The sequence below is a fragment of the Bradyrhizobium valentinum genome, from assembly GCF_001440405.1.
GTDB classification, from domain to species: Bacteria; Pseudomonadota; Alphaproteobacteria; order Rhizobiales; family Xanthobacteraceae; genus Bradyrhizobium; species Bradyrhizobium valentinum.
Map to the genome: position 1 here is coordinate 100735 of NZ_LLXX01000161.1, position 56275 is coordinate 157009.

The following is a 56275-nucleotide window of genomic DNA, read 5'->3' on the forward strand; positions in this document are numbered from 1 at the left end:
CCCCGCGAAGGGCAGGGAGAGGGAGCAGCCTCTGCTCCTCGTCGAAAAGCTCGTCAAGGAATATCCGCGTCAGGGCGCAAGCGCGGTGCTGTCAAAATTGTTCTCCCGCAAGCCGCCGGTGGATGCGGAAGTATTCCGCGCAGTGGACGGCATCAGTTTCACGGTCGGCCATGGCGAGAGCGTTGGCCTCGTCGGTGAATCCGGCTGCGGCAAGTCCACGACGTCGATGATGGTGATGCGTTTGTTGGACCAGACTTCCGGCCGCATCCTGTTCGACGGCGAGGAGATCGGCGCCATCATGCCGCAGGCGTTTGCGCGACTGCCGCTGCGCAAGAGCATCCAGATGGTGTTCCAGGACCCGACCGACAGCCTCAACCCGCGCTTCACCGCCGCACGTGCCATCGCCGATCCGCTTCTCCAGCTTGGCGACATCAAGGGGCGTGACGCGCTGCGTGCCCGCTGCGAGAAACTCGCTGGCCTGGTTGGCCTTCCCGTCGACCTGCTCGATCGTTTCCCGCATCAATTATCCGGCGGCCAGAAGGCACGCGTCGGCATCGCGCGCGCGATTGCGCTGCATCCAAAACTCGTCATCCTCGACGAGCCGACCGCGGCGCTCGACGTCTCCGTGCAGGCCGTCGTGCTCAATCTCTTAGAGGATCTCAAGCAATCGATGGGCATGAGCTATTTGTTCGTGTCTCATGATCTGAATGTGGTGCGTTTGCTGTGCGATCGTGTCATCGTGATGCGCAGCGGGCGAATCGTCGAGCAAGGCTCGTCCGAACGTGTGCTCGGCGATCCGCAGGACGCCTATACCAAGGAATTGCTGACGGCGATCCCGCATCCGCCGTTGCCGGTTTAGTTGTCATGCCCCGCGAAGGCGGGGCATCCAGTAATCACCACCGGTGTTTACTGGATCGCCCACCTGCGCGGACGATGACAAAGAGGGAGAGTACAGTGACAGTTGAGAATCCCCTGGACGATTATATCGATGCCGTAACCAAGGCGCTGGCGCTGCCGGTCGAGGAAGCCTGGCGGCCGGCGGTGCGCGCAAACCTCGAGGTGTCGCTGAGGCTGGCGCGGCTGGTCGATGAATTCCCGCTGCCGGACGAAACCGAGCCGGCCAGTGTCTACACCACCTGATAGCGCCATGACCGTAAACACCGACGGCCTTTCGGCCCAACGTATCGCGCAAGCCGTAACCGACCGCAAGCTTTCCGCCCTCGATGCAACCGAGGCCGCGCTGGCGCGGATCGCTGCGCACGATAGCGTGCTGAATTCCTTTACCGATATCACCGCGGATCGTGCTCGCGCCACGACCAAAGCGATCGATGCCAAGATCGCCGCCGGTCAGAAAGTCGGACCTCTCGCCGGCGTTCCGTTCGCGGTGAAGAACCTGTTCGACGTAAAGGGCCTCGCCACCCGCGCCGGATCTAAGATCAACCGCGATCTCGCGCTGTCATCGCGCGACGCCACGCTGATCGAGCGGATGGAGGCGGCCGGCGCCGTGCTGGTCGGCGCGCTCAACATGGGCGAATACGCCTATGATTTCACCGGCGAGAATGTGCATGACGGCCCGTCGCGTAATCCGCACGATCCGACGCGGATGAGCGGCGGCTCCTCCGGCGGTTCGGGCAGCGCGGTCGGCGGTGCGCTGGTTCCGATCGCGCTCGGATCCGACACCAACGGATCGATCCGGGTGCCGTCGTCGTTCTGCGGCGTCTTTGGCCTTAAGCCGACCTACGGCCGGCTGTCGCGGGCTCGCTCGTTTCCCTTTGTCGCAAGCCTCGATCATCTCGGTCCGTTCGCGCGCAATGTCAGCGACCTCGCGCTGGCCTATGACGCCATGCAGGGGCCGGACGCCGATGACGCGGCCTGCACGACACGCCCGGTCGAACCGGTCACGTCAATGTTGGCCGAGGGCATCGACGGCCTGCGGGTCGCGGTCGCCGGTGGATACTTCCAGAGGAACGTCTTTCCCGAAGCGGTCGAGGCTGTTTCGCGTGTCGCGAAAGCGCTCGATGCCACGACGAAGGTTGAGATTCCCGAGGCCGCGCGCGCCCGCGCCGCGGCTTACGTGATCACGACGACCGAAGGCGCTTCGCTGCATCTCGATCGCCTGCGCAAGCGCCCGAACGATTTCGATCCGGCGGTGCGCGACCGCCTGATCGCCGGCGCCATGGTGCCGGCGCCGCTCGTCGACCGCGCGCAAAAATTCCGACGCTGGTATCGGGCGAAAGTGCTGGAACTGTTCAAGTCGGTGGACGTCATCATCGCGCCCGCCACACCCTGCGTCGCGCCGAAACTGGGGCAGGTAAACTTTGTGCTCGACGGCGTCGAACTGCCGGTGCGCGCCAATATCGGCATCCACACCCAGCCGATTTCGTTCATCGGCCTGCCCGTGGTCGCGGTACCGGTGCCATTGGAGCCGATGCCGATCGGCGTGCAGATCATCGCTGCGCCGTGGCGGGAGGATATTGCGCTGCGCGTCGCGCACGCGCTGGAACAGATGGGCGTTGCTGCAGCGCCGCCGCCAAGGGGACTATCAAGGGGACTATGACGATGGAGATCGATCTTCCCGACGTACTGGCCGAAGTGACCGCGCAATTCGGGCGCTATGAAAACGCGCTGGTATCGAACGACGTGGCGGTGCTCGATGAATTGTTCCGCAACGATTCCCGCACGCTGCGCTACGGCATCGCTGAAAATCTCTACGGCTATGACGCGATCATGGCGTTCCGCGCCGCGCGCTCGCCGGTCGGGCTGATGCGGCGGACCGACAAGACCGTGATCACGACCTATGGCCGGGATACCGCAGTCGCCTCGACGCTGTTCTATCGCGACAACGCACCGGGCAGGGTCGGACGGCAGATGCAGACGTGGATTCGATTCCCTGAAGGTTGGCGGATTGTCGCCGCGCATGTCAGCATCATCGACGAGTATATGGGCCAAACGACATGAGCCTGGATGATCCTGCCGCCCGCGCACCGCAGCCCGGCGCCGAATCGGGGACAACTGTTCGCCGTGTCGATCGCCCGTCGATATCACGCGACAAGGTCACGCGCGCGGAGGAACTGCGGCTGCAGCTTGCCGATGAGATCGTGCGCGGCGTGCTGCCGCCCGGCTCGGCGCTCGACGAGACCGACATCGCACGGCGGTTTTCCGTGTCGCGCACGCCGGTCCGCGAGGCGTTGCGTCAGCTCGTGGCGAGCGGCCTGGTCGAGGCGCGCGCCCATCGCGGCGCCGTGGTGGCACAGCCTTCGCTGGATCGTTTGACTGAAATGTTCGAGGCGATGGCGGAACTGGAAGCGTTGTGCGCGGGGCTCGCCGCCGAACGGATGCCGCCGGCGGATCGCCAGAAGCTCGAAGCGATCCACGAAGAATTGCGGGTGCTCAGCCATGCCGGCAATCCCGAGCGCTTTCATGAGGTCAACGAACGCTTCCACAACGCGATCTATGCCGGCTCGCAGAATGGCTACATCGCCGAAATGACGCTGGCGACGCGGGTCCGGGTGCAGCCGTTCCGCCGCGCCCAGTTCCGCAACCTCGGGCGTCTGGCGAAATCGCATGCCGAGCACGACCGCGTCGTGGTCGCGATCATGCGCGGCGACAAGGCCGGCGCGGCGGCTGCGATGCGCGCCCATATCGAATTGGTGCGCGGGGAATATGAGATTTACGCGGTGTCGGTGTAAAAGGAGCCGCGGAGCGGCGTCTCGAAGGATGGCCACACCGGGGCTCTCATGGTTCGAGACGGCGCAAGAGCGCCTCCTCACCATGAGGATTACACCCCGCCTTCTCCGCCATGAACGCGCGCCAGCCGCCGAACGATGAAATATCGCGCGCGCCGTTGATCGCGGCGGGCTCGACCACAAAGCCCTTCACGCCTCTGCCGTCGGCGAGGCGGATCGTGCCGATCCCGAGCGGCGGCGGAATCGCGGCGACGAATTTGCCGAAGGCTGCCGCCGACAGCGTCCATAGCTCCAGCTTGATCGAGCTTCCCGCGCCGGCGCCCACGCGCAGCATGCCGGGCTTCGGCGGCGTGGTGTCGAGCGCGTAGAGTTTGTAATCAGGCGCCGTCGTGGTTGCCTCAAGCAGGCGTGCGCCGAGTACCTGCAATTCGCCATTGAGCGCCATGCCGGAGAGATGCGCGCCGACCACGGCGATGGTGATTTCATCGCCGCTGGCCGCCGCCGGCAACGAAGCGAGCGGTGGCTGCGTCAGGCCCTTGGCTCCCATTTTCAGCTTGGTGTCGGCATGAAACACCCGTCCGATGCTGGCGAGCTTGGCGTCGTGTCCGGCGGACGCCAGCAGCGTGATGCCGAACGGGATGCCGTCGGCGCGCATGGCGGCTGGCAGCGCGAGGCCGCAGAGGTCGAGCAGGTTGACGAAATTGGTGTAGGTGCCGAGCCGGCTGTTGAGCTCAATCGGATTGGCCAGCACCTGCGCGGTCGAATAGGCGGTCGGCGCTGTCGGCAGCACCATCGCGTCGAAATTGGCAAAGCTGCGCTCGGCAACGCGGCGCAGCGCCTGCAGCCGATAGAGCGCGGCAAAGGTGTCGGCGGCGGTCAGCCGCACACCGGCCGTCGTGATCTCGCGCGTCACCGGATGAATCGAATCCGGCGAGGATGCCAAGAGGTCGCGGATGACAAGATATCGTTCGGCGACCCACGGGCCCTCGTAGAGCAGCCGTGCGGTCTCATAAAACGGTTCGAGATCGAACTCGACCAGCGTGGCGCCGAGCTGGATCCAGCGCTCAAGCGCCTCGCCATAGGCGTTCTCCGAGGCGCGGTCGCCGAAGAAAATCAATTGGCCGTTGCGCGGCACGCCCAGCCGGAGCTTTTCGGGAACCGCGGACACTGATCCCAGCGGCCGGTCGCGCGAATACGGATCGGCGCCATCGGGGCCGGCCATCGCCGTCAGCGCAGTCATCGCATCGTCGACGGTGAGCGAGAACACCGAAATGCAGTCCAGCGTCCGGCAGGCTGGGACGAGCCCGGCGTTGGAGATCAGCCCGAGGCTCGGCTTCAGCCCGACGATGTTGTTGAGCATCGCCGGCACGCGGCCGCTTCCGGCAGTGTCCGTGCCGAGTGCGAGCGGCACCAGGCCCGCGGAAACCGCGACCGCCGAGCCCGAACTCGATCCGCCCGGAACGAGATCGCTGCGGACCGGATTGACGGGGATGCCGTAGGGCGAGCGGACGCCGACCAGGCCTGTTGCGAACTGGTCGAGATTGGTCTTGCCGATGATGATGGCGCCGGCCGCGCGCAGTTTTGCTACCGCCGTCGAATCCTGCGCCGGGACGTAGGAAAAGGCCGGGCAGGCCGCCGTGGTCGCCATGCCCTGCACGTCGATGTTGTCCTTGACGGCAACGGGGACGCCGAGAAGCGGAAGCGCGTTCGCATCCTTGGCGGCCAGCGCTTCTGCCTCTGCCAGCGCATCCTTTTCATCGCGCAGGCTGATGAACACGGCGGGATCGTTGTGGTCGCGGATGCGCTGATAGCAGCGGGCTATGGTTTGCGCCGGGGTCATGGTCGCGGCGCGGTGCGCGGCGACAATGGCGGCAACGGTTTCAGGCGCGTCAGACCCCATGGCGGGCAAAACTCCAGCGAGCGTAGGTTAGCCCGACTAAAGCAAGCGATGTGCCATTGTGTACAATGGCTCGGTCAGGTCGATTCTTGAGGATAGATACTTACTTTCAAATGCTTATGATGAAAGTGCGGATGCTTTGCCAGCCCGTCACGGCTGAGCGGTGCCCAAAATTTAGGCGACGAGACCTCAGGCGAGGCGGGACCTCAATCACGTGAACGCAGACAGAATCTGCAGCAGCTTCTCCCGGTTCTCCTTGCCGATCTTCTCTGCCACATGGCGCTCATGTTCGGCGGCGAGCCGCCTGAACTGCGCCAGTGCTGTCCTGCCGCGCGCGGTCAGATGCAACGCGTGCGAACGCCGGTCGGTGGCCGATCGGACGCGGCTGACGAGATCGCGATGTTCGAGACTGTCCAACAGATGCACCAGCCGGGCGCGCTCGATCCCGAGCCGCTTGGCCACCGCCATCTGGCTCAGGCCGGGGTTGGCGCCGATCACCGTCATCACCGAATACTGCGTCGGACGGATATCGACGGCGGCGAGCGTGCGGATGAAGTCCTGAAAGATCCAGATCTGGAAGCGCCGTACCGCATACCCGGCGTGGCCCGCCAGCGCGTCGAGGCCGATGTCGAGATCGCCGGCATCGGGGCGTGAAGCGCCGTTGCCGGCTCGCTTCCGGCTGCGAGGCGCCGGCGTCTCTGCTCGCGATTTGGCCGCCCGGTTCGACACGTGGATGCTCTCCGTCATCGTGTTCCTTCTAACGCGTCGCGGGCCTAAGGGGAAGATTGTTGTTGACGACAACAATTGTTGTGCTCAACATTAGGGCCAAGCAGCCCTTCGAGCTGCAGGCCGGCATGACGCACGGCGATCCCGAACGGTTCGGGCGAGGAGGAAACCCATGACCATCGCTGCCACCGGCGGTGACCTGTTCGCGACACCCGCGATCATCGCCGATCGCCGCGCCGACGGCAGCATCCTTGTGAAATCGACCGTGCCGCTGCAGCCGAGCGCGCGTTGTATCGGCGACTGGCTGGAGCATTGGGCGCGGCAGGCGCCGGACCGGATCTTTCTCGCCGACCGTGCCAGCACCGATTCGCCGTGGACAACCGTCACCTACAGGGACGCCCTGCAGCAGGTGCGCTCGGCAGCCGCCTGGATTCTCGCGCAAGGGTTAAGCGCCGAGCGTCCGCTGGTGATCCTGTCCGACAACAGCGTCGAGCATGCGCTGTTCGCGCTCGCCGCCCAGCATGTCGGCGTGCCGTCGGCCGCGATCTCGCCGGCCTATTCGCTGATGTCGAGGGACTTCGACAAGCTCAAGAGCATGGTCGAGCTGCTCGGGCCCGGCGCGATCTATGTGTCCGCCACCAAACCGTTTACCGCGGCACTGGCTGCGATCAAGCCGCTGCATTCGGCTACGATCGTCAGCGGCAGTGCGGACGACAGGGAGGCGATCTCTTTCCGCGCCATCGCGGCCACGCCCGAAACGCCCGACGTCGAAAAGGCATTTGCCGCGATCACACCGGACACGATCGCAAAATTCCTCTTCACCTCGGGCTCGACCGGTACGCCAAAGGCCGTGATCAACACCCAGCGCATGCTGACTTCGAGCCAGCAGGCCAAGGCGCAGACCTGGACGTTCCTCGAGAATATCGGCGTGGGTCTTGTGATCCTCGACTGGCTGCCGTGGAGCCATACCTTCGGCGCCAACCACAATTTCAATCTGGTGCTGCGCAACGGCGGCACGCTCTATGTCGACGGCGGCAAGCCGGCGCCCGGGCTGTTCGCGACCTCGTTGGCGAATCTCCGCAGCGTGATGCCGACGGTCTATTTCAACGTGCCGCGCGGCTTCGACATGCTGATCGCGGCGCTGCGCGGCGACGAAGAGTTGCGGCGAAAATTCTTCGGCGAAGTAAAATTCGCCTTCTATGCCGGCGCTGCGCTACCGCAAAATCTCTGGGATGCGCTGGAAGAGCTCTCGGTCAAGACCGTCGGCCGCGCGATGCCGATGGTGTCGGCCTGGGGCTCAACCGAGACGTCGCCTTTGGCGACGGACTGCCATTTCCAGGCCAAACGCTCCGGCAATATCGGCGTGCCTATCCCGGGGACCGAATTGAAGCTGGTGCCCTCGGGCGACAAGCTGGAGGTCCGCGTGCGCGGTCCGAACGTCACGCCCGGCTACTGGAAGGCGCCGGAATTGACCGCGCAGGCGTTCGACGCCGAAGGCTTCTATCTGATCGGCGACGCCGTGACCTTTGCCGATCCGGCGCGCCCCGAACTCGGATTGTTTTTCGACGGCCGTGTCGCCGAAGACTTCAAGCTCAATTCCGGCACCTGGGTCAGCGTTGGAACTTTGCGCGTCGCCGGCATCGCCGCGCTGGCGCCGCTGGCGCAGGATATCGTCGTCACCGGCCACGGCAGCGACGAGGTTCGTTTCCTTGTGTTTCCGAACATTGCGGCCTGCCGGTCGCATGCCGGCCTGCCCGACAGCGCTGATGTGAAAGACGTCATCTCGCACGACAAGGTTCGCGGGGCGATCGCGCAGGGCCTTGCAAGACTGAAGGCGCAAAGCGGCCACTCGTCCGGTCACGCCACGCGTGCGCTGCTGCTGGCGGAGCCGGCCTCGGTCGACGGCGGCGAGATCACCGATAAGGGCTATATCAACCAGCGCGCGGTGCTGACGCGTCGCGCGAGCGCGGTGGCAACTCTGGACGACGATTCGTCGGCCGAATGGATCGGCTGCACCGGCTGAGGCTTGCTTCGTCATAAGCCCCTCATGGTGAGGAGCGCCAACGGGTCCGCGCGTAGCGCGGCCCGACGACAGGCTCCGCGCGTCTCGAACCATGAGGCCCGTCCGTGGCCTACATCCTTCGAGACGCCCGCTCTGCGGGCTCCTCAGGATGAGGGGCTTGGGCGGCTATGACGAGCAGAACTAACACGCGCTCGCGCCTCAAAACCCGTTCTTGTGCGCCTCGACCAGTCGAACCAGCATCTGGAGAAAGGCGGCCTGTTCGGGCTTGCTGAGCGCGGAAAGCGTCTGCGCATTGAAACTTTCGCCAAGCCGGCTGGCCTCGTCAGCGCGCCTCTCGCCCGCCGCGCTGAGGCTGAGCTCGACCGCCCGCTTGTCCCGCGTGGACCGCTTGCGCTTCAAAACTCCGGTCTCTTCCATCCGCGACAGGATTTTTACCAGGTTGGGCAGTTGCATTTTCAGCACGCCGGCAAGCTCGCTCTGCGTCACCGTCTTGTTGTCGCGGACGGTGACGAGGATAGCGTATTCGAGTGGCGAAAGGTTTAGGGACTCGAAATACGGATAGAACGCCTCGAAGTTCTCCAACTGCAGGATCCGGATCATGAATCCCGGGGTCTGCTGTAGCGCGGTGAGATCGAGTTTTCGCGCCGAGTCCGGCTCGGCCGGTCTGGCCGCTCCGTTGCCGTTGCGCGTCGAAATTTTTCCGATTCTTTCCATGGGCAAAAGCTCGCACGGGATCACGTGAATTGACAATCCTCAAAATGCTTATAAGTTATAAGCAATTTAGAAGTGGTCCCTAAGGCCGCCTTTTCCACACAGGAGGGAACGCATGCGACAGATTTTTCGTACAGCAATGCTTGTTGCTGCGCTCGGCGGCATGTTTATCGGCGCCGCCCAAGGCCAAGCCCAAGCCCAGGACCGCGTCCGGATCGGCGTACTCAACGACCAGTCGGGCGTGTTCTCGACCTAATCAGGGCATAGGCTCGGTCATTTCAGCGCAAATGGCCGTGGAAGATTATGGCGGCAAGGCCGCCGGCAAGCCCGTCGATGTCATCACCGCCGATCACCAGAACAAGACCGACGTCGGCGTCGGCATCGCGCGGCGCTGGTACGACACTGAAAGCATCGACGCCATCTTCGACCTGCCGAACTCAGCGATTGCGCTCGCCGTCGCCAATATGAGCGAGCAGAAGAACAAGGTCTTCATCGGCTCGGGCGCCGGCACGGCGCTTCTCACCGGCGAGAAATGCACGCCGAATACCGTGCACTGGACCTACGACACCTATGCCTATGGCCGCGGCCTCGGCAAAGCCGTGGTCGCGCAGGGCGGCAAGAAATGGTTCTTCCTCACCGCTGACTACGCCTTCGGCCATGATCTGGAGAAGCAGGCCGCCGAGGGCGTCAAGGCGTCCGGCGGCGAAGTGCTCGGCGCCGTGCGGCACCCGCTCGGCACGGCCGACTACGCCTCGTTCCTGCTGCAGGCGCAGGCCTCGGGCGCCGATATCGTCGGCGTGGCGAATGCCGGCGATGACACCATCACCTCGATCAAGCAGGCGGCGGAATTTGGATTGACCCGTAAGCAGAAGCTGGTCGGTCTGATCCTCGGCATGAACGGTATTCCCGCGCTCGGGTTGAAGGCCGCGCAGGGCGCGCAGATCATGAATCCCTTCTACTGGGATTTGAACGATGGCACGCGCGCCTTCGCCAGGCGGTTCGCCCAACGTCATCCGCAGAACAACTATCCGAACGACATGCAGGCCGGCGTCTATGCGTCGGTGCTGCATTATCTGAAAGCCGTCGACAAGGCCGGCGGCGCCGCCGACGGCAAGGCCGTGGTGTCAGCGATGAAGGCGATGCCGACCGACGATCCGCTGTTCGGCAAGGGGATTATCCGCAGCGACGGACGCAAGATTCACCCGTTCTATCTGCTCGAGGTCAAGAAGCCCGACGAATCCACGTCGAAATGGGATCTGCTGAAGGTCGTTGCAACGATCCCGGGAGATCAGGCGTTTCGTCCCGAGAGCGAAGGCAACTGCCCGCTGGTCAAGAAGTGAGCGGACTAGCGGCGGTCGGTGGGAACCGGCCGCCAACGAAAATCGGTCTTCGAGGCTTGTCGTATATGTTGCCAAGGCAACTAATTTGTGCAAGCTTGTTCTCATAACGCGGCCGATCCCAGAGCACAGAGATTGCCGGGCCGCGCAGGGAGAAACGGATGTTCGGGCGTGTCGGATCGTCACGACACAGCGCGTGCTGCGTACGCGGCGCGATGGCGGAGGCGTCGTTCGGCGCGACCAGCGCGTGTCGTTCAAGCCTCGTCGACTTCGCCCGCGCCTTTCACGGCGTCGAGATTGCCGTGTACCCGCAGCAGCAGCCCAATCAGGGTCTCGCGTTCCGGCTTGCTCAGGCAGGAAAGCAGGCGGCGTTCGCGTTCGAGCGCGACCGCGATGACCTGGTCGTGGGTGGTGTATCCTTTCGCAGTCAGCGAGATCGAATGGGTGCGCCCGTCCTGCCGGTCGGCCCTGATGCTGACCAGTCCGCGCTCTTCCATTCCCGCCAGGGTCCGGCTGACCGGCCCCTTGTCGAAACCGATCACATGGCAGATGCGGGCCGCCGAAATTTCCGGCTCGATCGCGAGCAGCGACAGGATCCGCCATTCCGTGACGTTGACCCCGAAACGCTTCTGATAGACGACAGTCGCGCTGCGCGACAATTTGTTCGCGATGAAGGTGATGAGCGCCGGAACGTAACGGTCGAGGTCGAGCACCTGTTCGGCCCGTCCGCTTCTGCCTGTCGCGCTCGCGCGGGGGGCGCGCGCCTGTCTGTTCCTGCTCATGCTCTTCCGAAGCTGCTCCAGCGTTCCAGACATAGAGACAGCGTGCACCGCTCTGCAAGAACATTATGCAGGAGACCCACATGAGCGCGACCTCCCGGATAGACCATGCAGCCTCGGCGCAGGCCGCGCCGGCCGGCGTACCAAACCTGGACGTGGATCCGTTCTCGACCGAGTTTTTCGAGGATCCGCACCCGATCCACCAAGCCCTCCGCGAGGCGGGGCCGCTGGTCTGGCTCGACAAATGGGGCGTCTATGGCGTGGCGCGCTATGCCGAGGTGCACGCCGTTCTCAACGATCCCCTGACGTTCTGTTCGAGCCGCGGCGTGGGCCTGAGCGATTTCGCCAAGGAAAAGCCGTGGCGCCCGCAAAGCATCATCCTCGAGGCGGACCCGCCGGCGCATACCAGGACGCGCGCGGTGCTCGCCCAAGTGCTGTCGCCGACGGCGATGAAAGGGGTCCGCGAACATTTCACGGCCATGGCCGCCGCCAAGGTCGATGAGTTGCTGGCGCGCCGGAGTTTTGACGCGGTTGCCGATCTGGCAGAAGCCTATCCGCTTTCGGTATTTCCCGATGCGATGGGCCTGAAGCAGGAGGGGCGGGAGAACCTGCTGCCTTACGCGAGCCTGGTGTTCAACTCCTTCGGGCCGCCGAACCAGTTGCGCCAGGAGGCGATCGAACGCTCGGCGCCGCACCAGGCCTATGTCGCCGCGCAATGCCAGCGCGAAAATCTCGCGCCTGGCGGCTTTGGCGCCTGCGTCCATGCTCGCGCCGATGCCGGCGACATCACGGCGGAAGAGGCGCCGCTCTTGGTGCGCTCGCTGCTGTCGGCTGGCCTGGATACCACCGTCAACGGCATTGGCGCCGCAATCTATTGCCTGGCGCGCTTTCCCGATCAGCTCCAGCGGCTGCGCGGCGATCCGACGCTGGCGCGCAACGCGTTTGAAGAGGCGATCCGCTACGAAAGCCCGGTGCAGACCTTCTTCCGCACTACGACACGGGAGGTCGAACTCGCGGGACATCGCATCGGTGAGGGCGAGAAGGTCCTGATGTTCCTCGGCGCCGCCAACCGCGATCCGCGGCGCTGGGAGAATCCCGACAGCTACGACGTCACCCGCCGTACCTCCGGCCATGTCGGGTTTGGCTCGGGCATCCATATGTGCGTCGGCCAGCTTCTGGCGCGTGTGGAAGGCGAGGTGATGCTGGCGGCGATCGCACGCAAGGTTGCGGCCATCGAGATCACCGGCCCGGTCAAGCGCCGCTATAACAACACGCTGCGCGGCCTCGAAAGTCTCCCCATTACGATTTCTCCGGCCTGACGGACCGCCTATGCCAAGCATCATCTTTTTCCACCCCGACGGCCGCCGGCAGCAGATCGAGGCCAGCGAGGGCGAGAGCGCGATGCAGGCCGCGACGCGCCACGACATCAGCGGAATCCTGGCGGAATGCGGCGGCAACGCCATGTGCGCCACCTGCCATGTCTATGTCGACGAGGCCTGGCTCGCTCGCCTGCCGGCCATGGGCGGCGATGAGGATGCGCTGCTGGACGGCGCCGCCGCCGAACGGCAGGCCAACAGCCGACTGTCCTGCCAGATCAGGCTCGCCGCCGATCTCGATGGTTTGGTCCTCAGCCTGCCGGACCGGCAGACGTGACGGCGTCATCGGCGTTCACCGCCTGCAACGGAAGTCAAACCCGGCGAAGTCCGAGGATCTCAAGATCAAATTCCAAAGGGAGAAAACAATGAAGGGTTACAGGTTAGGTCTGGCGCTTGCCTTGTCTTGCGCGACGTGGGGCGCGGCGCGCGCGGAGATTTCCGACAACGTCGTGCGCGTCGGCGTGCTCAACGACATCTCCGGCATCTTCCAGGACACCAACGGCATGGGTTCGGTGGAGGCCGCGCGCATGGCCGCGGAAGATTTCAACGGCGGCGGCAAGGGTATCAAGGTCGAAATCGTCTACGCAGACCATCAGAACAAGGCCGACGTCGGCTCTGCGATCGTGCGCAAATGGCTCGATGTCGACGGGGTCGATGCGGTGGTCGACGTGCCGAATTCGGCCGTCGGCCTCACCATCAATTCGCTGCTGCGCGACAGCCGCATGACGTTTCTCGCATCATCGACCGCGAGTTCCGACCTGACCGGCAAGGCCTGCTCGCCCAACACCATCCAGTGGGTCAACGACGCCTGGGCGACCGGCAATTCCACGGCGGCGGCGATGATGTCGCGCGGCGGCAAGGAATGGTACTTCATCACGGTGAATTTTGCCCTTGGCCAGGGCATCGAGGCCGAGGCCACCAATTACATCGAAAAGCACGGCGGCAAGGTGCTGGGCTCGGCGAAGCATCCGCTCAACACGGCGGATTTTGCTTCGCTGTTGCTGCAGGCGCAGAACTCCAAGGCCAAGGTGATCGGGCTCGCCAATGCCGGCGGCGACACCGTCAATGCGGTGAAGCAGGCGGCCGAGTTCGGACTTCAGCAAAGCGGCCAGACCATGGTGGCGTTCCTGCTGTTCATCAACGACGTCCACGGCATGGGGCTGAAGGTCGGCCAGGGCCTGCAATTGTTCGAGGCGTTTTACTGGGACATGGACGACGACACCCGCGCCTTTGCCAAACGCTTCGCGGCGCGGCCGGGCGTGAACGGCAAGATGCCGAGCGGCAACCAGGCCGGCGTCTATGCTTCCACGCTGGCCTATCTCAACGCGGTGGCCGCCACCGGCAGCGACCATGCGAAAGATGCCGTGCCGCAGATGAAGAAGTTCAAGGGCAAGGACAAGCTGTTCGGCGACGTCACCATCCGCCAGGACGGCCGCGTCATTCACCCGATGTATCTGTTCGAAGTAAAGAAGCCGGAAGAGTCGAAATATCCTTATGACTACTACAAGCTGGTTTCGACCATTCCGGCCGATCAAGCTTTCCGGCCGCTTGCCGCCGGCGGCTGCTCGCTAGTGAAGTGAGGCTTATTTCGATTGACGTCCGCGCGGCGCAAACCATTGTAGGCCTGACGGCCGGCGCAAAATGCGGCTGCAAGACGATAGCGAGGGGGGAAACAATGCAACGCCTCAAGTTCGACACGCGCGTGTGGGTTCAGTTCGCTTCGCTGATTGCGGCTGCTTCGCTCTGCAGTCCGGATGCGATAGCCGCGAAAATGGCCGGCGATCCGGCTGCGACCTGCAGCGACCTTATCCGACCGACCGATAACGCCGTGCGGATCGACTCCGCCTCCATGATCGCGCCTACACCACTCGCAGTCTCCGAGAGAGGACCGACGCCGGCGGCACGCGTCACTCCGGCCAATCCGGAATTCTGCAAGGTCCTCGGCCAGATCGCGCCATCGGATCCGAAAGCGCCGCCGATCAAATTCCAGGTGAATCTCCCGGTCGAGTGGAATGGCCGCTCGCTGCAATATGGCGGCGGCGGCTTCAACGGCGTGCTGATCACCGGGCTTGCTTTGCCGCCGGCCTATCCGTTCGGCGCGTCTTCGCCCTTAGCGCGGGGATTTGTCACCTATGGCACCGATTCCGGCCATGAGACCAAGCCGGGCGAACCGCCGCAGGTGTTTGCGCTCAACGACGAGGCGTTCGAGAATTTTGCGCATCGATCCTATAAGCGCGTGCGTGACGCCGCCGTGGCCCTGATGGTGCGCGCCTATGGCAACCCGCCCGCCAAACTGTATTTTATGGGATCGTCGGAAGGTGGCCGCGAGGCGCTGACGATGGCGCAGCGCTATCCCGACGATTTTGACGGCATCTTTGCCCGCGTGCCCGTCATCAACTGGGTTGGATTGCAACATGCCGGGACGCGGTCGGGGCTCGCAACAATGGGCGAGGGCTGGATACGCCCTGCGCAGGTCGAACTCGTTGCCAAGGCGGTGCTGCAGGCTTGCGACAAGGCCGACGGCGCGGAGGATCAACTCGTTCTGGATCCGGTCGGCTGCAAGGCGAAATTCCAGCCGGAGTCACTGCGTTGCGCAGCGGGCCAGAGCGGCGACCAGTGCCTGACCGAGGCGCAGATCGCGGCGATCAGGACGCTTCATTCGACATACAAGTTCTCCTTTCCGCTTGAGAACGGCCTTGATGATTATCCGGGCTGGGGCGTCTCAGGCGAAAACACGCCTGCCTTCGGTCCGACCGGCGGCTGGATCGCCTGGTGGCTCGGCAAGGCGGCGCCGTCGCAGCCGCCGGTGCCGGCCAACGGCATCGCCTGGATCTATGGTGCAGGCGGCATCCAATATGTCTTTACGCGCGACCCGAAGCTCGATGTCAGGACATACAAGCCCGAGGATCACAAGGAGCGCCTGCTTCAGGTCTCGCGGTTGATGGATTCGACCAATCCGGACCTGGGCCGCTTCAGCGCGCGCGGCGGCAAGCTCGTGATTCTCGAGAACATGGCCGACTACGCTCAGAGCCCCTACGCAGGGATACGCTACTTCGAAAACGTGCAGCGCACGCTGGGCAAGGAAAAGACGGCGCAGTTCGCCCGCCTCTATACGGCGCCCGGCGTCGATCATGTCGGCTCGGGCGCGCCCGCCAATGTCGACATGCTGGGCGTGCTGGTCGACTGGGTCGAGAACGGCAAGGCGCCCGGCGATCTCGAGGTGATCGAGCAGAAGGTCGAAGCGCCTGCGTTCGAAACCACGCGCTCGCTGCCATTGTGCCAATGGCCGGCATGGCCGCACTACAAATCGGGGCCGGTCGATCGCGCCGCCAGTTTTGCCTGCGCGCCGTGAGGAAACCTAGTCGGACTGCGTCACAAGCCCCTCATGGTGAGGAGCGCGAAGCGCGTCTCGAACCATGAGGCCCCAGTCGGCCTTCATCCTTCGAGACGCCGCTAACGCGGCTCCTCAGGATGAGGGTTTGAGCGGATCATGACGCAGTACGACTATCCCGTGACCTTGCTCGAGCCCTGCGTGATCAGCCGCGCGGCGCGCTGGTCGCGGGCGTGGATCCATAGCCAGCTCAGCGCGACGCTGAGCCGGTTGCGCAGGCCGATCAGGAAGTAGATGTGGGCGATGCCCCAGATCCACCAGGCGAGGTTGCCGCGCAGCTTGATCCGTCCGAAATCGATCACGGCCTTTTTCTTGCCGATCTGCGCCAAGCTGCCGGCATGCTTGTAACGGAACGGCGGCAGCGTGCCGCCGCCGAGGCGCGCCTTGATCAGCGCTGCCACATAGCGTCCCTGCTGCTTGGCCGCCGGCGCGATGCCCGGCACGGGATTGCCGTCGGGGCCGGCGATCGTCACGGTGTCGCCAACGGCAAAGATGTCGGGATGGCCGGGCACGGTGAGGTCGGGATCGACCTTCAAACGGTAGGCGCGGTCGGCGGGCGCGTTCAGCCATTCCGCCGCGCGCGAGGCGCGCACGCCGGCGGCCCAGACAATGGTTCTGGCCTCGAGCTTGTTGCCGCCATAGACGACGCCGTCGATGGCACATTCGGTGACGGGCTGCCCAAGCACCACTTCGACGCCGATCTCCTCCAGCGAACGCTGCGCGTAGGCGGAGAGATCCTCGGGGAAGCCGGCCAGCACGCGCGGGCCGGCCTCGACCAGGACAACGCGGGTCTTGTGGGTGTCGATGTTGCGGAAGTCCGGCGGCAGCGTGTCCTTGGCGAGGTCGGCAATGGTTCCGGCCATTTCGACGCCAGTCGGGCCGGCGCCGATGATGACGAAAGTGAGTAGCGCGGCGCGCCTGACAGGATCGGTCTCGCGCTCTGCGCGCTCGAAGGCAACGAGGATGCGGCGCCGCAATGTGGTGGCATCCTCCAGCGTTTTCAGGCCCGGCGCGAACGGCTCCCATTCGTCGTGGCCGAAATAGGCGTGGCGGGCGCCGGTGGCGAGCACCAGCGTGTCATAGGCGATCGTCTCGCCGTCTTCGAGCCGCACGCACTTCGCCGCGGCGTCGACGCCGCTGACATTGGCGAACAGCGTCGTCACCTCCTTGCGTCCGCGCAGGAGATAGCGGATCGGCCAGGCAATTTCCGACGTCGCCAGCGAAGCGGTCGCGACCTGGTAGAGCAGCGGCTGAAACAGATGATGGTTGCGGCGATCGATCAGCGTGATCCTGACAGGCGCACCGGCGAGGCCGAAAGCCGTTTCCAGTCCGCCGAAACCGGCGCCGACGATCACCACGTGATGGGGCTGTTTCGGCGCTGTCGTCATGGCATGCAATCCCGGTTTCGGATGTCTCAACACATTGGATTATGTAGCCATTTGCGTCTCCGGTCCAAGGCGCGTTTGCCAATCGGCCGATAGCGAAAGCGTATGAATGCTGTCGTCCCGGCCTTGAGCCGGGACCCATAGCCACAGGATCTTGTTGTTGCGAAGGTTGGAGCCGCAGCACAGCGCAGTAACCACGTCCTGTGGTTATGGGTCCCTGCTTTTCGCAGGGACGACCACAAAGAATTTGCCTCCAACTGCATCCTTTGGCTGGTTCCAAACGTCCTTGGGATCGAAGCGCTGCCTTTGCAGCCTCCAACAAGGAGAAGCCCATGAGACGGACCGTGATAAGGTACAAGACCAAGCCCGAAATGTCCGACAGGAATGCCGAACTGGTTGCAACGGTGTTTGCCGAGCTGAAAGCCGCGCAGCCGGAAGGCTTCCGCTACATGTCGCTGCGGCTGGAGGACGACACCTTCATCCATTTCGTCGAAACCGCGGCCGATGACGGCTCGAGCCCCTTGCCGAAGCTGGCGGCATTCGCCGCGTTTCAGAACGGCATTCGCGAGCGCTGCGCCGAACCGCCGCTGCCTAAAGGCGCTACCATTGTCGGCAATTACCGCATGCTGGCCGAGGATTGAATCCGCTTGCCGGAGGCAGAATGAGCGTGGTCCCCGAGACGTCCGCCGCCTTTGAACGCTTGCTGGTCGCGATGCGGCCAAGGCTGCATCGCTATTGCGCGCGCATGGTCGGCTCGGTGATCGACGGCGAGGATGTGCTGCAGGACGCGCTGATCAAGGCGGTGGAGGCGCAGGCCTCCGCCGTCGATATCGGCAATCCCGAAGGCTGGCTGTTCCGGATTGCGCACAACACCGCGCTGGATTTCCTGCGCCGGCGTGGTCGCCAGGAGGCGCTCCGGGGAATAGAGGAGGTGGACATGATCGTTGACCAGCTCGACGCCGTGGAGAGCCGCCAGATCGCCGCCACCTCCTTGCGCACCTTTATGCGCCTGCCGGTGGCGCAGCGCGGAAGCGTGATCCTGATGGATGTGCTCGGCTGCTCGCTCAAGGAAATCTGCGAAATCATGGATTGCAGCCTGCCCGCGGCCAAGGCCGCGCTGCATCGCGGCCGCGCGCTGTTGCGGGAAATGGCTGATGAGCCGGATGACACGCCGCGACCGGCATTATCGGATGCCGACCGCGCGCGCCTCGGCGCCTATGTCGCCCATTTCAACGCGCGCGACTTCGACGCGATCCGCGCCATGATCTCGGATGACGTCAGGCTCGACCTCGTCAACAAGACCCATATGCGCGGCAAGGCCGAGGTATCCCGCTATTTCGGCAATTACTCGAAAGCCAGCGATTGGCATCTGGTCCCGGGCCTGGTGGAGGGACATCCCGCCATCCTGGTGTTCGACCCGAACGTATCAGGTGCGGGGCCGAAATACTTCATGCTGCTGGGCTGGGCCGCCGGCAAGGTCGCGGCCATCCGGGATTTCCGCCATGCGTCCTATACGATCGACGGCGCGGAATATTCGGTCTGAACCGCTCGCCCCGGTGCGACAATTGTTGCCCCGGCAACCGGAACTATAGTTCTTGCCATTCCCACCGTCTGCGAATTATGGTGCAGGCTGCTAGGGCATGGGCCGAAGGTTCTAAGAGGGGCCGTTGGTTCATGCTTGCCGCAGACCGGCCATTTCGCGCACAAAATACCTCACCTGATAATGAGGCGCGCGAGACAGGCACGGTCGCCCGGTTGACCCGGGTCTGGTTCGATAACGAGGAGGGGACTGATTATGAAAAAGGCATTCTGGCTGGCGGGCGCAACAATTCTGGCGCTGGCGCAGCCCGCGCTCGCTGGCGACACCATCAAAATCGGCTTTGTTTCGACCTTCAGCGGCCCGACCGCTGTGATCGGCAACGATATGCGCAACTCGTTCGAGCTGGCGCTCGACCATCTCGGCCGCAAGATGGGCGGCAAGCCGGTCGAGGTGCTCTACGAGGACGACGGCCAGAAGCCCGACGTCGGCAAGCAGAAGACCGAAAAGCTGATCCAGTCCGACAAGGTCGATTTTGTCGTTGGCTACATCTGGTCGAACGTGCTGCTGGCCTCGTTGAAGACCGCGGTCGATTCCAAAACCTTCCTGATCTCGGCCAATGCCGGCCCCTCGCAGCTCGCCGGCGAGCTCTGCTCGCCCTACGTCTTCTCGACCTCCTGGCAGAACGACCAGACCCCGCAGGCGGTCGGCACCTATATGAACCAGAAGGGCGTGAAGTCAGTATTCCTGATCGGCCCGAACTACGCCGCCGGCAAGGACATGCTGGCGGGCGTGAAGAGCACGTTCAAGGGCCAGGTCGTGGGTGAGGAATACACGGTGTGGCCGAGCCAGCTCGACTTCTCCGCCGAGCTCACCAAGGCCAAGAACTCCAAGGCCGAATCGATCTTCGTCTTCTATCCGGGCGCGGCCGGCGTCCAGTTCCTCAATCAATACGCGCAGGCCGGGCTCAAGCAGCAGATTCCGCTCTATACGGCGTTTACGATCGACGAATTGTCGCTGCCGCTGCAGAAGGACAATGCAATCGGCGTTCCCGGCGCGCAGCAATGGGTCAACGATTTGCCGTTCCCCGAGAACAAGAAGTTCGTCGAGGACTACCGCAAGAAGTACACCGGCCTGCGCCCGACGTTCTACGGCGCGCAGTCCTATGACGCCGCGAACCTGATCAACAGTGCTGTTGTCGCCGTGAAGGGCGACACCTCGAAGAAGGACGAGATGAAGGCCGAGATGGAGAAGGCCAACTTCAAGTCGGTGCGCGGTCCGTTCAAATACGGCAACAACCACATTCCGATCCAGAATTTCTACCTGCAGGACGTGGTCAAGGACGCCGACGGCCAGCTCTCGCTCAAGACGGTGGCGACCATCGTCAAGGACGACCAGGACCGCTTCCACGACAAATGCCCGATGAAGAAGTGATTGTTGGCATGGCCGGTGCATGATCGGACGAAATCGCCCTCGGGCTTGACCCGGGGGCAGTTTGCGACAGATCATCCGCCCAACAAGAAAAATGGCGGCGGCGCAGATGTGCTGCCGCTGTTTTGTTAGGGCATGATCCGGAAAAGTGGATGCCGGTTTTCCGAAAAGATCATGCCTAAATCATAGACCTGGAGCGGGATGACTAGTCATCACGTTCCGGGCCCTAGAGTTCAAGGGATCCATGCTCGTCCTCGTAGAACAATCGCTGAACGGCCTGCAGTTCGGCCTGCTGCTGTTCCTGCTGGCAGCCGGCTTGACGCTGGTGTTCGGCATCATGGATTTCGTCAATCTGGCGCACGGCTCGCTCTACATGATGGGCGCCTATTTCGCCGCGACCTTCGTGGCATGGACCAACAGTTTCGTGCTGGGCATATTGATGGCGCTCGGCGCGACCCTGCTATTGGGTATCGCGCTCGAATTCATCGCGCTCCGGCATCTCTACGGCCGCGACCATCTCGATCAGGTGCTGGCGACCTTCGGGCTGATCCTGTTTTTCAACGACGCGGTGCGGCTGATCTGGGGCCCGGCCGGCCTGTCGCTGCCGCTGCCGGCCTGGCTGACGGTGCCGGTCCAGATCGTCCCCGGCGTGTTCTATCCGGCCTATCGGCTGTCGATCATCGTGGTCGCGCTGGCGGTCGCAGCATTGCTCTATATCGTCGTGATGCGGACCCGGATCGGCATGCTGATCCGCGCCGGCGCATCCAACCGCGAAATGATCGGCGCACTCGGCATCAACATCAAGCTGTTGTTCACGCTGGTGTTCGGGCTTGGCGCGGCCCTTGCCGGTCTCGCCGGGCTGATGCAGGCGCCGATCCTCACCGTGCAGATCGGCATGGGCGAGAACATTCTGATTCTCGCCTTCGTCATCATCGTGATCGGCGGTATCGGCTCGATCCGCGGCGCGTTCATGGCCGCGATCTTCGTCGGCATGATCGATACGCTCGGCCGCGCCTTCCTGCCCGATCTCCTGCGCACCGTTCTCAGTTCCGCCGCCGCCTCCACCGCCGCGCCCGCGCTGTCGTCGATGCTGATCTATCTCCTGATGGCCATCGTCCTCGTCGTGCGGCCCGAGGGGCTGTTTCCGGCTGCCAAGCGATGAAATCTCACATCAACGCCCGCAACGTCATCGTGGCGCTCGTCGCGCTTGGCCTCACCTTGCTGCCGGCCTATTCGGCACTGACCGGCAACATCTTCATCCTGACGCTGTTCACCCGCATCGTCATTTTCGCGCTGGCGGCCGCGAGCCTCAATCTCATCATGGGCTATGGCGGCATGATGAGCTTTGGCCATGCCGCCTATCTCGGCATTGGCGGCTATGCGGTGGGCATCCTCGCCCATGAAGGCATCGGCTCCGGCTTCATCCAGTGGCCGGTCGCGCTGGCGCTGTCGGCGCTTTATGCGCTGGTGATCGGTGCGCTCAGCCTCCGTACACGCGGCGTCTATTTCATTATGATCACGCTCGCCTTCGCACAGATGGCCTATTACATCGCCTCGGGTCTTTCCCGCTATGGCGGCGACGACGGCCTCACCATCTACAAGCGCAGCACTTTCGGCGGCCTGATCGACCTGTCGAACCGCGTGCAGTTCTATTACCTTTGCCTCGCCTGCCTGTTCGGCGGCGTCTATTTGATCTGGCGCATCATCAATTCCCGGTTCGGCATGGTGGTGCAGGGCGTGCGTTCCAACGAGCAGCGCATGCAGGCGATCGGCTTTCACGCCAATCGTTATAGACTCGTCTGCTTCGTCATCTCCGGCACCATCTGCGGCCTCGCCGGCGCACTGCTCGCCAACAATACTGACTTCATCAGCCCGGCCGGGATGTACTGGACCCGCTCCGGCGAACTCATGGTGATGGTGGTCTTCGGCGGCATGGGCTCGCTGTTCGGTCCTGTCCTCGGCACCATCGTGTTCCTCCTGCTGGAAGAAGTCCTGTCGCAATTCACCGAATACTGGGCGTTGATCATGGGCCCGCTGTTGCTACTGATCGTGCTGTTCGCGCGCGGCGGCATCATGGGTTTGCTGGGGAGGTTGAGCCGTGGCTGATTCCTTGCCTGATCCCTTGCTCCGCGTCGAAAACCTGGTGCGCAGCTTTGGTGGCATCAAGGCCACCGACAATCTGTCGCTCGACGTCCTGCCGGGCGAGCTGCATGCCATCATCGGCCCCAACGGCGCGGGCAAGACCACGTTGATCAGCCAGTTGACCGGACAGTTGACGCCGAATTCCGGCACCATTCACTTTGCCGGCCGTGACGTCACGTGGCTGCCGTCCTACCGGCGCAGCCGGCTCGGGCTGGCGCGCTCGTTCCAGATCACCTGCCTGCTGCCGGATTTCACGGCGGCCGACAACGTCGCGCTCGCGGCGCAAGCGCATGACGGTCACTCGTTCCGCTTCTGGGGCCCCGCGCGCAAGGAGCGGCATCTGCGCGAAGCGGCACAAGCGGCACTGACACGCGTCGGGCTCGCCAAACGCGCCGATGTGCCGGTGTCCGAACTGAGCCATGGCGAGCAGCGCGAGCTGGAGCTTGCGGTGGCGCTCGCGACCAAGCCGCAATTGCTGCTGCTGGACGAGCCGATGGCCGGTCTCGGCGTCACCGAATCCGCGCGCATGGTGGCCCTGCTGAAGGAACTGCGGAAGGAAGTCACCATCGTGCTGGTCGAGCACGACATGGAGGCGGTGTTCGCGCTCGCCGACCGCATCACGGTGCTGGTCTATGGCCGCGTCATTGCCTCAGGCGATCCCGACGCCATCAGGAACAACGAGGAAGTCAAGCGCGCCTATCTCGGCGACCAGCATGTGGTGGTCAGCCATGGCTGACACCTTGCTCGAAATCGACGGCATCGAGACCTGCTACGGCCTCAGCCAGGTGCTGTTCGGCCTGTCGCTGAAGGTTCAGTCCGGCGAAATGGTTGCCCTGATGGGCCGCAACGGCATGGGCAAGACCACAACCATCCGCTCCATCATGGGCATGACGCCGGCCCGATCAGGCAAGATCCGCTTCGCGGGCGAGGAAGTGCGCAGCCTGCCGTCGTACAGGATTGCCAAGCTCGGCATCGGGCTGGTGCCGGAAGGCCGCCAGATCTTTCCGAACCTGACAGTGTACGAAAATCTGGTGGCGGCTTCGGGAAACCGCGCCGGCAATGCCGATCCCTGGACCATCGAAAAAATCCACGCGCTGTTTCCGCGGCTCGCCGAGCGCGGCAACAACATGGGCGTGACGCTGTCCGGCGGCGAGCAGCAGATGCTGGCGATCGGCCGGGCGCTGATGACCAATCCGAAACTGTTGATTCTCGACGAGGCCACCGAAGGCCTCGCGCCGCTGATCCGCGAGGAAATCTGGAACTGCCTGTCGATGCTGAAGGGGCGCGGTCAGTCGGTGCTGGTAATCGACAAGAACGTCGCCAACCTCTCCCGGATCGCCGACCGCCACTACATCATCGAGCGCGGGCGGACGGTATGGACGGGGACGAGCGAGCAGTTGATCGCCGAGCCGGACCTGCAGCACCGGTATCTGGGGATTTGATGCCGATTACGGTTATTCGATGTATGAGCCGGTCGATCTGACGATCGCGCCCCATTTGTAGGTTTCTTCAGCGACGAGTCTGGCATAGTCGCCGGGCGTGCCGGGCCGTGCTTTCGCTCCCAGCTCTGCGAGGCGTGCGCGCAGCTTAGGGTCGGCAAGCCCTTCGTTGATGCCGCGGTTGAGCGTCGCGACGATCGCCTCCGGCGTCCCTTTCGGCGCGCTGATGCCGTTCCAGATGCTGGCGTCGTAGCCAGGCAGGAATTCGGCCATTGCTGCGACTTCAGGCAGGGCCGACGAGCGCTCTGTTGCCGTCACCGCGAGCGCGCGCAGCGCGCCGGAGCGAATGAATCCGATCGAGCCGGGAAGGGTAGCAAAGTAGACCTGCACGCGTCCGCCGATCAGGTCGCTAATCGCCTCCGCATCGCCGCGATAGGGAACGTGCTGCATGTTGACGCCGGCTAGCTTCTTGAACAACTCGGTTGCGACATGCGGAGGGCTCCCCACGCCGCTCGAACCGAAGTTCAGTCCGTTCGGATTCGATTTGGCTTGCTCGATGAAGGCCGGGACAGACGTCGGAGCGAATGAGGCGTTGACGCACATCACCAAGGGGGCGCCGGCGATTGCCGCGACGGGTTCGGTATCGCGGATGAAGTTGAATTTAAGATTGCGGAACAGTGTTGCATTGATAGCGTTCGCCGCGGAAGCGACGAGCAGTGTGTGTCCGTCGGGAGGCGCGCGTATCACCTGTTCGGTGGCGATGTTGGTCGCCGCACCCGTACGATTCTCGACGACGAAAGGCTGGCCGAATTGTTGCCCGAGCCATTGCGCGAGGATGCGCGCTACAATGTCGGTATTGCCGCCGGCCGAGAAGCCGACGATCAGATATACGGGTCGGGCCGGATAGGCGGCTGTCGCGAGCGCGGGGCCTGCGGAAGCCGCGAACGCGGCCGCGCCGAGCTGCAGGAACTTGCGGCGTGGGAGCATGGCGCTCTCGCCCTCTGGCAGCCGGACAAGGACGGCTCGCCGGCAGCGCATTTGCCCAGTGATTGGTCAGGTCCGGTGCCTGACCGTTCAAGGATATCTCAACGGCGATACCGGCGGCAATAATCGACCACCGTGTCCATGAAGACCTTGGCCGCCGGCGACAGCGACCGGTCGCTGCGTGAGCAGATGCAGAAGACCAGGGATTCCGACGCAAACTCGCGCACCGGCGCGGTTTTGAGCGATCCGCTGGCCAGTTCCCGCTCGACGGCGAAGCGCGGCAGCAGCGTGCATGGTCTGCCGATGGCGGCCACTTCCTTCACCAGCGCCAGCGAGTTGGTAACACAAAACGGCTTCGGCACGAATCCGTGCCTGGCGAACACCCTGTCCATCTGCTGGCGGAGGCCGAATGATGGCTCGGTCAGGGCGAACGGAAACTCCCTGAGCTCCGACAGCGATATGACCTTGCGTCTGGCAAGGGGATGCGCGGGTGAAAACGCCGCGACCATCTTGTCGCGGAAGACTTCCAGCCGCGTGATAGCGTCTCGCGCAGGGGCGTTGAGAACGAGGCCGATCTCCGCCGTGCCCGCGATCAGCGCCTCAATTGCTTCATCGGTGCTGCTCATCCTGATGCCGAAGGTTACATCGGGATATTGCGTGTTGAAGCGGTTGAGCACCGGCGCGACGAAACTCTCGATCGCGGTTTGGAAGCAGTAGACGTCGACGTTGCCCGCCTGCAGGTCCTGCAGCGCCGCGATGTGGGATTTGACGCGCGAGAATTCGCGCATCACGCCGTCGATCTTCGACAGCAGGATTTCGCCTGCCGCAGTCAGCTTCATGCCCTGCGCGCGCCGGTCGAAGATCGGCGCACGCAATTCGTGTTCGAGCTTGGCGATCTGGCGGCTGATTGCCGACGGCGAGACGTGCAGCCGGTCGGATGCGGCGCGGATCGATTGGGCGTGGGCGGTGGCGCTGAAATAGCGAAGGGCCGTGAAATCCATCGGATCGCCCTCTCCGCAGCCGTTGCATTTTCGGCAATGGAATGGTGTCGAGATTGATATGGCATCAACACCGGCTTGGGTCAATTGTTCGGCGCGCGACTAAATCCCAATCAATGGAGCTAACACCATGCCGTTTATCCATATGTTGCCCGACCCGGGAATGAATTACACGTTCAACCGGCCGCTGCTTGACGGGATGTCACCAGCGCGCCTCAAGGAGCTCAGCGCCATCGCGCCACGCATCAAGGATTACGAATCCTGGTACATGGTCTGGCTTGAGGTCGCCAAAAAAGCGGAAGCCGAGAAGCGATATCTGGACGCTGCCTCTTATTATCACGGCGCCGAGTTCTATTTACCGGCCGGCGACGTGCGCAACGGGCTCTACGACGACTTTGCGCGAAACTGGGCTCTCGGAATGAAAGGTGTCGCCGGCTACGAGCGCATCGCCATTCCATATTCCGGCGGACATCTACCGGGCTTCAGGCTGCAGGCAAGGGGCAAGGAACGCAGCACGCTGATCTTCACCGGTGGATACGATTCGTTCGTTGAGGAATTCTACAACTTTCTTCTCCCGCTGACCGAACTTGGAACTACCGTCATCGCCTTCGACGGGCCCGGCCAGGGTGGCGCCCTGCGGCAGGGGATCTATCTGGATCATGCGTGGGAGAAGCCGGCTAAGGCGGCGATCGACTACTTCGGGCTCGACGCGGTCGATTGGCTGGGCGCGTCCTGCGGTGGCTACATGTCGATCCGCGCGGCCGCGTTCGAGTCCCGGATCAAGCATATCATCTCGATGCCCACGTCGTATTCAGGTCTCGATATGACGCTCAAGCAAATGCGCCCCGGCAAGGCACAACAGCTGATCTCGCTGTTCAAGGCCGGCGACCGCAAGGGGACTGAGGCCGTCGTGGCCGAGGAGCGCCTGCCGAGCTCTGTATTCGAATGGTGTGTTGTTCAGGGAATGCACATCACCGGAACCAAGACGCCATACGATTTCCTCACGGAGATCGCGAAGCACTCGCTCAACGGGATCTTGCACAACGTCAAGCAGGATATCCTGCTTACTGAGGGCGAGCAGGATCATCTGTTCGACGTCGGCTGGGTCCATCGGACCATGCGCGAACTCGTTTGCGCCCGCTCTGTGACGACGCGGATATTCACCGCGCGCGAAGGAGCGGAGCAGCATTGCCAGCTCGGAAACTCGGCGGTTGCGCGTCACGCAATCGTACATTGGCTTGCGAGCTTCTACCCCGGCATGCCGGTTGGCGAGAGCACGAAAGCAACCAGCGTCGCCGCTTGACCAGGTGGGAATCTCGGAAGGCCGGGGCCGCCGTTTGCGGCTCCGGTCGAGGAAGGTGAACTGAAGACACGTCAGGCCTTTCGAACGCCCATACGTCAAACGGAGCAAACCATGACCCAGACCATGACCATATTAGCGTCGCTGGCGCCTGTGTTCCTTGTGATGGCCCTCGGCTATTCGGCCGGCAAAACCAGGGAGTTTGACGCGCACAACACGGGCTCGCTCAATACACTGGTCATGGATTTCGCGCTGCCCGCCGCGTTGTTCACGGCGATGGCGCAGGCTTCCCGGAGTGCTATGACCAATCAGGCGCAGCTCGCCTTGGTGTTGCTGGCGTCGATGCTGATTGCGTACTGCGTCACTTATCTCGTGCAATCTCGCTGGTTCGGCGGTGACCGGCGCGAGAGCGCACTGATTGCGTTGACTGCATCGGGCCCGAATGTCGGTTCGGCGGGGCTGCCGATCGTCTCGGCGCTGTTCTCCCAATCGGCCTCGATCTCGGTCGCCGTGGCCGTGGCGGTGGCTGCCATCGTCGTGACGCCGCTTTCGCTCCTGATATTGGAATCCGCCGGCGGGAAGGGAGCGAATACCGTCACGGTCATGAAAAAAGCGCTACTCAAGCCGATCGTGATCGCGCCGGTGCTCGGCCTGTTGTGCTCGCTGACGGGATTGCCGATACCGCCCCTGCTCGACAGCACGCTGACCCTGGTCGGGCAGGGTGCATCGGGAACGGCGTTGTTGCTCACCGGGCTCGTGTTGTCGGCACAGCCTGTAAAACTTTCCGCCAATGTCGGATTGACGGTCGCGGTGAAGAATGTGATTCAGCCGCTGCTGACCGCACTCCTGGCCCTGCCGCTGCTTGATGGCGCAGAGGCGCGTGTCGCGGTCATGCTGATGGCGGTGCCATCAGGCGCATTCGGCGTGCTGTTTGCGGTTCATTATGGCGTGGCATCGGCCCAGATCGGCACGATGCTGATCGCAAGCACGCTTCTCAGCACCGTGACGCTGACCGCGGCAATACTGTTGTCGGCCAGTTGGAGCTGGATCTGATCTCAAAACATCTCGAAATATTCGCGGTGCTCCCAGTCGGACACTTCGGCCTGAAACCGTTCGATCTCCGCGTTCTTGATGTGGACGTAGTAGTCCACGAACTCCGGCCCCAGCGCCTGCCGGAAGAAAGGATCGTCCTGCAGCGCGACCACGGCTTCGCGCAAGGATTTCGGCAGTAGCGCCGCCTTGGTCTCGTACGGTGCATCCGCTGACGGCCCCGGATCGAGCTTGCGGTCGACGCCGTCCAGGCCTGAGAGAATCTGCGAGGCCATGTAAAGATACGGGTTCGCCGCGGGCTCGCCGATGCGGTTCTCCAGCCGCGTGGCGGCATCATTAGGGCGGCCGAGCACGCGGATCATGACGCCGCGGTTGTCGCGGCCCCAGATCGCGCGGTCCGGCGCCAGCGAGTAGGAGCGGTAACGCTTGTAGCCGTTGATGGTCGGCGTCGTGAACACGGTCGACGCGCGCGCGTGCTCCAGAAGTCCCGCAAGATAGTGTTTTGCGAACGGACTCAGCAGCTCGTCCTTGTCGCTTGCCATGAAGGCATTCTCGCCGCTGGCGCGCGACACCAGCGATTGATGCAGGTGCCAGCCGGAGGCGAACACATTGGGCAATTTCGGCCGGCACATGAAGGTGGCGTGATAGCCGTGGCGGCGCGCGATCTGTTTAACGGCCGAGCGGAACAGCACCATGTTGTCAGCGGGATCCAGTCCCGTGGTCGGCTGGAAGGTGAATTCGCACTGGCTCGGGCCGAACTCGACCTCGACCGACCGCAAGGGAAGGCCGAGCGCCAGGACGTCGCGCCGGATGATTTCGAGCGCCGGCTCCATCTGGTCGTAGCGCTGCTCGGTCAGGTATTGATAGCCGTGCGAGAGCAGGCTCACTGAAGGAGGACGCCCTGGCTGGCCGGCATCCTCCGGCGCCATATGCGCGTCGTCGAGCTTGAAGAGATGGAATTCGACCTCGAGCCCCGCGACGAAATCGTAGCCGCGGCTTCCCAGTTGATCGAGGACCTTGCGATAGAGGTTGCGCGTGGCGAACGGCACCGGGCGGCCGTCCGCGAAATAAAGGTCGCACAGCAGCCAGCCCGTGGTCGGCGCCCATGGCAGCACGCGAAAGGTGGTGGGGTCAGCCACCATCAACACGTCGGCGGCGCCCTCCATCTCCTTCATGCCGAAGCCGCCGCCGGCGGTGAACACCGGAAACACCGTCTTGTGCGAGGTGTCCTTGGCGAGCATCGTCGTGGTGAGGGAGCAGCCGCTTTCGAGCGAGGCGAGCGCTTCTCCCGCAACCAGCGTCTTGCCGCGGAGGATGCCGTGCTGGTCGGGAAATGACAACCTGAGGACTTCGAGATTTTTCTCCTCGACGATCTTGCGCAAGCGGCTGGCGGCCTCCTGCTGCTCCTTCGACCACAGCCCGTGACGTTTCACAAAACTCAACGCCAATCCCCCATCTTCCGTCATTCCGGGGCGATGCGCAGCATCGAACCCGGAATCTCGAGATTCCCCGGTGTGCAATTGCACACCTGAGGTCTGGTCCTTCGGACCATCCCGGAATGACGGTGCCACAAATCTCACTCCGCCGCCGTCAGGTGCGCAACCTTCCCGGCGATCTCCGTCGGCACCGGCGCGGCCCACGGCGCGCCGCGGCGGCGCTTGACGTCGACTTCCATCCAGTAGATTTCCCAGCCGCGCGTCGGCCCGATGCCATCCATGGTCGCCGGGCCCTGGATGCTGCGGGCATGGGCGCTGTCTAAGAACATGAACGGCTTCTCGCCGCCGACGACCTTTTCGATCTCCTGCCGCAGCAGGCGCCGATACTGCACGATCGCCTTGTCCGACGTGCCGAGGTGCTCGTTGGTGCGGTCCTGGATTGCGCCCATCGATTCCACCGCCCACTGGTCGTGGACGTTGATGTCGTTGCCCATGCCGGTATAGGTTTCGGTCGCCTGTTCGTGCGGATCGAAGCCGTAATCGTTGCTCTTGTTCTTGCGCGAGGTGTAATCCGGCAGTTCGTACAATTCGAGGCGCTGGTCGCGCATCTTCTTCTTGTCGACCGGCGCCGTGTAGCTGGTGAAGATCGCGTACCAGTAGCAGTTCTCGTCATCGATGGGCACGTGCCACTGCGTGATCGTCATCTCCTGGCTCATCGGGATGACGAAGCCGTGCGGGAAGAGCTGGTTGGTGACGCGCACATGGGTACGCTCCTCGTCGATCTCGCGCAGCGCGATCAGGCGCAGCCCGTATTCGGTATGCTCGACATTGATGATCGGGTTGTCGTATTCGCGCAAAATCTTCGTCATCGGCATGTCACTTCCGGCGGAAGCGCCGCGGAACTGCTTGCCGTAGGCGGTCGAGGTGTCCTCATCCTCGAAGAAGCGGTGCAGGAACGAGGCGTGTGCCGGATCGATGCCGACTTCAAGCGCCTGCAGCCAGTTGCAATTGATGTGGCCCTTGAATGCAAAGGTATGGCTATCGGGCGCGACGAAGCAGTCGATCTCCGGGAATGCCGGCGGTTCGCCTTCGCCCAAATATGCCCAGAGGATGCCGCTCTTCTCGACCACGGGATAGGAGCGCTGCCTGATGCCCTGGCACAGCTTTGAATCTTTCGGCTCAGCCGGCGTCTCCAGGCATTGGCCGGATACATCGAACAGCCAGCCATGGAAGGCGCAGCGCAAGCCGCCATGCTCGAGCCGCCCGAAGGCGAGGTCGGCTCCGCGATGCGCGCAGTGGCGGTCGATCAGGCCGTAGCGGCCTTCTTCGTCGCGAAACAGCACCAGGTTTTCGCCGAGCAGTTTGACGGGTCGAACCGGCCGCGATCCCCCGAACTCGTCGACCAGCGCCGCTGGCTGCCAGTACATCCGCATCAGCTTGCCGCACGGGTCCTTGCGGCCGGTGCGGGTGATCAGGTCGTTCGCTTCCTGGCTCATCATGGCGAGGATCTCCGCTAGCTGGAATTTGTTCGCCTATTGAACTTTTGTGCGATTTTAGCGTAGGCTGGGCCCGAGGCAAGCGGATTATGGAGGCAGCGATGCCCAAGCTTAAGCGCGCAGCGGCCGCTGACAACCGCGGCGCGACCGATTTCATCGAAAGCCTCGACCGCGGGCTGCGCGTGCTGGAGTTGTTCGGCGGCAGCCGGCAGCCCATGACGTTGAGCGACCTCGCCAAGGCGGCTGAGCTGCCGCGCGCGACCGCGCGGCGGATTCTCTTCACGCTCGAACGCGCCGGCTTTGTCGCAAGCGACGGCAAGCTGTTTCGCCTCACGCCGCGCGTGCTGGTGCTGGCATCAAGCTTTCTGGCTTCCAATCATGTCGTCTCGGTGCTGCAGCCGGCGCTCGATAGATTGTCGAGCGAGGCGCAGGAAATCTCTTCGATGGCGATCCTCGATGGCAACGACGTCGTCTTCATCGCACGCGCCAGCCCGACGCGGATATTTTCCGCAGGAATCGATATCGGCTACCGGCTGCCGGCCTTCTGCACCTCGGTCGGTCGTGTCCTGCTGTCGCGGCTATCAGACGACGAACTGGCCGCGGCGCTCGACCGGATGGATCTCGCAGCCCTGACACCCTTTACCGTGACCGACAGAAAACTGCTGTTGAAGACGATCATTGCCGATCGTGCGCGAGGTTATTCGCTGGTCGATCGCGAAGCCGAACCGGGATTTCGCTCAGTCTCGGTGCCGGTCCGCCGCTACGACGGTGCGATCGTCGCCGCCATCAACATGGGCGCGCATGTCGACCGCGTATCCGCGGCCGAGATGACCAAACGCTTCCTGCCGCAATTGCGTGAGGCCGCGGCCTCGGTGAAATCGCTGCTGATGTGACGGAAGCGTTCGCCGTCATTGCCTGCGACAAACGCGAAGCGTTTGCGCAAGGGAGCGAAGCGACGAAGCAATCCATTCTATCCCAGCGTCACGCGATGGATTGCTTCGCGGAGCCTGTCATCGGGCGCGCATTCGCACGATCCGTTGGCTCGCAATGACGGGGTGGACGCCTCGATATGAAGAAGAGAGTCCGAGCACGTTGCTCGACCTGCGTTCTAGGCGTTGAGCCCGAAGCGGCGCACGATCGCCTGCGCGGTCACTTCCGCCGGGTTCATCCCGGTATCCAGCCTCAGACAATCTGGCCGCGGCACGGCGGTGAGGTCGTAGCGGTCGAGCTCCAGGATCAGGTGCTCCCCTGAAGTTATCTTGCGCCGAGCGACCCGATCAGGATTGCCGACCCTGCTCAATGCTTCTTCGCGCGAGCAGTGCAGGAAGACCGGAAGCAATTCGCCGCCGCGACGTTGCACGATCTCCTCGATCTGCCTGAATTGCTCTCGGTCGTCAGGCTCGGCATAGCAGAAGGTCGTGACCAGCAGCGGCACGCGATGTTCGGCGGCAGCATCAATGGCCGAACGTCTGACGTCATGGACAAGCTCCCAGAATCCGGGCGCGCCGAAGTCGAAGACCGTGAGCGCCAGATCGATGGCGGCGTGATTGTCCATCAGCCGCCCCGGCACGATCCGGAGCAGCGCCTTGGCGACCGTCAGCTTGCCGGCCGCGGGCGCTCCATGGAGGAAAAGCAGCTTCATGAGCTTCAAACGCGTTATGGAGAGGGCAACCGCTTGAGCGCCGCTTCGATCGCTTCGAACTTGGCGACGATCTGTGGTGTCACCAGATAGCGCAGCGTGCCCGCGACCGTGACGCTGACGATGATCGCGATGATCGTGTACTGCGTCGTCAACACGGCCGGCAGTATCGTGCGCAACCGGCGCGGCCGGGCTTTCGGCGGCTTGGCGGTAGCAAGAAGGTGGGCGTCTTCGCCTTCAACCGCACTCATGCGGTCCGACCTGACATCACCGCACTCAGTATTCGGAAAGGAGCTGATCGAGGCGGGACTGAAGCTGCCTGTTGGCTCGTTCGCTGGCGCGCAGCTTGCGCACCCAGTGCAGCGGAACGACGCCGCTGTCCTCGTGCACATTGCCGAACACCAGGCCCGCCGCATCGCGGCTGCGCCAGACGAGGCGCGCCGTACACGAGATTGCCTTGCGCTCGATTTCGAAGTCCACCTCGTCGGGGACAAGGGCCGCGCCTTCAAATTCGATCTTCGCGCCAAACATGCTGAAGTTGCGCACGGCGCAGGCGATCGTCGAGCTGCGGCCGTTGAACGCGACGAGGCCGCCATAATAGACGCGGTTTCTGGGCAGGTGACGACGCTCGAGCATAGTTCCTCTCCATTCGATTAACGAATTGGTAACACAATTAAAGGGTGTGTTGCAGCATGAAGCTCGTGCCGTGGTTAACCGCGGCCATGCGGTTGTACGAGCGGAGCCCTACCCGATAGGTGATAGTGCTATGGCTGGGAGATCAGGAGACCGCGCTGCGCAGGCCGAAGGCGTGCTTGTCGTGCAGCACCGGCGCGACCGCATCGACCAGCCGCGTAGCTGCGGCGTCGACCGAAAGCCCTGCGGTATCGACCACGGCGGAGGCGCGGGCGTAGAGCGGCTCGCGGCTGACCAGGATGTTGCGCAGCTCCGCCATCGCGGAACGATCGTCCGCCATCGGGCGCAGATCGCCCTGGCCGCGGACGCGGGCCATGTGCTCTTCCGGCTCGGCCTTGAGCCAGATGGTGTAGAACGACGACAGGATGAGGTCGAAGGTCAGCGGCTCGGAGACGATGCCGCCGCCGGTCGCCAGCACCATTAACTCTTTTCGCGCCAGCAATTGCGAAAGCGCCGCCTGCTCCATGCGGCGAAAGCCTTCCTGGCCGTAGAGCGCGATGATCTCGGCGACGGACAATCCGTTCTGCGCCTCGACCTCCTTGTTGAGCTCGACGAACTTCCAGCCGATCTTCTTCGCCAGCATCTTGCCGAGTGTGGATTTGCCGGCGCCGCGCAGGCCGATCAGGGCGATGCCGGCGAAGGAGATCCGCCGCTGCGCCGACAGGCCGCCGCCGGCAAGCGCGTCCTTGGCTTGCGCGATCTGGGCCGGCGTTGCCTTGCGCAGGAGATCGCGGATCACGGCCCAGTCGGGCGCCGGCTCGGTAGCGGGAATCAGGTCTTCGAGATGCGCGCCCATCGCGTTCGACACGCGCCGCAGCAGCACGATCGATACATTGCCCTTGCCGCTTTCGAGCTGCGCGATGTAGCGCTCGGAAATTCCCGATACCTTGGCGAGCACCTTGCGCGACATGCCGCGAAGGGCGCGCATGGTGCGCACACGCTGGCCAAGCTGCTCGAGAAAGCCGGTTTCGGGGTCGCTGGCCTCGGTCATTTCCCTCGTTCGGCTTTACCTGCTGGTGAACGGATTTCGGAAACATAATGCCGATGAGGATTGACAGCAAGCGCCGCTGGTGTCTTTGTATGAATTATAATTCTTAAAACTCAGGGAGCGGCGTCGTGAGCGGCATGTCCGGTTCGTACAATGCGGTGACCTGGCTGCTCGACCGCAATGTCGACGAGGGCCGTGGGGCCAAGCTCGCCTTCACCGATACCGTCTCCGAGCTCACCTACGGCGATCTGCAGAAGCAAAGCTGCCGCGTCGCCAACATGCTGCGCCGGCTCGGCGTCCGCCGCGAAGAGCGCGTCGCGATGATCATGCTGGATACGGTGGACTTCCCCAGCGTTTTTCTCGGCGCGATCCGCGCCGGCATTGTGCCGGTGCCGCTCAACACGCTGCTGACGTCGGATCAATATGCCTATGTGCTGGCGGACTGCCGCGCACGCGTGCTGTTCGTTTCTGACGCGCTGCTGCCGGTGGTCAAGGACATCGTCGGGAGGATGCCGGATCTCGAGCACGTCGTCGTCTCCGGCAAGGATGCGCACGGCCACAAGAAGCTCGCCGACGAGCTCGCGCGCGAAAGCGATTCCTTCGCGACTGTGCCGACCCATGCCGAGGAGCCGGCGTTCTGGCTCTATTCGTCCGGCTCAACCGGCATGCCCAAGGGCGTGCGCCACCTGCATGCCAATCTCGCCGCGACGGCGGAAACCTACGCCAAGCAGGTGCTCGGCATTTGCGAGGACGACGTTTGTCTCTCGGCGGCCAAGCTGTTCTTCGCCTATGGCCTCGGCAATGCGCTGACGTTTCCGATGTCGGTTGGTGCGTCGACAGTCTTGAACAGCGACCGGCCAACGCCGGCCGCGATGTTCGTGCTGATGAACAAGTATAACCCGACCATCTTCTACGGCGTGCCGACTCTGTTCGCCGCGATGCTCAACGACGAGGCGCTGAAGGACGCGCGCGCCGGCAATCGCCTGCGCATATGCACTTCGGCCGGTGAGGCGCTGCCGGAGTCCGTCGGCAATGCCTGGAAGGCGCGCTTCGGCGTCGACATTCTCGACGGTGTCGGCTCGACCGAACTGTTGCACATCTTCCTCTCCAACGCGCCCGGCGACATCAAATACGGATCCTCCGGCCGACCCGTGCCCGGCTACAAGGTGCGGCTGGTCAATGAAGCAGGCGCCGAGGTGCCCGATGGCGAGGTCGGCGAATTGCTGGTCGATGCGCCATCGGCCGGCGAGGGCTACTGGAATCAGCGCGCCAAGAGCCGGCAAACCTTTGAAGGCCACTGGACCCGCACCGGCGACAAATACATCCGCGACGCCGATGGCCGTTACACCTTCTGCGGCCGCTCTGACGACATGTTCAAGGTCTCCGGCATCTGGGTCTCGCCGTTCGAGGTCGAGAGCGCGCTGATCACCCATCCGGCCGTGCTAGAGGCCGCCGTCGTGCCCGAGGCCGATCCGGAAGGATTGCTGAAACCAAAAGCCTTCGTCGTGCTGCGCGCCGGCGCCAGGACCGATGATCTGCATGAGGCGCTGAAGGAGCACGTCAAGCAGAAGATCGGCCCGTGGAAATATCCGCGCTGGATCGATGTGGTGGACAGTCTGCCGAAGACAGCGACGGGGAAGATTCAACGGTTCAAGTTGCGGGATGGTGAGACGGCGAAGTCATGATGTGCCTGTCAGTTGAAGTGCAACGTGTTGCCGCAGAAGACGGTCGTTCCCTCCCCCCTTGCGGGGGAGGGTTAGGGAGAGGGGTAAGCCGCAACGGCGGTGCCCGTGGCTACCCCTCTCTCCAACTCTCCCCCGCAAGGGGGGAGAGGGCTCACCGCGCCGTGTTGTGAAGGGAGCGGTTACAATGACAACCCTTACTCCCTCCGGCTTTCTCACCGTCGGCGCCTCACATCTCGAATACCGCATGATCGGCCCGTCGCCCGAGGCCGCGCCGACCATCGTGGTGCTGCATGAGGGGCTCGGATCGGCCGGGCTGTGGGGCGACTTTCCCGAAAAACTGCAGGCCGCGACCGGCGCCGGTGTGTTCGTCTATTCGCGCGCCGGTTATGGCCATTCGACGCCGGTGAAACTGCCGCGGCCGCTCGACTACATGCATGGCGAGGCGCTCGACGTGCTGCCGAAACTGCTCGACAAGATCGGCTTTCGCCGCGGCCTGTTGCTCGGACATTCCGACGGCGCCTCGATCGCGGCGATCTATGCGGGCTCGCATCAGGATCACCGCGTCCAGGGCCTCGCGTTGATCGCCCCGCATTTCATCGTCGAGGATATTTCGGTGGCCTCGATTGCGCAGATCCGGAACGCCTATGAGACCACGAACCTGAAGGAGAAGCTGGCCCGCTGGCACAAGGATGTCGACAACGCCTTCTATGGCTGGAACGGCGCCTGGCTCGATCCACAATTCCGCAACTGGGATATTTCCGAGTACCTCGCCTATATCCGCGTACCGGTGGCGATCCTGCAGGGTGTGGACGACCAGTATGGAACAATGCGCCAGGTCGAGATCGCGCGGGAAGAGTGCTACTGTCCGGTCGATGTGACTGTCATCCCGGGAGCCGGACATCAGCCGCATCGCGAAGCGCCGGGGGCGACGCTCGATGCGATTTTGGAGTTCGCAAACGCGGTGTTGCACGTCGATGACGGCTCGCAGGGACGGGCCGCGTAACGCATTTCGCAATGCGCCTTCCCTGACGTTTTCCGGGACGATGTCCCTATGACCACGCCCTCAGGCACCGGCAATCTGCCGCTGCCGCGATGGGCTTATGTACCTGGCCAGTCCGAGCAAGCCGGCGCCGATTACGAAACGCTGTCGCAGATCGCAGTTTTGGTGCCGCCGCGCTTCCGCGGCTACGTGCCGGCGCGCCATCCGGCGCTGCGCTACGGCATGATGCTCAACGACCACGGCTACTTCTGGGAGGCCCAGGAGATCCTGGAAGCGGTATGGGCGGCAGCGCCGCAGGGTGGCCGCGAACGGATTCTGTTGCGCGCCTGTATCCTGATCGCGACCGCGAATTTGCGGCTGCGCATGCAGAAGCCGCATGTCGCCTCGCGCCTGTTTGGCGAAGCGCTCGGCGAGCTCGAGGCGCTTGGTGCGCGCGGTGCCGGCGGCGACGGGTTTGCCGACGGCTTCCCGGTCACGGCGCTGGCTGCCCTCATCAAGGCCAAACTGGCCCGGCCGCTGCTCTCCACGGCCGATTGGGTGGCATTCGCCGCAGCCAGCCGAACATGAAACAAAATGCATGTTTCGGCGTTTTATACTAGACTCGATCAAAAACATGCACTATTGTGCATCTAACGAACCAAGCAAACCTTAAGAAAACGACAGAGGGTGGCCCATGGCCGGTGAAGATCGCGTCCTCGCAGGCGGCGCGAAATACATCGATTTTCAAACCGATCCGTCGCGCTACCGGCACTGGAAGCTCGCCGTCGAGGGCGAGGTCGCGACCCTCACCATGGATGTCGATGAGAACGCCGGCCTGTTCGAAGGCTATCAGCTCAAGCTGAATTCCTACGATCTCGGCGTCGACATCGAGCTCGCGGACGCCGTGCAGCGGCTGCGTTTCGAGCATCCGGAAGTGAAGGTGGTGGTGATGCGCTCGGGCAAGAACCGCGTGTTCTGCGCCGGCGCCAATATCCGCATGCTGGCGGGGGCGACCCACGCCCACAAGGTCAACTTCTGCAAATTCACCAACGAGACCCGTAACGGCCTGGAAGATTCATCGGAAAATTCCGGGCAGCGCTTCATCACCGTCGTCAACGGCACCGCGGCCGGCGGCGGTTATGAACTGGCGCTCGCGACCGATCACATCATCCTGGCCGACGACGGCGCCGCCGCCGTGGCGCTGCCGGAAGTGCCGCTGCTCGCGGTGCTGCCGGGTACCGGCGGGCTGACGCGCGTGGTCGACAAGCGCAAGGTGCGCCGCGACCACGCTGATTTCTTCTGCACCATCGAGGAAGGCATCAAGGGCAAGCGCGCCGTCGCATGGCGGCTGGTCGACGAGATCGCGCCGAACAGCAAGCTCGAAGGCAAGGTCGCCGAGCGCGCCAAGGAATTCGCGGCCGCCTCGAAGCGCAACGGCAGCGGCAAGGGCATCGCGCTTTCGCCGCTCAATCGCGCCATCGACGACAGCGGCATCCGCTACGGTTTTGTCAGCGTCGACATCGACCGCGCCGCACGGATCGCGACCATTTCGATCAAGGCGCCGGAGGCGGCCCCGCCTGATGATATCGACGGCCTGGTCGCGCAAGGCGCGTCGTTCTGGCCGCTGCAGGTGGCGCGCGAGCTTGATGATGCGATCCTGCACTTACGCATCAACGAACTCGAAATTGCGATGCTGGTGTTCAAGTCGCATGGCGACGCCGCCAATGTGGTGGCCTGCGATACCTTCCTCGAAGACAACAAGGCGCACTGGTTGGTCAACGAGATCAGGCACTACTGGAAGCGCGTCTTGAAGCGCATCGACGTCACCTCGCGCACGCTGGTGACGCTGGTCGAGCCCGGCTCCTGCTTCGCAGGCACGCTGGCCGAACTCGTGTTCGCCGCCGACCGTTCCTACATGCTGATCGGCTCGCGGCAGGGCGACAACCGCCAGCCTCCGGCGATCCAGCTCACCGCGATGAATTTCGGCCCCTATCCAATGAGCCACGGCCTGACCCGCCTGCAATCGCGCTTCCAGGCCGATCCGTCCGATCTGGAGCGCGCGGAAGCCACCATCGGCACCACGCTCGATGCGGAGGAAGCCGAAGAACTCGGCCTCGTCACCTTCGCGCTCGACGATATCGATTGGGACGACGAGGTGCGGGTGTTCCTGGAAGAGCGCACCTCCTTCTCGCCCGACGGCCTCACCGGCATGGAAGCGAACTTGCGCTTCGTCGGGCCGGAGACCATGGAATCGAAAATCTTCTCGCGCCTCACGGCGTGGCAGAACTGGATCTTCCAGCGCCCCAATGCGGTCGGCGAAGAGGGCGCGCTGCGCCGCTACGGCACCGGCCAGAAGGCGCAGTTCGATATGACGAGAGTTTAGAGAGAACTTCCGCCGTCATCCTGAGGTGCGAGCGCAAGCGAGCCTCGAAGGATGATTGGTACCAGGCCAGCATCCTTCGAGACGCGGCGAAGCCGCCGCTCCTCAGGATGACGGTAGAGCAAGATGCCAGAACGACTCCAAGGAGCACGGCCATGAACTTCATGAACGTCGACTACTCGACCAAGATCCCCAACAACGTGAATCTCAGTGAAGACCGCCAGGTGCTGAAAGCCCTGGAGGGCTGGCATCCCGGTTACATGGACTGGTGGGGCGACATGGGCCCCGAAGGTTTTCAGCAGTCGCTCGTTTACCTGCGCACCGCCTATTCGGTCGATCCGCGCGGCTGGGCCAAGTTCGACTACGTCAAGATGCCGGAATATCGCTGGGGCATTCTGCTGGCGCCGCAGGAAGAAAACCGCGTCATTCCCTTCGGCGAAAATTACGGCAAGCCGGCCTGGCAGGAAGTCCCAGGCGAACACCGCGCCACGCTGCGCCGCCTGATCGTGATCCAGGGTGACACCGAGCCGGCTTCCGTCGAACAGCAGCGCCATCTCGGCAAGACCGCGCCCTCGCTCTATGACCTGCGCAACCTGTTCCAGGTCAATGTCGAGGAAGGCCGCCATCTCTGGGCGATGGTCTATCTGCTGCAGAAATATTTCGGCCGCGACGGCCGCGAGGAGGCGGACGATTTGTTGCGCCGCCGTTCCGGCGATGCGGACTCACCGCGCATGCTCGGCGCCTTCAATGAAGCAACGCCGGACTGGCTGTCGTTCTTCATGTTCACCTACTTCACCGACCGCGACGGCAAGATGCAGTTGCACTCGCTCGCGCAGTCCGGCTTCGATCCGCTGTCGCGCACCTGCCGCTTCATGCTGACCGAAGAGGCGCATCACATGTTCGTCGGAGAGACCGGCATCAGCCGCGTCGTGCAGCGCACCTGCGAGGCGATGAAAGAAGCCGGCATCTCAGATCCCACCGACGTCGCCAAGGTTCGGGCGCTCGGCGTGATCGACCTGCCGACCATCCAGAAGAAGCTGAACCTGCATTATTCGCTGTCGCTCGATCTCTTCGGCTCGGAAGTCTCGACCAACGCCGCCAACGCCTTCAATGCCGGCATCAAGGGCCGCTACAAGGAGACCCAGATCGACGACGACCATCAGCTCAAGAACGCCACCTATCCGGTGCTCAAGCTGATCGATGGCGTGATCAAGCGCGTCGATGAGCCGGCACTGACCGCGCTCAACATGCGGCTGCGCGACGACTACACGCAGGATTGCGTCAAGGGCATGCTGCGCTGGAACAAGATCATTTCGCTCGCCGGCTATCAGTACAAGCTGACGCTGCCGAACGTCGCGTTCCATCGCCACATCGGCGAGTTCAAGGATATCCACGCCACGCCGGACGGCGTCCTGATCGATGACGCCACCTGGAACCAACGCAAGAGCGAATGGTTGCCTTCGACGCAGGACGGCGACTTCATCGCCTCGCTGATGAAGCCGGTGACCGAAGTCGGCGTCTACGCCAACTGGATCTCGCCGCCGAAGGTCGGCATCGACAACAAGCCCGGCGATTTCGAGTACGTGAAGATCGAGACCTGAACCGCCCCGTCATCGGGGAGCAGTAACATGGACCCCGACCGAGATCTCGACGCAATGGACCGCGACCAATTGGTCGCGGAGGTGAAACGTCTAAGAGCTGGTATCCGCACGCACCGCGACAGCACCGGTCACGACCTGTGCTGGCACCATCCCGATCTCTGGGGACTGTTGCCCGAGCGCGTCACGCCTGACGTGGCCGTCCCGCCCTGGCCGAAATTCCTGCGCGGCTGCCTGCGCTATCGCGAGGCGCTGGAGCGCGAGCTGCCCAACGCGCCCGAAGCTGATGTCGAATACGATAAGGACGAGCCGTGATTCTCTCCGTCGCCCCGGCCTTGAGCCGGGGCCCATAACCACCGACCGTCGTTGTTTGGCACGGCGTCTGTCATCATGCGCTATTGATGAATCACGCGGTATGGGTCCCGGCGTTCGCCGGGACGACGTGGCATCGCGGGCTGTGACTACCCAGCGATCTCAAGCCCCGCATTTGCGTAGACCACCCCGCCATCGACTGCGATGGTGTTGCCGACCACGTAATCACCGGCGCGCGAGGCGAGATAGATCGCGATCCCCGCCATGTCCTCGTCGGTTCCGATACGCCGCGCCGGAATACGCTTTGCGACTTCGTCCGAGTGGTCACGCGCGGCCCGGTTCATGTCCGACTTGAACGCGCCCGGCGCGATTGCGGTGACATGGATATTGTCCTTGACCAGCTTCGTCGCCATGCGCCGCGTCAGATGGATCACGGCAGCTTTGCTCGCGGCATAGGAATAGGTCTCGCTGGGGTTGACGAAGATGCCGTCGACGGACGCGATGTTGATGACCTTGGCAGGCCGTTCGTGCGAAGCCGCCGCGCGCAGCGGTTTCGCCAGTGCCTTGGTCAGGAAGAACAGCGACTTGACGTTGAGGTCCATGACCTTGTCCCAGCCGTTTTCGGGGAATTCGTCGAATTCCGCGCCCCATGCAGCGCCTGCATTGTTGACGAGGATGTCGAGCTTCGGCTCCAGCTTGATGATCTCCGCGGCAAGCTTGTCGCAGCCCGCGACGGTAGAGATGTCGATCGGCAGCGCGATGCATTCGCCGTCATAGGCGGCGGAGAGTTCCTGCGCGGTCGCTTCGCAGGGACCTGCCTTGCGCGCGGTGATGTAAACCTTTGCCGCGCCCTGCGCGAGAAAGCCGGCCGCGATCATCTTGCCGATGCCGCGTGATCCGCCCGTCACCAGCGCGACCCGGCCATTGAGCGAAAACAGATCCTTGAACATGCGTGCCTCCATTGCTTTGCCGCCGGTTTTGGGCGGGGCAGGGCGGCAAGTCAAGGACACCAGTTCGTCGTCCCTGCGAACGCAGGGACCCATACGCCGCGGCCTATCCGTTGAGCGATGGAGCCGCTACCTTCTGCAACAATCGAAGCCGGTGGGTATGGGTCCCTGCGTTCGCAGGGACGACGTATGGAGAGATTTCAGGCCGCGTCGATGCGGCGAAAACCGTTCCACATCGCGGTGGCGGCGCCGGAGGTCAGGACGGGGAGGATACGCGCGTCCTGGTAGTTGCCGTTCAGCGAAACACGCTGCAGCGCGGTCATGTGGTCGGCGCTTTCCGGGAAGATCATGCCCGGCCGCGTCGTGACCGCTGTCTTGAATCCTGCCGCTTTCGCCAGTTTGAATTCGCGCCGGCCCGCCGCGATCCGGTCGCCATAGGGATAGGCGAGATGAAGCACCGGCCGCTGCAACTTAGCTTCTATCCGTGCACGGCCGGTGGCCAGTTCGAACGAAGCGGTCTCTTCGCTCTGCCGCGCCAGATTGCAATGCGTGATCGTATGCGCGCCGATCGTCACCAGCGGATCGTCCGCGAACGCTTTCAATTCTTCCCAGGACATGCAGAGGTCGCGGGCGATTGGAGTCTCGTCCACGTCATATCGCGTGCATAGCGCGGAGATTTCGCGCTGCATGTCGTGTTCGGTCGGTAGTGCGCGCAGCCAGTCGTGCATGCGGTCGAACGCCGCCTGCTTGGCAGCCGGCGTCGATGCGTCGAAGCGGATCTTGACGCCGCCGATCGGGGCTTCGATCGAGGATGCCTTTGCGATCGCCTTCTCGAGGGCGACCCACCACAACCGGCCGGTGCCCTCGGCGAAATCACTCGTTACGTAAACCGTAAGGGGCGCGCCAAATTCACGCATCACGGGCAGGGCGTAGTCGCGATTGTCGCGATAGCCGTCATCGAGGGTGAAGCAGGCGAAGCGCCGCGCGAAATTGCGCTCCTGGAGTCGCTGATGCACCTCGTCCATGGTGACGATGTCGACGTCGAGCGCGCGAAGATGCGCCAGCATGGCGCGCAAGAACTCCGGCTCGACCTCGAGATGATGATTGGGCTGAAACTCGACGTCGCGTCGCGGTCGGACGTGGTGCAGCATGAAAATAGCGCCGACGCCTGCGAAGATTGGTCGCAGCAGGAAATGCGCGCCGGAGAAGTAAAGCGCCTCCAGTCCGACGCGGATGACGGTGTTGCGAAGCAGTTTCATCGAGATGCAGGGCTGCCCGGTTATTTACGGGGAGAAACTAGCGAAAGACCGCTGAAGAAACAGTTAGCCGGACCAATTTCAGAGCTCTTCGGCTCCTGCGACATTTCGGGTTTGACAGCCCGGCAAGGGTTTGTTTTCTCTCCGATCCGGACCCCGCGGGAACTCGAATGCACGGACTTTTCAGGTGGAGTAGCAAATGGTGGCCGGGCGTCATTCCTTTGGTCATCTTTTGGGCTATCGCGGCCTGGACGAGCACTGAGCCGCTGGAGATCGACCTGGCGCAGCGTTCGGCCGCCGCCCTCAAGGATACCATCCTCGACAAAAGGCGAATCTCGGTCGCAGGCCGCGACGTGACACTTGCGGCGGATGCATTCTCGGAAGACGGCAGGCAGAGTGCCGTGGCGTCGGTTGCGGCGGTACCGGGCGTGCGGCTGGTTGATGATCAAACCCGGCTCGTTCCGGAAGCCAAGCCGTTTGTCTGGTCGGCCGAGCGTGACGTCCTACGGGTGACGCTATCGGGCAGTTCGCCCCTGCCGGCGAGCAGGGGCCGGCTGATGGACGCGGCCCGGGCCAATCTCGGCGGCGTCGAAGTGGTCGACCGGATGAATCTGTCGCGCGGCGCGCCGCCGCGTTTCGACAACGCCGTGCTGCTGCTGCTCGACCTGGTCGGCAAGCTGAAGGACGGCAAGATCACGCTGTCGGACACCAAGGTCAGCCTGTCCGGCATGGCGCGCGAGCTCGGCGGCCGGGAAGCCATCGTCGCCGCGCTGAAAAATCTGCCCGAGGGCTTTTCGGTCGCGGCCAACGAGGTCAAGGCGCCGCCTTACATCTTCCAGGCCTACAAGGATCCCGTCGCGCTGACGCTGACGCTGACCGGCAACGTGCCGGACAGCAACGTCCACGCCGCGCTGGTGGCTGCGGCGGGACGCAAGTTCTTCAGCGAAAAGGTCGTTGATAACCTCAAGGCGAGCGTAGGCGCGCCCGCGGGCTTCGCCAACGCGGCGGTATCAGCGCTCGGCGCGCTGTCGCGCCTGTCGACCGGTACGCTCGTCGTCTCCGACCGGGAGGTGAAGCTGTCCGGCGATGCGCTCTATGAAGCCGCCGCCAGTGAGATTCGCGGCGGCCTCGGCAAGGACTTTCCGCAGGGCTGGCAATTCAAGCCGGAAATCTCGGTCAAGCCGGCCGCGGCGCCTGTGGATGCGACCGTCTGCCAGCAATTATTCGCGGAGTTGCTCGGCAAGGCCCGGATCCGCTTCGAAACCGGCAAGGCCAATATTGTTGCGGATTCTGCCGGCCTGCTCGACCGTTTGATCGAAACCGCGTTGCGCTGTCCGACCGCCAATATCGAGATATCAGGTCATACCGATACCGACGGCGACGAGGCGGCCAACCAGGGTCTGTCCGAGCAGCGTGCGCAGGCGGTCGCCGATTATCTGGTCAAGGCGGGATTGCCGGCCAACCGCTTCAGCGCGGTCGGCTATGGCTCGACGCAGCCGATTGCGGGGAACGAGACCGACCAGGGCAAGGCGCAGAACCGCCGCATCGATTTCGTGGTGAAGTGAGCATGGCCTATCTGACCACATTCTACTGGGGGTGGCTCCTGGCGTCGGGGCTGGTCGGCTTCGCCATGGGCTGGATATCCGTGGTTCAGCACGGCAACGGCGTCTCGCGAAAACTGCGATGGTGGCTTTCGGCCTTGGTTGCGGCGCTGGTTGGCGCCGCGCTTGCGCGTGTCGTGCCCGGCCGTTTCGGCTACTGGCTCGATCTCGGCCTGATCATGTTCGCGCTCTATCTCTTTGGCTGTGCGGTCGGATCGTGGCTGCGCGGCTGGGTGGTTTCGCGCAGCGCGCCGCCGGCCTGACTGCGCCATGAGCCCGCCAGTTGCACCGCCGTCATTGTCACGCGTTATTGACCAGCCCCGGCTATGGTCGCGAATCGCCCTCGGGAGGCGGGATTGCTGCAAAACCGTACTTCTACCGTCCCCAACTGGCGCCTAATATGTTGAAGAAGCGCGTTTTATTGTCGTCAGGCGAATTCCACTCCGGCTCAAAACGCGCTAGCAGAGGGGTAGGGGAGCAGCGTAGCATCGGCGGGGTTCGCGCCATTGCCATCGTCGCAGCAGCGCAATTCGAGGTGTAGATGCTGGAAGCAATACGCAGGGCGATCTCGTTTCTGCGCCAGAAGCAGGTCCTGCACAAGCTCGGCGTTTTGATCAGCATCACGGTCATCGCCGTTGCGTGCTACGTGCTCTATCACATGCTCCGCGGCATCGACGCCAATGAGGTGATCGACGCCATCAAGCGCACCGAGCCGCGCCAGATCGCGCTTGCGGCGCTGTTCGTGGCGGCGGGCTATTTCACGCTGACCTTCTATGACTGGTTCGCGGTGCGCGCGATCGGCCGCGGCCACATCCCCTACCGCGTCAACGCGCTTGCCGCTTTTACCTCCTACTCGATCGGGCATAATGTCGGCGCCAGCGTGTTCACCGGCGGCGCGGTGCGCTACCGGATCTATTCGGCCTGGGGGTTGAACGCGATCGACGTCGCCAAGATCTGCTTCCTGGCCGGGCTGACCTTCTGGCTCGGCAATGCCGCCGTGCTGGGACTGGGCATCGCCTATCACCCGGAAGCCGCCGCTTCGATCGATCAGTTGCCGGTCTGGCTCAACCGCCTCGCGGCGTTCGGCATCATCATCGCGCTGATCGGATATGTGTTCTGGGTTTGGGTCCAGCCGCGCAGCGTCGGCCGCGGGCCGTGGACGGTTACGCTGCCGGGCGGGCCGCTGACGCTGCTGCAGATCGCGATCGGCATCGTCGATCTCGGCTTCTGTGCTCTGGCGATGTATGTGCTGGTGCCGGACGAGCCCAATCTGGGCTTTGTCGTCGTCGCGGTGATCTTCGTCTCGGCCACGCTACTGGGGTTTGCCAGCCACTCGCCGGGCGGGCTCGGCGTGTTCGATGCCGCCATGCTGGTCGGCCTCTGGCAGCTGGACCGGGAGGAACTGCTCGCCGGCATGCTGCTGTTCCGCGTCCTCTATTATATTGGTCCTTTTGTCATATCTGTAATCTTGCTGACGCTTCGGGAGATTATCCTCGGCGCGCGATCGAAGCGCCTGCGCCAGTTGGCGTCCGGCGCCGGCGCCGAGCCGACGAGGCATGAAGCCGCCGTCTATGTGCGCGAACGTGGAGACACGGGCGCCTGATGGTGCGGCGGATGCCTCATCAATAGAGGAAGAAGGCCCGCGCAATGGCAATAGACAATTCCACCACTTCCTCCATCTTTGCACCGTGGCCGGACCGGTTGCGGCATTCGGCCATCATCCTGCTGGCCGCCGGCCTCGCGCTGTGCGCGCTCGTGCTGCTCGCCGATCTCTCGCCGGCGCGCGCTGTGGCGGTTTTCATCTGTATCGCAGCCGCTGCGCTGGTGCCCTGGCGGCTGCACGATGCCGGCAGTTCCCGCGAGGATGTTCGCGCCGTCAGTCCGGTCGAGGCGGCAGCCGTCAGCGCGGTCGTTGCCGGCATGCCGGATCCGGCGGTGCTGCTCGACCGCGCCGGGCGTGTCATTCATCTCAATGCGGCGGCGGCCCAGCTCGCGCCGGCGCTGCGCAAGAACGAACTCGCACAGTTCGCGCTGCGCTCGCCCGAGATCATCACCGCGCTTCGCGAGGCGATCGCGACCAGCGAACCGCGCCGGGCGCTCTATCTCGACCAGGTGCCGGTCGACCGCTGGATGGAACTGATCATCACGCCGGTCCCGGTGCCGACGCTGTTCGGCGGCACCGAAAAATGCATGCTGATGACTTTCCACGACCAGACGCCGCTGCGGCGGGTCGAGGAAATGCGCGCCGATTTCGTCGCTAACGCCAGCCATGAGCTGCGGACGCCGCTGGCGGCGTTGTCGGGCTTCATCGACACGCTGCAGGGCCCTGCCAAGGACGACGCCAAGGCGCGCGAACGCTTTCTGTCGATCATGCATACCCAGGCGACGCGAATGGCGCGGCTGATCGACGATCTGCTGTCGCTGTCGCGGGTCGAGTTGTCGGCCCATGTCCGGCCCGACGCCTGCGTCGATATCGTGCCGATCATTCGCCAGGTCGCCGACGGGCTGGAGCCGCTGGCCCGGGAACGCCAGGTCGAAATCGAGATCGATCTGCCCACTGCGCCGGTGACGATCGCGGGCGATCGCGAGGAGCTGCTGCGGCTGTTCGAAAACCTGATCGAGAACGCGCTCAAATACGGCGCGTCCGGCGGGCGGGTCATCGTCACCCTGATCCAGGCCACATCTGGCGAGGGCGCCCCGGAAGTCCGTATCATGGTCCGGGATTTCGGCCCCGGCATCGCGCCGGAACATCTGCCGCGGCTGACCGAACGCTTCTATCGGGTCGATGTCGGCGACAGCCGGGCGCAGGGTGGAACCGGGCTGGGTTTATCGCTGGTGAAACATATTCTTAACCGTCATCGCGGCCGGCTTTTGATCGAAAGCGTGCCCAAAAATGGGGCCACCTTTACTGCCTGTTTTCCCCAGGCCAAGGCCCCGTCAGCGCACTAAAGTCAAGCGATTTCAATTGCTTGTTACTGTCATCCAACTGTCATCTAACCTTCGTAAAAGCTCTATCGACCGCGCCTAAACGGGCGGGCGTGAGCGCGATCGGGCGTAACAGACGCTTCGCTCACACAGATGGAGACGACCATGAATTTCATGAAAGCTATCGTCGCTGCAGGCCTCGTTGCCGCATCGACGTCGGCCTTCGCTGCCGACATTACCGGCGCAGGCGCGACCTTCCCGTTCCCGCTCTATTCGAAGTGGGCTGACGCCTACAAGAAGGAGACCGGCAACGGCCTGAACTATCAGTCGATCGGTTCCGGCGCCGGCATCAAGCAGATCGTGGCCAAGACCGTGACCTTCGGCGCCAGCGACATGCCGCTCAAGCCCGAGCAGCTTGAAAAGGACGGCATGATTCAGTGGCCGCAAGCGATGGGCGCGCTGGTGCCCGTCGTGAACCTCGAAGGCATCAAGCCGGGTGAGCTGGTGTTCTCCGGCGAGTTGCTCGGCGACATCTATCTCGGCAAGATCAAGAAGTGGGACGATCCTGCGATTGCCAAGCTCAATCCGAAGCTGAAGTTGCCCAGCGACGCCATCACCGTGGTGCGCCGCTCCGACGGCTCCGGTACGACATTCCTCTGGACGGACTATCTCTCGAAGACCAACGCCGAGTGGAAGGCCAAGGCAGGTTCCGGCACCACGGTCGAGTGGCCGACGGGCGTTGGCGCCAAGGGTAACGAAGGCGTCGCCGGCAATGTCAGCCAGACCAAGAACTCGATCGGCTACGTCGAATACGCCTATGCCAAGCAGAACAAGCTGACCTACGGCGCGATGGTCAACAAGGCCGGCAAGACCGTGCAGCCGACCATTTCGGCATTCCAGGCCGCGGCTGGCAATGCCGACTGGGCCAGCGCCAAGAACTACTTCGTCATTCTGACCGACCAGGCCGGCGAGGCGTCGTGGCCGATCACCGGCGCGACCTTCATCCTGATGCACAAGGATGCAACCGACAAGGCGGCGTCCCAGGAAGCCATCAAGTTCTTCAAATGGGCGTTTGAGAAGGGCGACAAGATGGCCGAAGAGCTCGACTACATCCCGATGCCGGACTCGGTGGTCAAGCAGATCGAAAAGACCTGGGCCTCCGAGATCAAGAGCTGATCGGTCCAGCGCTTCGCAACACGATTGCTCAACCCGGAATGCCCGGGTTGAGCACCCCTCTCGGGACAAGAGAGGCAAGAACAATGCGCGAGCCGAAAAAGCCGTGCACCGAAGTCCGGGTCGTTGGACTATAAGTACAGGGGATTGGCGTGGCAGAAATGGCGGTTGAACGCGACGTGATGGACGCTGCCGGACCTTACGATCGCGCAAAGGCTCTCAGCGCGTTCAAGCTCGGCGACGTCACCTTCTACTGGATTACGCGCGCCTGCGCGATCTCGGTTCTGCTCATCCTCGGCGGCATCATCATTTCGCTTATTATCGGCGCCTGGCCGGCGATCCGGGAATACGGCGCGGGCTTCCTGTGGACGCAGCGCTGGGCGCCGTCTGCCGACCCGCCAGTGCTCGGCGCGCTCGGTCCGGTCTACGGCACGTTGGTCACGTCCTTTATTGCGATGATGATCGCCATTCCGATCGGCCTCGGCATCGCGATATTCCTGACCGAGATTTGCCCGATCTGGCTGCGCCGTCCCATCGGGTTGGCCATCGAGCTGCTTGCCGGCATTCCCTCCATCATCTACGGCATGTGGGGCTTCTTCGTGCTGGGCCCGTTTCTGGCCGACTCGTTCCAGCCATTCATGATCAAAGTGTTCGACGGCGTTCCCGTGCTGGGGACGATTTTCGCCGGCCCGCCCTCGTATCTCAGCCTGTTCAATGCGTCATTGATTTTGGCGATCATGGTGCTGCCGTTCATCACCGCGATCTCGGTGGACGTCTTCAAGACGGTGCCACCGGTATTGAAGGAAGCGGCCTATGGCGTCGGCTGCACCACGTGGGAAGTCGTTCGCAACGTGGTGATCCCCTACACCCGCGTCGGCGTGATCGGCGGCATCATGCTGGCGCTCGGCCGTGCGCTGGGCGAGACCATGGCGGTCACCTTCATCATTGGCAATTCGTTCAAGATCCAGTCCTCGATCTTCGCGCCGGGCACCACGATCTCGGCGGCGATCGCTTCCGAATTCGCCGAGAGCGACGGGCTGCATCAGTCCGGCCTGATCCTGCTCGGCCTGCTCCTGTTCATTCTGACGTTCTTCGTTCTTGCTGCCGCGCGGCTGATGCTGATGCGTTTGGAAAAGAAGGCGGGGAACTGACATGAACCCGATTTACGTCTCCCGCCGCCGCAAGAATATCATCATCAAGTTCCTGTGCCTGGGCGCCGCGGCGTTCGGCGTGACCTGGCTCGCGCTGATCCTGTTCACGCTGTTCTATAACGGCCTCGCCGGACTCAACCTCGCCGTCTTCACCCAGGATACGCCGCCGCCCGGTTCGACCGATGGCGGCCTGCGCAACGCCATCATCGGCTCGATCATGATGACCGTGATCGGGGTCGGTATCGGTGCGCCGCTCGGCCTGTTCGCCGGAACCTATCTGGCCGAATACGGCAAGCACGACAGGCTCACCTCGGTGATCCGCTTCATCAACGACATTCTGCTCTCCGCGCCTTCGATCATCATCGGCCTGTTCATCTACGGCGCGATCGTGGTGCCGATGGGCGGCTTCTCGGCCTTTGCCGGCTGTCTGGCGCTCGCCGTGATCGTGATCCCCGTGGTGGTCCGCACCACCGAGGACATGCTGGGGCTGGTGCCCAATCCGCTGCGCGAGGCGGCGTCCGCGCTCGGCCTGCCGCGCTCGCTGGTGATCCGCCGGATCGCCTATCGCGCCGCGCGCGCCGGCCTTATCACCGGCGTCCTGCTGGCGACCGCCCGCGTCGCCGGCGAAACCGCGCCGCTGCTGTTCACCGCGCTGTCCAACCAGTTCTTTAGCCTCGACCTGACCAGGACGATGGCGAACCTGCCGGTCACCATCAACAACTTCGTGCAGAGCCCCTATGTCTACTGGAAGCAGCTCGCCTGGAGCGGGGCCCTGCTGATCACGCTTACCGTACTTGCCCTGAATATTGGCGCGCGCATTCTTGGCGCCGAGAGGACATCCAAATGACCGAACTCTCCGTATCCGTGAGTAACGCGAACGGCCCCGTTCCGCAGGTGGCGCTGCCGGAGGCTGCGCCGAAGGTGACTGCCCGCGGCCTGAACTTTTACTATGGCGAGCACCACGCGCTGAAGAACATCAACCTGACGCTCGGCACCCACCGCGTCACCGCCTTCATCGGCCCGTCGGGCTGCGGCAAGTCCACGCTGCTGCGCATCTTCAACCGGATGTACGACCTCTATCCCGGCCAGAAGGCGACCGGTCAGTTGATGCTCGACCAGACCAACATTCTCGACCCCAAGCTCGATCTCAATCTGCTGCGGGCCCGCGTCGGCATGGTGTTCCAGAAGCCGACGCCGTTTCCGATGACGATCTACGAAAACATCGCCTTCGGCATTCGCCTCTATGAAAAGATCTCGAAGTCCGAGATGGACGGCCGGGTGGAGAAGGCGCTGCGCGGCGGCGCGCTGTGGAACGAGGTCAAGGACAAGCTGAACGCCTCCGGCCTGTCGCTGTCCGGCGGCCAGCAGCAGCGGCTCTGCATCGCGCGGACGGTGGCGGTGCGGCCCGAAGTGATCCTGTTCGACGAGCCTTGTTCCGCGCTGGACCCGATCTCGACCGCCAAGATCGAGGAGCTGATCCAGGAGCTGGCGGAGGATTACACCATCGCCATCGTCACCCATAACATGCAGCAGGCGGCGCGCGTCTCGGACAAGACCGCCTTCATGTATCTCGGTGAGCTGATCGAGTTCGACGACACCAACAAGATTTTCACCTCGCCCGGCGATCGACGCACCCAGGACTACATCACCGGGCGGTTTGGCTAGCATGATCCGGAAAAGTGGGAACCGGTTTTCCGAAGAGATCATGCTCAAACGAGAAAATGAAATCATGATCCGATTCAATCCAATCGGATCATGATTTAAGGAGATAACAGATGGCATCCGAGCACACCGCCAAGGCGTTCGACAGCGACCTTCAGGAACTGACCCGTCTGGTCGCCGAGATGGGCGGCATGGTCGAACGCATGATCACCGAATCCGTCGACGCGCTGGTCCGCCGCGACATCCCACTCGGCAAGCGGGTCGTTGCGACCGACGTCGAGATCGACCGCCTGCAGCATCTGATCGAGGAGCGCGCGGTGCTGACCATCGCACGGCGTCAGCCGATGGCGATCGATTTGCGCGAGATCGTCGGCGCCATGCGCGTCGCCACCGATCTGGAGCGGATCGGCGACCTCGCCAAGAACATGGGCAAGCGGGTCTCGGCGCTGGAGAACGATTTCCAGCCCTTGAAGCTGATGCGCGGCCTGGAGCACATGACCGATCTGGTGCAGTCGCAGGTCAAGTCGGTGCTGGACGCCTATGCGGCGCACGATCTGCCGGCGGCGATGGCGGTGTGGAAGGGCGACGAGGAAGTCGACGCCATCTGCACCTCGCTGTTCCGCGAACTCCTGACCTATATGATGGAAGATCCGCGCAACATCTCGTTCTGTATCCACCTGATGTTCTGCGCCAAGAATATCGAGCGGATCGGCGATCACGCCACCAACATCGCCGAAACCGTGTTCTACATGATCGAAGGCCAGCAAATTCTTGACCAGCGCCCGAAGGGCGACATGACGACGTTTGCTACCACCGTACCTAATACTTGAGGAAAGCAGAATGAGCGCGCGCATTATGGTGGTCGAGGACGAGGAAGCGCTGACCACGCTGTTGCGCTACAACCTCGACGCCGAAGGTTATGATGTCGAAACCGTCGCCCGCGGCGACGATGCGGATACGCGGCTGAAGGAGCGGGTGCCCGATCTTGTGGTGCTCGACTGGATGCTGCCGGGCCTGTCTGGCATTGAACTGTGCCGCCGGCTCCGCGCCCGACCCGAGACCAAGCAATTACCGATCATCATGCTGACGGCGCGCGGCGAGGAGAGCGAGCGCGTGCGCGGGCTTGCGACCGGCGCCGACGACTACATCGTCAAGCCGTTCTCGGTGCCGGAACTGCTGGCGCGGGTGAAGGGCCTGTTGCGGCGGGCGAGCCCCGAGCGGCTCGCCACCGTGCTCACTTATGGCGACATCGAGCTCGATCGCGAGAAACGCCGCGTCGCGCGTTCGGGCCGCCAGATCGATCTCGGCCCGACCGAATACCGGTTGTTGGAATTTTTCCTGGAGCATCCCGGCCGCGTCTTCAGCCGCGAGCAGTTGCTCGACAGCGTCTGGGGCCGCGACATCTATATCGACGAACGCACCGTCGACGTTCACATCGGCCGCCTGCGCAAACTGCTCAACCCCGGCCGCGAGCAGGACCCGATCCGTACCGTCCGCGGCGCGGGATATGCGCTGGATGATCGCTTTGCGAAGGTGGAGCCGTAACGCTCTGCTGTTGTCTCAGCAAACTCAGCCGTCGTCTCCGCGAATGCGGGGACCCATAACCACAAATCCTGATTGTTGAAAAAGCTGGAGCTCCAGCTCAGCATAACCACATGCACCTGTGGTTATGGGTCCCTGCGTTTCGCAGGGACGACGTCGTTGAGATAATCCCCGCGCCCTTACCGCGTCTGCTTCGGCTGCTGCCTCCGCCGGTCGGCGGCGGGCTGGTAGGCGATGCGCGAATGGTGGGCACAGTAGGGCAGTCCGGTGAGCGCCTTGCCGCCGCAGAAGAAGAATTCCGGGCTCGAGGGATCGCCGACCGGCCAGTGGCAGGTGGCTTCGTTCAGCTCCAGCAGCGACAGCCGCTGGCTCATCGGCACCACATTGTCGAAGGCGATCGGATCAGGCTCCATCTCGACCTCGAAGGCGTGCGCGAGCGCGGTGTTGCCGCGCGACACCGGCCGCGACACCCGCATCATCTGCTGGGCGGCGGGACGCGCCTTGCGCTGCCGCGGGGCCGCCGAGGAGGGGCTCTTGGCACGGCCGGACAGGCCCAACCGGTGCACTTTGCCGATCACTGCGTTTCGCGTCACATTTCCAAGTTCCGCGGCGATCTGGCTCGCCGATAATCCGGCTTCCCAGAGCTTCTTAAGCTGCTCGACGCGATCGTCGGACCAGGTCAATACCGTCATCGTATTCTTCCCTTCGCGTCGCGCCGGCCAACGTGGGGCAGCGCCCGCGATGTCACTCGTCTCAAAAATCCCTGCGGTCAGAATCCCTTAGCCCTCGCCGGGCGCGCTAACCGCGCCCGAACGTTTACGCATGCACAAAAAGGACTCTAGGGATCAGAACTGCCGCACGAGATGTCGTACCCGACAGCCCAAACGCTACAATATGGCGTGACTCGGGCGCAAGAGTCCGGGCCAGAACGTCCACATGTTCTGACATCTAGGCATTTAACTGCGTGTTTTCCACCACACCGCAATCTTACGGATTTTGGGCATCTTGCACCGCAGGAAAGGCCTTCCGTGGCGTGTTGACAGCGCTCCCGGCCCACATAGAATGCCTCTCACGTGCCGCCCTTAAGAGGCGGCACGTTTCGTTTTCGCAAGACCGGCTGTTGCCGCCTTCGCGCCAATGCACGCGTGTGCTCCGCGGCAGGTCTCAAAAGCAGGTCTCAAACCTTCAGTGATTGCCATGACCAATAGCGCCACGTCGCATCTGCTCCCCGTCTTCGCCAGGGTCGATCTCGGCTTCGAACGCGGCGAAGGCGCGTGGCTGGTCGCAACCAATGGCGAGCGCTATCTCGACTTCACTTCGGGCGTCGCGGTGAACGCGCTGGGCCATTGCCATCCGTACCTGGTGGCGGCGCTGCAGGAGCAGGCGACCAAGCTCTGGCACATGTCGAACCTGTTCAAGAGCCCGGACGGCGAGAAGCTCGCCGCGCGGCTCTGCGAGCAGAGCTTTGCCGACCTCGTATTCTTCTGCAATTCCGGCGCGGAGGCAATGGAAGGCGTGATCAAGGTCGTGCGCCGCTATCATGCGTCGAAGGGGCATCCGGAGCGCTACCGCCTCGTCACCTTCGAGGGTGCGTTCCACGGCCGCACGCTGGCGACATTGGCCGCCACCGGCTCCGCCAAATATCTCGAAGGCTTTGGGCCGCCGATGGACGGCTTCGACCAGGTGCCGCACGGCGATCTCGAAGCGGTGAAAAAGGCGATCGGTCCGCACACCGCGGGCATCCTGATCGAGCCGGTACAGGGCGAGGGCGGCGTGCGCTCGGCGCCGCAGGCCTTCTTCAAGGCATTGCGACAGCTCTGCGACGAGCATGGCCTCTTGCTCGCATTCGACGAGGTGCAGACCGGCATGGGCCGCACCGGCGATCTCTTCGCGTACAAGCGCGCCGGCGTGACGCCGGATGTGATGTCGCTGGCCAAAGCGCTGGGCGGCGGCTTTCCGATCGGCGCGGTACTGGCGACCGCCGAAGCCGCCTCCGGCATGACGCCCGGCTCGCACGGCTCGACCTTCGGCGGCAATCCGCTGGCGATCGCTGCGGCCAATGCCGTGCTCGATGTGATGCTGAAGCCCGGCTTCTTCGACCATGTGCAGAAGATGTCGCTGCTCCTGAAACAGAAACTGGCCTCCGTCGTCGATCGCTATCCGGCCGTGCTCTCGGAAGTGCGCGGCGAGGGGCTCCTCGTCGGCGTCAAGGCCGTAGTGCCCTCAGGCGATCTCGTCAACGCGCTGCGCGACCAGAAGCTGCTGACGGTGGGCGCCGGCGACAATGTGGTGCGCTTCCTGGCGCCGTTGATCGTGACCGAGACCGAGATCGACGAGTCCGTTCAGATGCTCGAACGCGCCTGCGTTGCGCTGTCGGGCGCGCCGTTGAAGAAGGCGACCGGATGATGAGCAAGTCCGTCCGTCATTTCCTCGACATCAGCGAACTGCCGCTGAGCGAATTGCGCAACATGCTGGCCGCCAGTACCGCCATGAAGGCGAAGCTGAAGGCGCACGAAAAGGTCACGAAGCCGCTCGAAGGCAAGACGCTGGCGATGATCTTCGAGCGCCCGTCGACCCGCACGCGGGTGTCGTTCGACGTCGGCATGCGCCAGCTTGGCGG

The 56275-nt window shown here is 63.5% G+C and carries 54 protein-coding genes and 1 pseudogene (1 of these 55 cut by a window edge); 39 read left to right on the plus strand and 16 right to left on the minus strand.

The genetic code is table 11. The annotated features are described in order from the left end of the window. The 5 genes from CP49_RS47985 to CP49_RS28715 all read left to right on the plus strand — a co-directional run. The coding region (locus tag CP49_RS47985) for an ABC transporter ATP-binding protein (RefSeq protein ID WP_245310916.1) at window positions 1–859 on the plus strand (859 nt) is incomplete at its 5' end. A 95-nt stretch (window positions 860–954) separates the two neighbouring features. Next, entirely contained in the window at window positions 955–1140 is a 186-nt protein-coding gene (locus CP49_RS28700; protein ID WP_245310917.1) for a DUF4089 domain-containing protein, read from the plus strand. A gap of 7 nt (window positions 1141–1147) precedes the next feature. Beyond that, entirely contained in the window at window positions 1148–2557 is a 1410-nt protein-coding gene (locus CP49_RS28705) for an AtzE family amidohydrolase (protein WP_057853491.1), read from the plus strand. 2 nt (window positions 2558–2559) lie between these two features. Next, the gene (hpxZ, locus tag CP49_RS28710; protein ID WP_057853492.1) at window positions 2560–2958 is read left to right on the plus strand and encodes an oxalurate catabolism protein HpxZ; all 399 of its coding nucleotides are present in this window, start codon (window positions 2560–2562) and stop codon (window positions 2956–2958) included. After that, the gene (locus tag CP49_RS28715; RefSeq protein WP_057853493.1) at window positions 2955–3689 is read left to right on the plus strand and encodes a GntR family transcriptional regulator; all 735 of its coding nucleotides are present in this window, start codon (window positions 2955–2957) and stop codon (window positions 3687–3689) included. The genes hpxZ and CP49_RS28715 overlap by 4 nt, the downstream gene beginning before the upstream one ends. A gap of 46 nt (window positions 3690–3735) precedes the next feature. On the opposite strand, the gene atzF is transcribed toward CP49_RS28715, so the two are convergent. Together atzF and CP49_RS28725 are read right to left on the minus strand one after the other, a co-directional pair. Then, window positions 3736–5586: an allophanate hydrolase gene (gene atzF, locus CP49_RS28720; protein WP_057853494.1), complete on the minus strand. Its 1851-nt coding sequence runs from the start codon at window positions 5584–5586 to the stop codon at window positions 3736–3738. Window positions 5587–5793: 207 nt separating this feature from the next. After that, entirely contained in the window at window positions 5794–6330 is a 537-nt protein-coding gene (locus CP49_RS28725) for a MarR family winged helix-turn-helix transcriptional regulator (protein WP_057853495.1), read from the minus strand. Window positions 6331–6481: 151 nt separating this feature from the next. Here CP49_RS28725 and CP49_RS28730 point away from each other — a divergent pair, with 151 nt between their 5' ends. Then, window positions 6482–8332: a feruloyl-CoA synthase gene (locus CP49_RS28730; RefSeq protein ID WP_057853496.1), complete on the plus strand. Its 1851-nt coding sequence runs from the start codon at window positions 6482–6484 to the stop codon at window positions 8330–8332. 198 nt (window positions 8333–8530) lie between these two features. Here CP49_RS28730 and CP49_RS28735 read toward each other — a convergent pair whose 3' ends face one another. Next, window positions 8531–9046, minus strand: a complete 516-nt coding sequence (locus CP49_RS28735) for a MarR family winged helix-turn-helix transcriptional regulator (RefSeq protein ID WP_057853497.1) — start codon at window positions 9044–9046, stop codon at window positions 8531–8533. 136 nt (window positions 9047–9182) lie between these two features. Here CP49_RS28735 and CP49_RS28740 point away from each other — a divergent pair. Continuing rightward, window positions 9183–10383 (plus strand): annotated as a pseudogene (locus CP49_RS28740) (ABC transporter substrate-binding protein). A 251-nt stretch (window positions 10384–10634) separates the two neighbouring features. Here the strand turns inward: CP49_RS28740 and CP49_RS28745 are convergent. Further along, window positions 10635–11162: a MarR family winged helix-turn-helix transcriptional regulator gene (locus tag CP49_RS28745; protein ID WP_245310918.1), complete on the minus strand. Its 528-nt coding sequence runs from the start codon at window positions 11160–11162 to the stop codon at window positions 10635–10637. A gap of 80 nt (window positions 11163–11242) precedes the next feature. Here CP49_RS28745 and CP49_RS28750 point away from each other — a divergent pair, with 80 nt between their 5' ends. From CP49_RS28750 to CP49_RS28765, 4 genes are all read left to right on the plus strand, one after another. Next, entirely contained in the window at window positions 11243–12478 is a 1236-nt protein-coding gene (locus CP49_RS28750; RefSeq protein WP_057853551.1) for a cytochrome P450, read from the plus strand. A 10-nt stretch (window positions 12479–12488) separates the two neighbouring features. After that, window positions 12489–12812 carry a 2Fe-2S iron-sulfur cluster-binding protein gene (locus CP49_RS28755; RefSeq protein WP_057853499.1) on the plus strand — a complete coding sequence of 108 codons (324 nt, stop codon included), beginning with the start codon at window positions 12489–12491 and terminating at the stop codon, window positions 12810–12812. A gap of 88 nt (window positions 12813–12900) precedes the next feature. Continuing rightward, entirely contained in the window at window positions 12901–14115 is a 1215-nt protein-coding gene (locus CP49_RS28760) for an ABC transporter substrate-binding protein (protein ID WP_057853500.1), read from the plus strand. 191 nt (window positions 14116–14306) lie between these two features. Next, window positions 14307–15887, plus strand: a complete 1581-nt coding sequence (locus CP49_RS28765; RefSeq protein WP_156438722.1) for a tannase/feruloyl esterase family alpha/beta hydrolase — start codon at window positions 14307–14309, stop codon at window positions 15885–15887. Window positions 15888–16039: 152 nt separating this feature from the next. Here the strand turns inward: CP49_RS28765 and CP49_RS28770 are convergent, their stop codons facing one another. Then, a complete protein-coding gene (locus CP49_RS28770; protein WP_057853502.1) occupies window positions 16040–17314 on the minus strand; it encodes an NAD(P)/FAD-dependent oxidoreductase in 1275 nt (424 codons plus the stop codon). Between the two features lie 329 nt (window positions 17315–17643). Here CP49_RS28770 and CP49_RS28775 point away from each other — a divergent pair, with 329 nt between their 5' ends. The 7 genes from CP49_RS28775 to CP49_RS28805 all read left to right on the plus strand — a co-directional run bounded on the left by CP49_RS28775 (window position 17644) and on the right by CP49_RS28805 (window position 23863). After that, window positions 17644–17952 carry a hypothetical protein gene (locus tag CP49_RS28775; protein WP_057853503.1) on the plus strand — a complete coding sequence of 103 codons (309 nt, stop codon included), beginning with the start codon at window positions 17644–17646 and terminating at the stop codon, window positions 17950–17952. A gap of 20 nt (window positions 17953–17972) precedes the next feature. Beyond that, window positions 17973–18854: a sigma-70 family RNA polymerase sigma factor gene (locus CP49_RS28780; RefSeq protein WP_057853552.1), complete on the plus strand. Its 882-nt coding sequence runs from the start codon at window positions 17973–17975 to the stop codon at window positions 18852–18854. 252 nt (window positions 18855–19106) lie between these two features. Continuing rightward, window positions 19107–20282: an ABC transporter substrate-binding protein gene (locus CP49_RS28785; protein ID WP_057853504.1), complete on the plus strand. Its 1176-nt coding sequence runs from the start codon at window positions 19107–19109 to the stop codon at window positions 20280–20282. Between the two features lie 241 nt (window positions 20283–20523). Next, window positions 20524–21441 (plus strand): branched-chain amino acid ABC transporter permease, encoded by a 918-nt coding sequence (locus tag CP49_RS28790; protein ID WP_057853505.1) that lies wholly within the window; start codon window positions 20524–20526, stop codon window positions 21439–21441. Next, a complete protein-coding gene (locus CP49_RS28795) occupies window positions 21438–22385 on the plus strand; it encodes a branched-chain amino acid ABC transporter permease (RefSeq protein WP_028351864.1) in 948 nt (315 codons plus the stop codon). The genes CP49_RS28790 and CP49_RS28795 overlap by 4 nt, the downstream gene beginning before the upstream one ends. Window positions 22386–22389: 4 nt before the next feature. After that, window positions 22390–23157 (plus strand): ABC transporter ATP-binding protein, encoded by a 768-nt coding sequence (locus CP49_RS28800; protein ID WP_057853553.1) that lies wholly within the window; start codon window positions 22390–22392, stop codon window positions 23155–23157. Then, a complete protein-coding gene (locus CP49_RS28805; protein WP_156438715.1) occupies window positions 23150–23863 on the plus strand; it encodes an ABC transporter ATP-binding protein in 714 nt (237 codons plus the stop codon). The genes CP49_RS28800 and CP49_RS28805 overlap by 8 nt, the downstream gene beginning before the upstream one ends. Before the next feature lie 12 nt (window positions 23864–23875). Here the strand turns inward: CP49_RS28805 and CP49_RS28810 are convergent, their stop codons facing one another. Together CP49_RS28810 and CP49_RS28815 are read right to left on the minus strand one after the other, a co-directional pair. Beyond that, entirely contained in the window at window positions 23876–24847 is a 972-nt protein-coding gene (locus CP49_RS28810) for a tripartite tricarboxylate transporter substrate binding protein (protein ID WP_057853554.1), read from the minus strand. Window positions 24848–24945: 98 nt separating this feature from the next. After that, entirely contained in the window at window positions 24946–25845 is a 900-nt protein-coding gene (locus CP49_RS28815) for a LysR family transcriptional regulator (RefSeq protein ID WP_057853507.1), read from the minus strand. Between the two features lie 127 nt (window positions 25846–25972). Between CP49_RS28815 and CP49_RS28820 the strand changes: the two genes are divergently transcribed. Both CP49_RS28820 and CP49_RS28825 read left to right on the plus strand, forming a co-directional pair. Then, window positions 25973–27145 carry an alpha/beta fold hydrolase gene (locus tag CP49_RS28820; protein WP_057853508.1) on the plus strand — a complete coding sequence of 391 codons (1173 nt, stop codon included), beginning with the start codon at window positions 25973–25975 and terminating at the stop codon, window positions 27143–27145. 111 nt (window positions 27146–27256) lie between these two features. Then, window positions 27257–28195: an AEC family transporter gene (locus CP49_RS28825; protein WP_057853509.1), complete on the plus strand. Its 939-nt coding sequence runs from the start codon at window positions 27257–27259 to the stop codon at window positions 28193–28195. Between the two features lie 2 nt (window positions 28196–28197). On the opposite strand, the gene CP49_RS28830 is transcribed toward CP49_RS28825, so the two are convergent. Both CP49_RS28830 and CP49_RS28835 read right to left on the minus strand, forming a co-directional pair. Further along, window positions 28198–29634: a glutamine synthetase family protein gene (locus CP49_RS28830; RefSeq protein ID WP_057853555.1), complete on the minus strand. Its 1437-nt coding sequence runs from the start codon at window positions 29632–29634 to the stop codon at window positions 28198–28200. 134 nt (window positions 29635–29768) lie between these two features. Then, window positions 29769–31127, minus strand: a complete 1359-nt coding sequence (locus CP49_RS28835) for an aromatic ring-hydroxylating dioxygenase subunit alpha (protein WP_057853510.1) — start codon at window positions 31125–31127, stop codon at window positions 29769–29771. 98 nt (window positions 31128–31225) lie between these two features. Here CP49_RS28835 and CP49_RS28840 point away from each other — a divergent pair, with 98 nt between their 5' ends. Beyond that, window positions 31226–32017, plus strand: a complete 792-nt coding sequence (locus CP49_RS28840; RefSeq protein ID WP_057853556.1) for an IclR family transcriptional regulator domain-containing protein — start codon at window positions 31226–31228, stop codon at window positions 32015–32017. 215 nt (window positions 32018–32232) lie between these two features. Here the strand turns inward: CP49_RS28840 and CP49_RS28845 are convergent, their stop codons facing one another. The 4 genes from CP49_RS28845 to CP49_RS28860 form a co-directional block, all read right to left on the minus strand. After that, window positions 32233–32766 (minus strand): P-loop nucleotide/nucleoside kinase family protein, encoded by a 534-nt coding sequence (locus CP49_RS28845; protein ID WP_057900907.1) that lies wholly within the window; start codon window positions 32764–32766, stop codon window positions 32233–32235. A gap of 14 nt (window positions 32767–32780) precedes the next feature. Then, the gene (locus tag CP49_RS28850; RefSeq protein ID WP_057853512.1) at window positions 32781–33014 is read right to left on the minus strand and encodes a hypothetical protein; all 234 of its coding nucleotides are present in this window, start codon (window positions 33012–33014) and stop codon (window positions 32781–32783) included. A 25-nt stretch (window positions 33015–33039) separates the two neighbouring features. Next, complete coding sequence (locus CP49_RS28855; protein WP_057853513.1) at window positions 33040–33399, minus strand: PilZ domain-containing protein; 360 nt, start codon at window positions 33397–33399, stop codon at window positions 33040–33042. A gap of 142 nt (window positions 33400–33541) precedes the next feature. After that, window positions 33542–34447 (minus strand): helix-turn-helix transcriptional regulator, encoded by a 906-nt coding sequence (locus tag CP49_RS28860; protein ID WP_057853514.1) that lies wholly within the window; start codon window positions 34445–34447, stop codon window positions 33542–33544. Window positions 34448–34581: 134 nt separating this feature from the next. Here CP49_RS28860 and CP49_RS28865 point away from each other — a divergent pair, with 134 nt between their 5' ends. The 6 genes from CP49_RS28865 to CP49_RS28890 all read left to right on the plus strand — a co-directional run bounded on the left by CP49_RS28865 (window position 34582) and on the right by CP49_RS28890 (window position 41401). Next, the gene (locus tag CP49_RS28865; protein ID WP_057853515.1) at window positions 34582–36129 is read left to right on the plus strand and encodes a benzoate-CoA ligase family protein; all 1548 of its coding nucleotides are present in this window, start codon (window positions 34582–34584) and stop codon (window positions 36127–36129) included. Between the two features lie 184 nt (window positions 36130–36313). Next, window positions 36314–37132, plus strand: a complete 819-nt coding sequence (locus CP49_RS28870; RefSeq protein WP_197423268.1) for an alpha/beta fold hydrolase — start codon at window positions 36314–36316, stop codon at window positions 37130–37132. 48 nt (window positions 37133–37180) lie between these two features. Beyond that, window positions 37181–37696, plus strand: a complete 516-nt coding sequence (locus CP49_RS28875) for a DUF309 domain-containing protein (protein WP_057853517.1) — start codon at window positions 37181–37183, stop codon at window positions 37694–37696. A 106-nt stretch (window positions 37697–37802) separates the two neighbouring features. Continuing rightward, window positions 37803–39491 (plus strand): 2,3-epoxybenzoyl-CoA dihydrolase, encoded by a 1689-nt coding sequence (boxC, locus tag CP49_RS28880; RefSeq protein WP_057853518.1) that lies wholly within the window; start codon window positions 37803–37805, stop codon window positions 39489–39491. A 161-nt stretch (window positions 39492–39652) separates the two neighbouring features. Then, window positions 39653–41089 carry a benzoyl-CoA 2,3-epoxidase subunit BoxB gene (gene boxB, locus CP49_RS28885; RefSeq protein WP_057853557.1) on the plus strand — a complete coding sequence of 479 codons (1437 nt, stop codon included), beginning with the start codon at window positions 39653–39655 and terminating at the stop codon, window positions 41087–41089. Between the two features lie 27 nt (window positions 41090–41116). Continuing rightward, on the plus strand, window positions 41117–41401 hold the full coding sequence (locus tag CP49_RS28890) for a hypothetical protein (RefSeq protein ID WP_057853519.1): 285 nt from the start codon (window positions 41117–41119) through the stop codon (window positions 41399–41401). A 146-nt stretch (window positions 41402–41547) separates the two neighbouring features. On the opposite strand, the gene CP49_RS28895 is transcribed toward CP49_RS28890, so the two are convergent. Further along, window positions 41548–42348 carry an SDR family NAD(P)-dependent oxidoreductase gene (locus tag CP49_RS28895; RefSeq protein WP_057853558.1) on the minus strand — a complete coding sequence of 267 codons (801 nt, stop codon included), beginning with the start codon at window positions 42346–42348 and terminating at the stop codon, window positions 41548–41550. Window positions 42349–42545: 197 nt separating this feature from the next. Then, window positions 42546–43604, minus strand: coding sequence for a polysaccharide deacetylase family protein (locus CP49_RS28900; RefSeq protein ID WP_057853520.1), 1059 nt, complete (start codon window positions 43602–43604; stop codon window positions 42546–42548). Window positions 43605–43771: 167 nt separating this feature from the next. Between CP49_RS28900 and CP49_RS28905 the strand changes: the two genes are divergently transcribed. From CP49_RS28905 to phoB, 10 genes are all read left to right on the plus strand, one after another. Beyond that, window positions 43772–45166: an OmpA family protein gene (locus tag CP49_RS28905; RefSeq protein WP_057853521.1), complete on the plus strand. Its 1395-nt coding sequence runs from the start codon at window positions 43772–43774 to the stop codon at window positions 45164–45166. A 2-nt stretch (window positions 45167–45168) separates the two neighbouring features. Next, entirely contained in the window at window positions 45169–45465 is a 297-nt protein-coding gene (locus CP49_RS28910) for a hypothetical protein (RefSeq protein WP_057853522.1), read from the plus strand. 278 nt (window positions 45466–45743) lie between these two features. Continuing rightward, window positions 45744–46805 (plus strand): lysylphosphatidylglycerol synthase domain-containing protein, encoded by a 1062-nt coding sequence (locus CP49_RS28915; RefSeq protein ID WP_057853523.1) that lies wholly within the window; start codon window positions 45744–45746, stop codon window positions 46803–46805. Between the two features lie 44 nt (window positions 46806–46849). After that, window positions 46850–48151, plus strand: coding sequence for an ATP-binding protein (locus CP49_RS28920; RefSeq protein ID WP_057853524.1), 1302 nt, complete (start codon window positions 46850–46852; stop codon window positions 48149–48151). Between the two features lie 141 nt (window positions 48152–48292). Next, the gene (gene pstS / locus CP49_RS28925) at window positions 48293–49303 is read left to right on the plus strand and encodes a phosphate ABC transporter substrate-binding protein PstS (protein WP_057853559.1); all 1011 of its coding nucleotides are present in this window, start codon (window positions 48293–48295) and stop codon (window positions 49301–49303) included. Window positions 49304–49452: 149 nt separating this feature from the next. Continuing rightward, a complete protein-coding gene (gene pstC, locus CP49_RS28930) occupies window positions 49453–50451 on the plus strand; it encodes a phosphate ABC transporter permease subunit PstC (protein WP_156438717.1) in 999 nt (332 codons plus the stop codon). 1 nt (window position 50452) lies between these two features. Next, window positions 50453–51298 (plus strand): phosphate ABC transporter permease PstA, encoded by an 846-nt coding sequence (gene pstA, locus CP49_RS28935; protein ID WP_057853526.1) that lies wholly within the window; start codon window positions 50453–50455, stop codon window positions 51296–51298. Next, a complete protein-coding gene (gene pstB, locus CP49_RS28940; RefSeq protein WP_057853527.1) occupies window positions 51295–52116 on the plus strand; it encodes a phosphate ABC transporter ATP-binding protein PstB in 822 nt (273 codons plus the stop codon). Before pstA ends, pstB begins: the two co-directional genes overlap by 4 nt. Window positions 52117–52226: 110 nt before the next feature. Further along, window positions 52227–52943 (plus strand): phosphate signaling complex protein PhoU, encoded by a 717-nt coding sequence (gene phoU, locus CP49_RS28945; RefSeq protein WP_057853528.1) that lies wholly within the window; start codon window positions 52227–52229, stop codon window positions 52941–52943. A gap of 10 nt (window positions 52944–52953) precedes the next feature. Beyond that, the gene (gene phoB / locus CP49_RS28950) at window positions 52954–53658 is read left to right on the plus strand and encodes a phosphate regulon transcriptional regulator PhoB (RefSeq protein ID WP_057853529.1); all 705 of its coding nucleotides are present in this window, start codon (window positions 52954–52956) and stop codon (window positions 53656–53658) included. A 176-nt stretch (window positions 53659–53834) separates the two neighbouring features. Here the strand turns inward: phoB and CP49_RS28955 are convergent, their stop codons facing one another. Next, window positions 53835–54347, minus strand: coding sequence for a GcrA family cell cycle regulator (locus tag CP49_RS28955; RefSeq protein WP_057853530.1), 513 nt, complete (start codon window positions 54345–54347; stop codon window positions 53835–53837). A gap of 505 nt (window positions 54348–54852) precedes the next feature. Here CP49_RS28955 and CP49_RS28960 point away from each other — a divergent pair. Together CP49_RS28960 and argF are read left to right on the plus strand one after the other, a co-directional pair. Further along, window positions 54853–56061: an aspartate aminotransferase family protein gene (locus CP49_RS28960; protein WP_057853531.1), complete on the plus strand. Its 1209-nt coding sequence runs from the start codon at window positions 54853–54855 to the stop codon at window positions 56059–56061. Continuing rightward, on the plus strand, window positions 56061–56275 hold the start of the coding sequence (argF, locus tag CP49_RS28965; protein ID WP_057853532.1) for an ornithine carbamoyltransferase. It continues 712 nt past the right edge of the window; the window shows 215 of its 927 coding nt (coding positions 1–215); it begins with the start codon at window positions 56061–56063; its stop codon lies beyond the right edge, outside the window. The genes CP49_RS28960 and argF overlap by 1 nt, the downstream gene beginning before the upstream one ends.

Excerpts from the sequence above, each read along its gene's own strand:
- CP49_RS28705 (WP_057853491.1), top strand. The coding sequence starts at position 1,148 with ATGACCGTAAACACCGACGGCCTTTCGGCCCAACGTATCGCGCAAGCC.
- hpxZ (WP_057853492.1), top strand. The coding sequence starts at position 2,560 with ATGGAGATCGATCTTCCCGACGTACTGGCCGAAGTGACCGCGCAATTC.
- CP49_RS28715 (WP_057853493.1), top strand. The coding sequence starts at position 2,955 with ATGAGCCTGGATGATCCTGCCGCCCGCGCACCGCAGCCCGGCGCCGAA.
- atzF (WP_057853494.1), bottom strand. The coding sequence starts at position 5,586 with ATGGGGTCTGACGCGCCTGAAACCGTTGCCGCCATTGTCGCCGCGCAC.
- CP49_RS28725 (WP_057853495.1), bottom strand. The coding sequence starts at position 6,330 with ATGACGGAGAGCATCCACGTGTCGAACCGGGCGGCCAAATCGCGAGCA.
- CP49_RS28730 (WP_057853496.1), top strand. The coding sequence starts at position 6,482 with ATGACCATCGCTGCCACCGGCGGTGACCTGTTCGCGACACCCGCGATC.
- CP49_RS28735 (WP_057853497.1), bottom strand. The coding sequence starts at position 9,046 with ATGGAAAGAATCGGAAAAATTTCGACGCGCAACGGCAACGGAGCGGCC.
- CP49_RS28745 (WP_245310918.1), bottom strand. The coding sequence starts at position 11,162 with ATGAGCAGGAACAGACAGGCGCGCGCCCCCCGCGCGAGCGCGACAGGC.
- CP49_RS28750 (WP_057853551.1), top strand. The coding sequence starts at position 11,243 with ATGAGCGCGACCTCCCGGATAGACCATGCAGCCTCGGCGCAGGCCGCG.
- CP49_RS28755 (WP_057853499.1), top strand. The coding sequence starts at position 12,489 with ATGCCAAGCATCATCTTTTTCCACCCCGACGGCCGCCGGCAGCAGATC.
- CP49_RS28760 (WP_057853500.1), top strand. The coding sequence starts at position 12,901 with ATGAAGGGTTACAGGTTAGGTCTGGCGCTTGCCTTGTCTTGCGCGACG.
- CP49_RS28765 (WP_156438722.1), top strand. The coding sequence starts at position 14,307 with ATGGCCGGCGATCCGGCTGCGACCTGCAGCGACCTTATCCGACCGACC.
- CP49_RS28770 (WP_057853502.1), bottom strand. The coding sequence starts at position 17,314 with ATGACGACAGCGCCGAAACAGCCCCATCACGTGGTGATCGTCGGCGCC.
- CP49_RS28775 (WP_057853503.1), top strand. The coding sequence starts at position 17,644 with ATGAGACGGACCGTGATAAGGTACAAGACCAAGCCCGAAATGTCCGAC.
- CP49_RS28780 (WP_057853552.1), top strand. The coding sequence starts at position 17,973 with ATGAGCGTGGTCCCCGAGACGTCCGCCGCCTTTGAACGCTTGCTGGTC.
- CP49_RS28785 (WP_057853504.1), top strand. The coding sequence starts at position 19,107 with ATGAAAAAGGCATTCTGGCTGGCGGGCGCAACAATTCTGGCGCTGGCG.
- CP49_RS28790 (WP_057853505.1), top strand. The coding sequence starts at position 20,524 with ATGCTCGTCCTCGTAGAACAATCGCTGAACGGCCTGCAGTTCGGCCTG.
- CP49_RS28795 (WP_028351864.1), top strand. The coding sequence starts at position 21,438 with ATGAAATCTCACATCAACGCCCGCAACGTCATCGTGGCGCTCGTCGCG.
- CP49_RS28805 (WP_156438715.1), top strand. The coding sequence starts at position 23,150 with ATGGCTGACACCTTGCTCGAAATCGACGGCATCGAGACCTGCTACGGC.
- CP49_RS28810 (WP_057853554.1), bottom strand. The coding sequence starts at position 24,847 with ATGCTCCCACGCCGCAAGTTCCTGCAGCTCGGCGCGGCCGCGTTCGCG.
- CP49_RS28815 (WP_057853507.1), bottom strand. The coding sequence starts at position 25,845 with ATGGATTTCACGGCCCTTCGCTATTTCAGCGCCACCGCCCACGCCCAA.
- CP49_RS28820 (WP_057853508.1), top strand. The coding sequence starts at position 25,973 with ATGCCGTTTATCCATATGTTGCCCGACCCGGGAATGAATTACACGTTC.
- CP49_RS28825 (WP_057853509.1), top strand. The coding sequence starts at position 27,257 with ATGACCCAGACCATGACCATATTAGCGTCGCTGGCGCCTGTGTTCCTT.
- CP49_RS28835 (WP_057853510.1), bottom strand. The coding sequence starts at position 31,127 with ATGATGAGCCAGGAAGCGAACGACCTGATCACCCGCACCGGCCGCAAG.
- CP49_RS28840 (WP_057853556.1), top strand. The coding sequence starts at position 31,226 with ATGCCCAAGCTTAAGCGCGCAGCGGCCGCTGACAACCGCGGCGCGACC.
- CP49_RS28845 (WP_057900907.1), bottom strand. The coding sequence starts at position 32,766 with ATGAAGCTGCTTTTCCTCCATGGAGCGCCCGCGGCCGGCAAGCTGACG.
- CP49_RS28850 (WP_057853512.1), bottom strand. The coding sequence starts at position 33,014 with ATGAGTGCGGTTGAAGGCGAAGACGCCCACCTTCTTGCTACCGCCAAG.
- CP49_RS28855 (WP_057853513.1), bottom strand. The coding sequence starts at position 33,399 with ATGCTCGAGCGTCGTCACCTGCCCAGAAACCGCGTCTATTATGGCGGC.
- CP49_RS28860 (WP_057853514.1), bottom strand. The coding sequence starts at position 34,447 with ATGACCGAGGCCAGCGACCCCGAAACCGGCTTTCTCGAGCAGCTTGGC.
- CP49_RS28865 (WP_057853515.1), top strand. The coding sequence starts at position 34,582 with ATGTCCGGTTCGTACAATGCGGTGACCTGGCTGCTCGACCGCAATGTC.
- CP49_RS28870 (WP_197423268.1), top strand. The coding sequence starts at position 36,314 with ATGACAACCCTTACTCCCTCCGGCTTTCTCACCGTCGGCGCCTCACAT.
- CP49_RS28875 (WP_057853517.1), top strand. The coding sequence starts at position 37,181 with ATGACCACGCCCTCAGGCACCGGCAATCTGCCGCTGCCGCGATGGGCT.
- boxC (WP_057853518.1), top strand. The coding sequence starts at position 37,803 with ATGGCCGGTGAAGATCGCGTCCTCGCAGGCGGCGCGAAATACATCGAT.
- boxB (WP_057853557.1), top strand. The coding sequence starts at position 39,653 with ATGAACGTCGACTACTCGACCAAGATCCCCAACAACGTGAATCTCAGT.
- CP49_RS28890 (WP_057853519.1), top strand. The coding sequence starts at position 41,117 with ATGGACCCCGACCGAGATCTCGACGCAATGGACCGCGACCAATTGGTC.
- CP49_RS28895 (WP_057853558.1), bottom strand. The coding sequence starts at position 42,348 with ATGTTCAAGGATCTGTTTTCGCTCAATGGCCGGGTCGCGCTGGTGACG.
- CP49_RS28900 (WP_057853520.1), bottom strand. The coding sequence starts at position 43,604 with ATGAAACTGCTTCGCAACACCGTCATCCGCGTCGGACTGGAGGCGCTT.
- CP49_RS28905 (WP_057853521.1), top strand. The coding sequence starts at position 43,772 with ATGCACGGACTTTTCAGGTGGAGTAGCAAATGGTGGCCGGGCGTCATT.
- CP49_RS28910 (WP_057853522.1), top strand. The coding sequence starts at position 45,169 with ATGGCCTATCTGACCACATTCTACTGGGGGTGGCTCCTGGCGTCGGGG.
- CP49_RS28915 (WP_057853523.1), top strand. The coding sequence starts at position 45,744 with ATGCTGGAAGCAATACGCAGGGCGATCTCGTTTCTGCGCCAGAAGCAG.
- CP49_RS28920 (WP_057853524.1), top strand. The coding sequence starts at position 46,850 with ATGGCAATAGACAATTCCACCACTTCCTCCATCTTTGCACCGTGGCCG.
- pstS (WP_057853559.1), top strand. The coding sequence starts at position 48,293 with ATGAATTTCATGAAAGCTATCGTCGCTGCAGGCCTCGTTGCCGCATCG.
- pstA (WP_057853526.1), top strand. The coding sequence starts at position 50,453 with ATGAACCCGATTTACGTCTCCCGCCGCCGCAAGAATATCATCATCAAG.
- pstB (WP_057853527.1), top strand. The coding sequence starts at position 51,295 with ATGACCGAACTCTCCGTATCCGTGAGTAACGCGAACGGCCCCGTTCCG.
- phoU (WP_057853528.1), top strand. The coding sequence starts at position 52,227 with ATGGCATCCGAGCACACCGCCAAGGCGTTCGACAGCGACCTTCAGGAA.
- phoB (WP_057853529.1), top strand. The coding sequence starts at position 52,954 with ATGAGCGCGCGCATTATGGTGGTCGAGGACGAGGAAGCGCTGACCACG.
- CP49_RS28955 (WP_057853530.1), bottom strand. The coding sequence starts at position 54,347 with ATGACGGTATTGACCTGGTCCGACGATCGCGTCGAGCAGCTTAAGAAG.
- CP49_RS28960 (WP_057853531.1), top strand. The coding sequence starts at position 54,853 with ATGACCAATAGCGCCACGTCGCATCTGCTCCCCGTCTTCGCCAGGGTC.